The organism is Streptomyces sp. NPDC093261, from assembly GCF_044753645.1.
In the GTDB taxonomy this organism is placed as follows: domain Bacteria; phylum Actinomycetota; class Actinomycetes; order Streptomycetales; family Streptomycetaceae; genus Streptomyces.
This window is the reverse complement of record NZ_JBIVNO010000033.1, coordinates 1-48091: the sequence shown is the minus strand read 5'-3', so window position 1 is coordinate 48091 and position 48091 is coordinate 1. Positions and strand designations below refer to the sequence as shown.

Below are 48091 nucleotides of genomic sequence, written 5' to 3'. Positions count from 1 at the left end.
CATGTGCCGCAACCACTCCACCAGCCCCGCCGAGACGCCAACCGCCGGCCGAAAAGACCAGGCCAAAGCACGCATCGCAGGTGAAAACGACCTCTAAGTAGCCGTTTTCTCCAACATCGAGCATCACCGGACCCTTGTTGGTCACGTCCAACGACCGCTCCAACGCAGGGAATATCTCCAGCAGTTGGGCCCGGAGGCGGTTGATCTGCCGGGTGCGGTCGAAGACCAAGTCCAGCCGTCGGGTGGTCAGGGTGCGCAGGTCGACAGCGATCTCGTCACCGGGCCGCAGCAGGCCCAGATCGCGGCGGATGCGGGCCCGGTCGGCAATGACGAAGGCGTCCTTCGCGTCCGTCTTTCCCTCGCCCCGGTAGGTGGCCGAGGCCCGGTGGACCGCCAGGCCAGTGAGATAGGCGACGGGCTGACCGTGAGCGGAAAGCAGGCCGATCAGCAGAGCGGCGCCGCCATGGTTGAGATCAACGGCCCACAGGACATCGTCGGATATCGCCAGCACATCACCGATCAGGGCCAGCAGCGCAGTCTCGTCGTTCTGGACCCGGCGGGACAGCAGCCGCTCGCCCTCCGCGTTGATCACCACGCAGTGGTGATGTTCCTTGCCGATGTCCATCCCGGCCCAGATCTCGGGCACGGTCACCTCCGCCAGCTCGTCGTACATCGATCCCGCAGACGACCTCGCCGGCGTTGTCCTACAGCAGCGATCGAGTCGCGTTTCCCAATTGGCGCTCGAGTCGTCGCGGGGCTCCAGGCGGCCAAGTCCCGTAAGCCATCCAGCGGCTCAGCCTTTACACCCATACCCGGAGCCCCCGGGCCCTCCGATCCTACGAATGACCAGATCAGACCCGCCTTGAAAGGTAGGACAGCGCTTAATCTCGATCTTGCGATGGTCCGTCAGCTGCTGACGGACCCCGTGACCTGCTGGGGCCTTCGGCGACCGCGCTTGGCGGCGGGTAGGTTCAGCGCGTACCTGTCGGACTGGGTACGGCGCATAGGGGGTGTTCGTCCTCGGTGGGGGCCGTGCATCGTGAACGGGGTCTTTCGCAACCTGATGCGCGTCCTTGCCCTCTTCCTGGAGGGCGGATCGATGTGGCCTTCCCGGCTCAACCGTCCTGTATCGAAGGGGGATCGTTGTTGCGCAACGCAGTTCGGGCCGTGGGCGTCGCCGGTCTTGCCGTGGTGCCCTTGCTGGGAGGGACGGCGGGGGTGTCGGCCGCCGAGGGCCCGAGCCCGGCTCCGGGCGGCAGCCCGCCTCCGGTGGTCCGCCTGGCGTACCACGTGGCTCAGAACCTCGCCCTGGAGGCGGGTGACGACATCTCGTTCAGCCTCGAGGGAATGCAACCGGGATGGGACAAGGTCGAGGTCACCTCCCCGGCCCTGCAGGAGCCGATCACCCTGACTCCCCTGAAGAAGGGGTCGACACAGTCGGTCCAGGTGGACGCGCCAGGAACAGACCACCGCGTCCGCTCGGGCCTGCGCGCGGGCACCTATCCGGTCACCGCGACAAGCCACGGCCGTACCATCGCCACCGCACAACTCAAGGTCCTAGCCGCGAACACTGCGCAGATCTACCGGTTCGTCATCGGTCCCAGGAACGCGTCCCCCGGCAGCGACACACCCGCCTCCCTCCGCCCGGGCAGTGATGTCCGGGTGGTCCTCACCGACCTGCGGGCCGCACCAGGGGAGGACTCCCTCACCGTCACCTCACCCATGTTCAAGGGCCCGTTGACCATCAAGACGGACAGCCCGGACAACCCCGGCTGCAAATGTGACGACCCAGGCACGGTCTACGCGGGCCACGGAGAATTGCGAGGCGACGTACCCGACGGCCGCTACACCGTGACCGTGGTCAGCCACCACGGGCAGCAGACCACGAAGCAGCACGTCACGATCGCCGGCCAGCCCGTCGCGGACGGCGGCGGCCCGTCCTGGGCAGTCACCGGTGGCGTCGCGGCCACGGGGCTGGCCCTCGCTTCCGGCGGCGCGTTCGCGGTACGGCGCCGCCGCTCACGGAAGGCTGCGCCCTCCGCGTAGCGGCGGACCCGGCGGCCGCGGACCGTCCCCTGGGCGGGTTGAGCGGGCCCTGGTGGCCGCGCGCCGAACTGTGCTTCCCGCTTTCCCCGCCTTCCTCGGTTCTTCCTTCATCTTTCCTGCGTTCCATCCGGCCGTTTCCGGTCTGGATGGAGTTCGTCCATGACTCAGAAAGCATTCCTTGCATACCTCACACAGACGAATATCGCGTCTCGCGGTCCTCGCGGCCGGAACCGTCCTGCTCCTGACCGGAGGGGAAAGCCTCGCCCAGGCACAGGCCAAGGACGCCACATCGGCGCCCCACCTGTCCCCGGCGACGGTGCCGTCCGCCGGACCGTCCGCTGAAACGTCAGCCGCACCGTCCGGTGAACCAGCGCCCTCGGCCTCTGCCAGCCCCTCGACCGGGACCGGCACCGGAAAGCCCTCGGCCTCACCCTCGGCGAGCGCGAGGGGGTCCGCCGCGACCGAGGCCGGCGACGACGACTTTTCGGACGAGGACGCCATCCGCTTCTGGACGCCTGAACGCATGGCCTCGGCCACCGACCCGGCACAGCCCGCGCAGCAGGCGGACCCGAGCGCCAGGGCCCGGTTGCGGCGGGCGGCTACGGCCGATCCCGGCGTGGCGGCCGACATGCCGACAGCGGAGCACATCCTTGGCCTGCCGTCCGTCGGGACGATCTTCACCTACGACACGGACCCGACCACCCAGCGGATGCACGCACACCATTGCACCGCCAGCGTGGTGGAGAGCCCCGGGCACAATCTGATCCTGACCGCGGGGCACTGCGACGGGGGCAAGGCCGTCTTCGTCCCCATGTACGCTGCCGAACGGACGCTGGACAAGCAGAACTTCGGCTTCTACCGGGTCGCCAAGTTCTTCACGGACAACCGGTACGTGCACAACACCAAGAAGCCCATCTCCGACCTGGACTTCTCCTTCGGCCGGCTCGAGCCTTCGAAGAGTGGCCAGCAGGCGCAGGACGTGGTGGGCGCGAACACGCTGGTTCGGACCCCCGGTTATCTGAACAAGATCACGATGCTGGGCTACCCCTCCAGCCACGACGCCGAGGACCATCCCGTGCGGTGCCCCACGCAGACGGAGGCGCTGCCCGGCTTCTACCAGATCCAGGCCAAGTGCCGTGGCATGTGGGGAGGTGTCTCCGGCGGTCCCTGGTTCTCCACGGTGGACTGGAAAAAGGGCACCGGTGAGATCATCGGCAACGTCGGCGGGTACAACGGCGGCGGCAACGACGACGACGTCGACTGGCTCACGTACAGCCCCATGCACGGCGACTGGTTCTTCCGCCTGTACGACGAGGCGAAGAACAACCAGGTCCCCCAGCACGGCAGCACCTACGACCAGCCGCCGCTGCCGTACTCCATGGGCGGCGGTGAGACCTGGTCCCATGCCAAGCTGCTGGCCTCGGGCGAGTACACCGGCGACGGCAAGGGCGACCTGATCGTGGTCTGGACCGACGGCGAGGTCACCCTGTACACCGGCGATGGCAACGGCGGCTTCGTCGGCGAGCGCCGACTGGCCGCACCCCACGGCATCTTCCAGAACGCCAAGTCCATCACCGGTGGGGACTTCGCCGGCGGCAACGGTGCGGACCTGCTGGTGGTGTTCGACGCCGGCGAGGTCAGGCTCTTCCCCGACGTTGGCATCAAGGGCCTGGACGGCGGGATCAAACTTGCCGACGCCGGTTCCATCTGGAGCCATGCCGATCAAATCACCGGGGGCAGCTTCGGCACCGCGAAGTACGTCAGCGACCTGCTGGTGCGCTGGAGCGACGGCGAAGTCACCGACTACACCGCGGTCGGCGGCAAGGGTTTCGGCACCGAACACCAACTGGAGAAGCCGAAAAGCGCCTGGAAGGACGCCACTCTGGTGACCGCGGGTGACTTCACCGGCGGCAACAACTGGGACACCCTGGTGCGCTGGTCCGACGGACATGTCTCCCAGTTCCAGGAGACCGGCCCCAGCGGCGCCGGCAACGAGATCCAAATGGCTCCAGCCGGCAGCATCTGGTCGCACGACTCGGTGATGACGGCGGGCAGCTACGACTCCAACGGCTGGCCGGACGACCTGCTCGTCCGCTGGTCCGACGGCGAGACCACCATGTACACGCACACCGGTGCCGCCTTTGGCACCGAACACATGCTCGTCGCCCCCAAATAACCGCCTCACGACCTGCCCGACAGCCCAGGCGGATCCGGGTGACCGAACCCACCGCGCCACCCGGATTCCCCTGCAGGGCTACCACCGCGGTTCGTCCGTACGGGCCTATGTCCAGCGCATCCCAATCGTGGACAGCTGCTCTACTCGCTCTGGGGAGAGGGCCGCGGCCCTCGAGCGTTGGTTGCTGACCCATGCCCCGAGCCGGAGATCGCGTTCCTCCTGGTCCTGGCCGTCCGGCCCGTTGACGACGATCCGTTCGGTGTGTTTCCTGGGTACGCGTAGGTGTCCTTCGCGTACGTAGTACTGCTTGGCGGCGGCGTAGTTGAGGGCCCATTCGTCGGCCTGTGTACGGCGCGGCTGCGGCTTCTCGTCCTCGCCTGCGGGCTCGATTCCGAGGATGTGCTCGCACATCCACTGCTGCACGGTGGTGAGCTTGTCCCAGCCGAGCCGGACCGAGCGCACCCACCTCCCCAGGTCCTCGCCCTGGTGCACGACGACGCCCGGCGACATGGGCAGCTGGCCGCCGGCCGCGAGGTGCTGCCTGACAAAGGCGGAAGGCGCGTTGCCATTCGACGGGCCAGGTGGGGCACCAGGACGGGTCGATATCCTCCAGCCGCTCGCGCCGCTCCTGTGACAGCGCCCCGGCCCTCGACTCCACTCGAATCCCCTCGGCACGCCGCTGCTCGATCTCGGCAGCCTTCCGGGCGGCGGCCCGCGCGTTCTTCAACCAGATGCCCACCGGTACCCCTGGTAAGTGGCGTCCAGCCGCGCCAGGAGGTGGCCCCCCTCGGCCGCCCACCCGCGCGCGGCGGCCAGGCCCTCCTCCCACGCGACGTCGAAGTGCGACCAGACCATGCCGAGCTTCTCCAGCTGCGCGATGCGCCTGTCGTCCATGTCGCCGCGGGTGTAGAAGATCCGGGCGTCGGCGATCCACTGCCCCAGCGGGGAAGGATGCGAGTGAGGACGGCCACGCCTCGTCTTCCGCCTCCCCTCGTCCGGCCGCAGTGGGGACGCGGTAGGTGAAGGGGACGCGCAGGTCCCTGTGGAGCTGGTGGTAGAGGGTGGCGGCTTCGATGCCGCGTCGCCAGTGGGTGTGTTCGGGGTTGAGGAGGCGGAGGTTGATGAAGGCGGCCAGTTGCGCGGGCTCGCGGGGGGGGGGTGGAGAACTTGAGCAAGGCCCGGGCCGGCACCGACAGCCCCGTCTGTTCACCGGCGGCTTCCTCGCTTTCGGTCCCGGAGCGGGTCTGTACGCCTCTGACACGGCTTTGGGCCTGCTGCTCGGCGAGCTGGTCCACGACGCGGGTGTCGCTGAGGCCGTGCCAGTGATGTGCCCCAATGACCAGGGCCAGAAGCGTGGTCCCGGTGTCGTGGAAGGTGCGTCTGCTGAGGTCCTCGGGCGGTGCGGGGCTGGCAGTGCGCTTCTCGGCGGCCCGCCGTTGATGCCTGCTACAGGTCGAATTCAAGGTGTTCGAGATCGGTGAACTCGACTTCCAGTCCCTGGGCACGGCGGCCGTTGTCGCGGAAGTAGACCTCGCCCAGGGCCTCGGCCGTGATCTGGCGTAGTTGGTCCTCGGTGGCTCCTTGCTCTTGGGCCTGGAAGAGCCGGGCGGCGTAGTGAGGGGGCAGCGCGAGGGTGAGGTGGCGCAGTCTCGGGTCGTCGGCGCTGCCGGGTGCGGCGGTGTAGCCGAAACCGGCGCGGGTGTCGATGACGATGCCGGCTGTGGTGGCTGCGGTCTGCTTGGCCTTGGCGCGGATCTGAGGCTGCCAGCGTTTGGTCACCTCGCCTTTCAGGCGGTCCGCGAGGTCCTTGCGGGGTTTTCTGATCTGGTCCTTCACGTACCGTTCGACGGTGCGCTGGGAGATCTGCAGCAGCTGCGCGATTGCCCTGGTGCCCTTGAACTGCTTGACCAGGTAGCGCATCTGGGCGCCGGCGGACTTGGGTATGGGGCGCGTGAATGCGTTCTGAACCGCCGTGTCGAGCCCTTCCCCGACCGTGGCCATCGCTGCCTCTCGCTGCTCTCGGAGTCCTTGGCGCTGACTTCGCCGGTCCTGATGAGTCGGCGAGGTTGGCGACCTTGCCAGAGTTGCGTCCGGCTCATGTCGCGCCTGCGGGCCGCCGTCTTTGGTAACAGCTGTTACCATCATGGCATGGCGAAGACACAGCTGGGTGCACGCGTCGATGACGAGATCAAGAAACTGGCTGAGGCCCGTGCCCGGGATCGGGGGCTGAGCCTGGGCGACTACATCGCCGGGCTGGTGCGGGAGGACACCGGCGGGCTGCGGCAGCGGGGCCTGGATGCCGCGAGGCGCTTCCTCGACGAGCACCAAGACGTCTTCGACCAGGTCGAAGACGCAGACCGTCACCCGGGGGCGCACGCAGCGTAATGGATCTGTACATCGACGTCCCCTGGATCCTGCAGGTCGCTGAGATCGCGGGAGCGGGTGATCCGACCCCCGAGGACTACGGGGTGCCTGTGGCGGCGGTAGCCTGCCACCGGGCCGAACTGCTGGAAACGCCCGTGTACGACGGCCCCTACGCCCGTGCCGCCGCCCTGGTGCACGTCCTCGGCCGCTGCCGCTGGCTGGAGCGCTCCAATATGGCCGTGGCGGCGGCGACGGGCGTGATGTATCTGGAGGCCTCCGGTATCCCGGTCAAGCCCACCCGCGAGGACGCCATCGCTCTGCGCGATTTGCTCAGGGATCCCGGCTGCACCGCAAAGAAGATCGCCGCCTTGCTGCGCGCCTGGCCGCACGCCACCTGAACTGCGTCAGCACGGCATCCCCCTGTCAGGGCGAGGCGGTGGCGCGCGCTGCCCGCCGCTGCGTCGAGGAAGTTCCCGTGTGACTGTGGTTGAAGTTCCCCGGCCGGGCCGCCAGATCAGGCCGGTGCTGTTTCCCGGACCAGCGGCAGGCTGTTGAGCGGCTGGTGCGGCATCTGCGGCGCGCCGGGACGCGAGGGCTGTGCGACATCACCCGCCCACGCCGCCGGCGCCCCCAGGTCCCGGAGACGGACGCGTTCGCCATACGGGTCCCGGCCCTGCGATGGGCAGCTCACTTCCGCGCAGAACTGAGTATGCGGTGGGGCGACCGGGGTCCGACCCCCGGACCAGCACTGCTGGGCGGCCGTTCTCGCGCTGGCCGCGGCGATCTGGCACAACCACAAGGCCGGACAGCCTGTCATGCGATCCCCGTACTGCGGAGCCTTGGGGAAGCGGGCGAACTGCCAGCTCGCGGTCAGCGTCCATGCCGCCACCGACGCCGCCTCGTGCCCGCTGCAGTGGCAGTTGTATCTGCCCCGGAGTGGACGGACGAGCCGGGCCGCTGCCGGGCCCTGGGCTTCGGGCGGCCGACCGAGCACGATCTCCGACACATCATGGACGCGATTGCCCAAGCGCTGGACCGTGGAGCGGACCTACGGATGGCTCATGCTCCACCGGCGCCTGGCACGCGACTACGAAACGCTTCCCGCCCGCTCCTAAGCCATGATCCACCTCGCCATGACCGACCTCATGGCCCGCCGCCTCACCGGTGAGAACACCATCTCTGACGCGACCCCACCCCCAGGATTGAACGCTAATTCCGGGATAAAACACCGGGAGAAAACGACCTCCTACAAGTAGCCGAGGGATGCTCAGACATGTTCGGGACGTCCATGAAGCCGGGGGCCTCTCCGGGGCTTGTACAGAACCGTATAGGATGCGCCAAATCGGGCAGGAGATGCGCCGCAAACAGGAGGCGACGGTGCCTCCATATCCCTGCCTGCGGCGCGATGCCCGCACGGGCCAGCACTCGGTGAAGAGGGACCGTGTAAGGGCCGATAGGGTGGTCCACCGAATACCGATCGGGGGATCAAGACTTCATGGACACTCGGCCGTCTCTGATAGGAGCGGTGGCCACTGCGCGCGCTCTGGGAGCCATCGCGCTGCTCGTGGGGCTCGTAACCTCCCTGACCATTTTGGTTGGCGGCACAGCGGGACTTGGGGGGCCGGTGCTCGCTGTACTGGCTGTACTGCTCTTCGGGGTGCCGTTCGCCTGGGCCGCCGTAGCGCGCCGCGCCTGGTACCGGAACCGGCTGGAGGTGGCCACCCCGGCGCCCCAAGGTTCCCCGGTGATCGCGCGTGAGAACACCTTCGAGGCGGTCTCCCGGCCCCTGACCGTGCCGGTGGTAATCGGTCTCGGGCTCGGCCTGCTCATCGCCTCGACCACAGGCGTCCCGGCGGGCCTTGCTCTGGCGGGGGCGGGCAGTGGGCTGCTCTGGCAGGCGCAGTGGCTCGCCCGCGAGGAACGCAAGCGGGGCATCTGGCTGCTGTGCCCTCACGCGCCACTGCGGCCCGCGCCCGACGACCCCTCGCTCGCCCTCTACCGGCAAGTGCCCTTCTACACCGCGCCCGACCAGCCGGCCGACACGCCCTCCTGAGAGCCCGTCACTTGGGACACCGCCCGATTCCGGGAAACATGGCTTACTTGCCTGCACCCTCCACAGCGCGCTGACATGCGAGGCAACCACTTAACCCTAAGGGCTGTCCTACCGGTCTACAGCGGCAGGACAGCCCAAGTTCTAGGGCCTTAGGGTGTGCAGATCTTTAACTCGTAGCTTTCTGCTTGGTGGTTCGTTGCTCTGGCATGAGCGGGTTGGGTAGGGAATGGACCACGCTGGCAGCCAAGTTCGAGGCGGTTTTGCCGCACCTCGACGAGCGGCGGCGTCGCCTGCTGATAGGGGCGGAGGCCCAGTCCCTCGGCCACGGCGGGATCAGAGCGGTCGCTCGTGCCGCCGGTGTCCGTGAGGCCACTGTGTCTGCCGGAGTGCGGGAACTCGACTCCGGGGAGGCGCCGTTGGGCCGCGTCCGTCGGCCCGGCGCCGGCCGCAAACGCGTCGTCGACCGGAATCCAGCCGTTCGGGAGGCACTCCTCACGCTGGTCGAGCCCGACGTCCGCGGAGATCCCATGTCGCCGCTGCGCTGGACCACCAAATCCACCCGCAAGCTGGCCGAGCAACTGACCAGGCAGTGCCACAGGATCTCCGCGGACACGGTGGGCGACCTGCTGCGCGAGGAGGGCTTCAGCCTGCAGAGCAATGCCAAGACGCTGGAAGGCAAGCAGCACCCCGACCGGGACGCACAGTTCCACTACCTCAACGAGCAGGCCCGCGACCACCAGGACGGCGGTACTCCGGTGATCAGTGTGGACACGAAGAAGAATGAGCTGGTCGGCCCGTTCAAGAACAACGGCCGTGAATGGGAGCCGAAAGGGGAGCCGGTGCGTGTCGACACCCACGACTTCCCCGACCGCGTGCTGGGCAGGGCGGTGCCCTACGGCATCTACGACGTCGCTGCGAACACTGGCTGGGTCAACGTCGGCACCGACCATGACACCGCCGCGTTCGCCGTCGAGTCGATCCGCCGTTGGTGGAACGGAGCCGGGCGGGCCACCTATCCGACGGCCGGCCGACTGCTGATCACCGCCGATGCCGGCGGCTCCAACGGGTATGGCACCCGCACGTGGAAGACCGAACTCGCCGAGTTCGCCGCTGAGTCCGGCCTTACGATCACCGTCTCCACCTGCCTCCCGGGACTTCGAAGTGGAACCGGATCGAGCACCGGCTGTTCTCCCACATCACCATGAACTGGCGCGGCAAGGCCCCTAACCAGCCACGAAGTCATCGTCGAGAGCATCGCGGCGACCACCACCAAGACCGGTCTGACCGTGCATGCGGAACTCGACACCAACCCGTACCCCACCGGCATCCAGGTCAGCGACGACGAGATCGCCTCTCTGCCGATCACCCGCCACCGCTTCCACGGCGACTGGAACTACACCCTTCACCCCCAACATCCGATGGACGCGGCCACGACCGACAGCACGTCGCACCAGGCCCCGGCGTGCAGACCGCCTCGCCTCACGCGGCGTTCGCTGCAGGACCCGGAACTGACCGGGATGACCCGTCAGCAGCTCAGCGAGCTCATCGACGCGTTGACTCCAGCGCTGGAGGCTCAACGCGAGCAAGTGCTCCGCACACGTCGCGGTCACGAGCGCCTGGTAGCCCCTGGCACAGGTGCCAAAGCCAAACTCACCCCAGCCGACCGGATCCTGGTCACCGTGCTCCACCTGCGCAAACTCGCGACCATGGACCTCCTCGGCCAACTCTTCGGCGTCACCGCCATGACCATCAGCCGCGCGAAACAGGAGGTCCGCCCGCTCCTGGAAGCACACGGCCACCACATCAACGCATCTACCGGCCGCCTCCGCACACCAGCCGACGTCGCGACGTTCCTCGCTCCCGACTCCACCCAGACCAAGGTCAAAACGACGAGTTAAAGATCTGCACGCCCTAAGCGTGGCCGCCGGGGTAGTGCCTTCCCTGCTCCAGAAATTCGATAAAGCGTTCGACTTTTCGGTGAGTTCGGCACTCCACAACGGCCATCCGGTAGGGGAACTCCGCGCCCTCAGCCAGAGCTGGGCCGACGGCCTTGACGCACTCACCCGCGCCCATGGCGTCGACATGGCCTGAATACAACCGCACATGAGCCCCCGCCACCGTGGACTCACCCGGCCGTACGCGAACCCACGCCATCGGTGCGCCGCACCTTGCTCGAGCAAATCACTTGTGGCGCGCCACCGATACGTCTACCCTGCGGGCAGGCAAGGAGCCCGGGAAAGCACCCGGGCCACCACCAATCACCTTGAGGTACGGAGCGTCGGAAAGCGCCCTCGCCACCACCTCCCCCCATCCCTGCGCACCCCTCCTGTCCAGCCGTTGTATGCCGGGCGGGCGAAAGGCGTCCCCTTGACCATCTACTCTCACCACGCCAACCGTGGGAAGACCCAGGTCCTGGCGACCTACCAGGGTCTGGACGGCATCGAATCCAAGACTGTGACGAGCCTGGGCGACCCGCGCCTTGCCATTCCGATCGTCGACGCCCTCAATCGAATCTCCGCCTTCGCCACCGTCCCCGTCAGTGTCCACGACCGCCGGGGACAGCGTGCGGACTACTACCCGCGCAAGCACCTTGCGGCACTGACAGAGGCTGCCGCCCGTGCCGCTCTCCTCTCTGGCGCCCACAGTCTCTGGTACGAGTACGCGTGTCTGCGACTTCACCAGGCACTGGCCGATCTGGAGAACGCTCTGGTGAGCGTGCCCGATACGGTCCGTCGCGCGATCCGTTCCGAACTGGAGGTGGAAGAAGCCGAGTTGCGTGCGGCACTCGACGACTTCTCGGGAACCTCCTCGGGAGCCGAGACGGAGAACGTGCGTTGTTGGGAGTTCGGCCATCCCTTCGTGAAGCATGACGACGGAATGGACACACTGAGCGACGAGACCCGCGAACGGCTCGACCACCGTGAGGCAGGGCTCACTTCGGAGGAGCGGGAGAAGGCTGTCGCCGGCCTCCGGGTGCTGGTCACAGCGCACTCCCGGTGCACCGGGATGTGGGCCACACTGGACGACCCCAGCTGCGAACTCTTCGCCGAGCCGCACGACTCCAACGGTTTCTACATGACGGTCCAGGCGCCGGAGCCCGGCGATGGCGACGGTTGCTGGGAGGTCGAGGTCGGGCGCTGGGAGCCGGACGATCCCGACGAGGAATACAGGGAGTACAGCAGTGCGACGGGCAACACCCTGATCGGCTGTGCTCTTCCCGCTGTACCGGACGCCGACGAGGTCGCGCACTTGCTGAAGTCCGTGGAGGAGAAGCCGCTGCTGCTTGCTGAGTGGGCCGAGACGCCGGTGGGCGCGACGCTCGCGGGGACAACGGCTATGGTGACAAAGCGCTACGACTCCTGATCGGGTGTCCGGAAAGGGATACCGGCCTGCCGGTGCCACGGACTGGCCGCGGCCGGCTTTGCTGCGCGCTTGGACCTCATGCGGGCCGATCAATGCCCACGCCGCCTCCAGGTACCAGTTCAGGCCGATTCAAGTGGCGGGCGCCAGCCGGGCAGCGATGGCGGGGGGCTCGTGGATCCAGGACAGACCTCCAAGGTCTAGTACTCCAGTCAGATTTTGTGTCCTGAGCTGGTCGTTGTCGTTGTCCGGGCATGGGGCGATAGCTGAAGTCGACTTGTGGCAGGGCGAGTTGGAGTCCGTGTTCGCTCGTGTGGCGGGCCGGTTCATCCGAGCGGATCTGCGCCGGCGGATGCGGGACTACGTCCGCGGTCTGCTGGCGCCGGTGGGACGCAAAAACGGTTGGCAATTGGCCGAGTGGGCCGGCCACCGCGACCCGGCAGGTCTGCAGCACCTGCTCAATGGCGCCCGGTGGGACGCCGACGCGGTGCGGGACGATGTCCGCGACTACGTCGCCGAACGGCTCGGCGCGGGCGGGGTGCTGATCATCGACGACACCAGCTTCATCAAGAAGGGCAGCACGTCGGCCGGGGTGGGACGGAAGTACACCGGCACCTCGGGAAAGATCGACAACTGCCAGATCGGGGTGTTCGCCGCCTACGCCACCAGCTCGGGCCGGGCCCTGGTCGACCGGGAGCTCTACCTTCCCAAGTCCTGGACCTCCGACCGCGAGCGGTGCCAGGCGGCGAAGATCCCTGATGAGCGGGGTATTGCCACCAAGGGTGAACTGGCACGGGACATCGTGCGCCGTTGCCTGGCCGCCGGCCTGCCCGCCGCCTCGGTCACCGCAGACGAGGCCTACGGCCAGGACTGGCACTTCCGCCGTCTGCTCGAGGTCGGCTACGTGGTCGCGGTGCCCAAGTCCCAGCAGATCAAGTCCCTGGCCGGGATCTGGCGCATCGATGAGCTCATCGGCGAAGCACCCGGTGACGCCTGGCAGCGGCTCTCCTGCGGCGACGGGGCAAAGGGGCCGCGGACCTACGACTGGGCCGCAGCCAAACCGCCCTCCAACATCATCTTCGATCCCGACCCACCGACCCACCACCGCTGGGTGATGGCTCGCCGCAGCCTGTCCGACCCCGGCGAGCTCGCCTACTACCTCGCCTACGCACCCGTCGGCATCGAGATCGCCGACCTGGTCCGGATCGCTGGCAGCCGTTGGGCGATCGAGGAGTGCTTCCAGGCCGCGAGAAACGAGTGCGGCCTGGACGAGTACGAGGTCCGTCGCTACCCCGGCTGGTATCGGCACATCACCCTGGCCATGCTCGCTCACGCCTTCCTGGCCGCCCACGCCGCCCAGGCGAACGGCGACGCAAGGGGGGCAGCAGAAACGGACCAGCCCACGCTCCGCTCACCGTGGCAGAGATCAGGCGCCTGCTGGACACTCTCCTACCGCACCCCCAACCCCACCAGGACAGACGCCTCCACGCCCTGAACTGGTCCCACTGGCGCAGACGCCACCAAGACACAGCCCGCCGCTGCCACTACCGAAAAAGAACCAGCTCAGGACACGAAATCTAACTGGAGTACTAGGACGGGTCGCGTCACCGACCCCGCACCCGACAGCACTGTCACCCGAATGGTCCAACATGACGTGCTACCCACATGGGTGAAGATCAAGCTGGCTAGTGCCCCAACCGAGGTAATCCGTGAAAGGGGAACCGAATGCGCATTCGACGAATCCTCGCCGCCGTCATCGCCACGGCAGCCCTCGCCGGACTCGGCCTCACAGGCGCCGCCACCGCCACCGCACAGAGTGGCGCAATCAGCCCTGCTCAGTGCAGGCAGGGCGGCGGAACGCCCGATTTTACGGACTTCACCTGCAAGGGCGGTACGTACAACGGGCGGTATCTCATCGACTAGACCCCAGAAGGCGTCCCGCAGCCACGCGCCGCGGGGCGCTCCCGCGCGAGCGTAGCCGGGAGAGCCGCAGGGACTGTGCCGACCCGTCGGGCACGCTAAGACGTACCCGGGCCGTCTCTGGGCCGTCGGAGGGTGCTCTACGACGACCAACGCTGACAACCACCGACAGCTAAGTCGCAGGTCGCAGCGTTGATCGATTACGCGGCCGCAGGTCAGAGACCCTGCCCTTCATTTCTTCGGCTACTGAGCACCACTCAGCCCTCGGGGAGTATCCAAACGGCAAGTGGCGATAGGCGTCAGGTGGTGGGTCCCGGCAGAAGACCCTATGCCGCTTCGATTCCTCATGATCGTCAGTCGGGCCGCTTGGCCACGCAGCAGGGTTGTTGCTTTTCTGTAGCGGCGACCCTGCTGCCGGAATTAATCGTTCAGCCTTCGGGTTCGTCCTGGGATGGAATTACCCGAAGGGCTACGTACTTAAAACCGTCCTGATCCTCAACCGCCTCCCATTCCAAGGTGACCGAGTCACCGGCCGTAAGGGAGCGGAAGCCCGGCATCTCGATCGCGGAGAAACTCGCCCAGCAGCCTCCAGGGGTTTCCTCGGAATCGATGACCCCCCAGCCTTCATCTGCGTTCCACAGGCGTACTGTTGCTGCAGTCATGCTCGGATCCTAGCAACTTGGAATTACTGCTGGCGCTCTGCGGTCAGACCAGGGTCACGATGAAGGGGAATTCCACGTCGATGGTCCGTGTTCCGCGCCCCATCGGGAACGTTTCATGGATCTTCAGATCCCAGTTGCATCGGGTCATGCTGCTGCCCATGGGCGCAGACATGTGGAGCCAGTACCGGGCGCCGACGGCAGGGTGACTGTCGTGCGCGACCCTTCGGCACAGACATGCGGAAGAGTGCTGTCCCGGGTGGAGTCGACTCGGTTGGCACCGCACGAGCCGGGCGCCGCAAGTGATCACCGGCGGCCGCTCCCCCACCGCCCCGGATCATGGCGCCCGAGCCGATCGGTGACGGCCGAGCTCGGCCGTGACCCCCGCAGCCTTCCGGGTAGGGTTCGGGTCGACGCCTGCCGTCCGTAGAGCCTCCTCGGGTGCTGTCGTAGCAGGGGAATGGTCCGGGGCGCGGGTCGTCCGACGTCACATGGTCACCACAGCCACACGCCGAGGGCGACGACAGCAATGCCGATCGTGATGATCATCGGCCCGATCGTGTAACCGGCCCACTTCCTTCGGCCTACGAGGTCCCGCACACCGATGGACATGGCTCCACCGACAAGGACGATCACGAACCCCGCGAGCACGACGAGCGCCGCAAAGAAGGAGACCCAGCCGGGGTCGTAGTTCGGGTTGTTGTGCGCGACCCCCGCCAGGATCATCTCGCCGAGCCCATCGCGCACGTCACCACAGCCCGAAGCCCCAGCCGACGACGACAAGACCGATCACGAGGATCACCGGCCCGAGAACGTAGTTGCCCAACTTCTTCTGATCGCTGACGCTCCAGAGAGCGACGGTCAGGGCGGCGCCGATGACGACGATCAGGCACCCGCCAACCCCGAGGAGCGCCCAGAAGAAGCCGGCCCAGGTGGCGGAGTGGTCCGGGTTAGGGTTCGAAACGGCCGCAAGCCTCACGTCGCCGATCATGCTCACTCGTCCTTCGCCAGATCCTGGACATCCGCCTCGATGCCGGAGCCGGCAGCGTAGACGCCCGTGTTCAAGGAGATTCCCACAGTGTTCTTGAACGCGCTGTCGGTCAGCTCGCCCCGGTCACTGAGGTTCTTGCCGCCGAGACTCCCGTGCTGCTCCAAGGCATGGTTGACGCCGTGGTTCTGGGCGTTCCCGAAGGCACTGGTTGCGGCGTTCGTGAGGGCGTTCAGGCCCACCGTCGAGGCATCCCGGTCGTTGGCGATGTCAGTCGTGAGTCCACCGGCCACGTCGCCCGCGACGCCGTTGACGGTGGTGCCCAGCAGGCCGTCTCCCCTCAGGATGTTGCCGGTCACCCCGGTCAGTCCGGCTGCGTCCGCAAGCGCCGCGCCGCCCCCGGTGAACACGGCTGTTCCGCCGGCGGCCCAAGCGCCGCTGGTGAGGTCGTCTCCGACGGTCACGGGCTGGCCGTTAACGGCCTGGTTGAGCATCGTGCTGCCCGAGTCCGCCACGAAATTCGTGACGAAGCTCTCGGCACCTTTCTTGAGGAACTTCGCGGCGAACTCGGCCACCTTCGCCAGCTTCACCGCCCCTTCCTCGCTGAGCTTGCCGAACCGCCAGCAGCGCGGCCACCTTCTCAGCCGCCGACGTGAACAGCTTCACCAGGTCGACGATCCTGGCGACCCGGGTGGCCACGGCCGTGTTCGCGACGAGGTCGGAGAGGAAGCCGGTGAAGAAGGACAGCGCCGCGCCCGCGATCTCCATCTCGGCGATCTCGACGCAGATGTCGATGATCTCCTCGTTGATCTTGTCGATCTCGTCGGCGCACGCCCGCAGCCCGTCGGCCACCTGGTGGAAGTTGTGCGCGACCTCGTCGATGACGCGCTTCTGCTCCGCCCAGTGCCTCTCGAAGGCATCGCGTGCCTCACCGTCCCAGCCCTGCTTGTCGACGCCCTGGACAGCGACGTCAAGGGCGTGCACGACCTCGGTCAGCTCGTCGCCCATGGTGTCCTAGGCACGGGCGATCGAGCGGAGCGTGGCGCCGTCACCACCAGGAAGCTCCACCCCGCACGCCTGGAGGATCTCCAGGACCTTGCCGTCGATCCAGCCGTTGATGCTCACGCCGGGCCTCCCGCCGGCTGGGTCGCGGCACGGAGGTGTTCCACGGCGGTCCGGTCCGAGTCCTTGTAGTTGGCGGCGTTGAGACGCAGCCGGTCGCCGTCACTGGTGAGCACGCCGGGCAGGTGCCCGAGTGCCTTGACGGTGCTGTTCAACAGCGTCTGGTACTTCCGTGCCGCACCGTCGCAGGCGCCGAGCAGGCCGAAGGCTTCTCCGACCTCGGACGCGGTCGCCGCGAAGTCGTCGACCGGGTTCGCCAGGCCCTTCGCTTCCCTGTCGAACTTCCCAGCGAGGTCGGTCAGCGTGTCGGGGTCGACACCGAACTGGCTCATCCTGCTTCCCCCGTCGAGTACGTGAACAGACCAGCAGTACTCGAGGGAACGATCCGCCGGGAAGGGTTGTTTGCGGGATCAAGACGCGATGATGTCGCGTCCTTTGACCAGAGGAACCACTGTCTTGAAGTCGCTGCTGTCATGTACCGGAAATCATGAGAACTGGTTGGCGACTTCTTTGCGTGGGCACCGACGCCCTGTCGCTGTGGAGATCGTTCTCTGCGGGGAGACGCGCCCAACTCGTGGGCAGGGCAGGGCTGTCGGTGGGCCGAAGTCCGAGCCGGCTCTGACCGAAGGCGAGCGGACCCAGTTGGTTGCGCTGGGCGAGGCAGGGGAAGACCGCCCGCTACCTCGCGCTGCGGGCGAAGTTCGTGCTGCGGTGCGCCGAGGGATGGTGGACGAAAAGGCCGCCTGCACGTCCGCCACGCCACCACGCTCCCGCGGGGGCCCGCTCGTGCTGACGGACAAGACCGGCCCGGCCTCAGGTCGCCCGTTCGGTGTCCGTCATCATGAGGCGGTGACGCAGACTGAAGAAGCTCCCGGCTGGGACGCCATAGACGCAGCCCTCGCACCGTTCTATCCGGGGATCACGCCCTTCCACGTCGGCTACTTCCCACCCAAAGGCTTCGAGGGCGGTGCGCTCCAGGGGTGCTCGGCGTACCCGGCTGAGGGGCACTGGCACTACGTGACCTACGGGCTGAGCGAGCTCTACACCCCCGGCGAGGACGACGATCCCGACTGGTCGGGCTGGGGCTTCGAGCTCACGCTGCGCGTGCGGCGCGGCGGTGAGGAGCAGCCGCCCGGGTGGCCGTACAGGATGCTGCAGGAAGTCGCAAAGTACGTGAACGGCAACCAGGTTCTGCTGGAGGACGGGCACCGGATCGACTTCCGCCAGCCGGTCACAGGGCACCCGCACCTGGAGGACGCGCCGCCCACCGGACTGACGGTGTTCGCCTTCACTGCCGACCCGCAGTTGGGCACCATCGACACTCCCAACGGCAAGGTCACCTTCCTGCAGGCCGTCGGCGTGACCGCGGAGGAGAAGGGTGCCATGACGGACAGCAGCACCGCGCAGGTCCTGCAGGCGCTCGCGGCCGGCAATCCACTGCTGGTGACCGATCCGGCGCGAACCGTCTGAGCCGATCGTCACCGTTGGGAGCTGCCGACGCGCCGCAGGCGGGGCAGGAGGCCTCCGCAGCGATAACTGTCGACGTCCGCCCCGGAATCGCCGCGAATCTCCGACGACGGTACGGACAGCGTCCTGTACGGCGATGACCTGCAGCCAGTAGGCCGTGCCGAGGAGGTCGCGCCAGACCCGCTCCAGGTGGTGCGAAAGCGTCCCAAGACGAGCTTCCCGACACATCGGCGCAGACGGAACCCGTAAGGTTCGCCGCATGGTGACTGCGACCGTCCGTGAGTGGCGCGACGAGGAAGGGTTGGGGGGCTCGACTCCCCCGAGACACCCGGTGGTTGTTGGAGCCACTACTCCCACATCGAGATGGAAGGGTTCCGCAGGCTGTCGCCGGGACAACAGGTGGACCTCCAGTGGGAAGCCCCCGGCTTCAAGCAGGATGGGTACGACTACCGGGCAGCGAGCATCATGCCTCGGTCGGCCTGACATCCACACCTGACAGTCGGAGGGCCGCAGGATCCTTCTCCGAGATCACCGTTCAAGTCTGCTCCCCCTGCGAGCCCTGCGCCGCAAGATCCGCAGGCTGGCGCCGCGCCCGGAGGCTCGCGGACCGGATCACTGGCGCCAAAGCAGCTCCGTAACTGGCCGTTCTCTATCCGCTTGCGTGGTCGATCGGCTTCGAACGGGGCGCTGGGTCGGGCGACTTGGCTGCTGGCGGGGCATAGAGGAAGGGCCTCTTGGTAGCTCGCGGTTGTCGAGTCCAGCGAGAAGCAAGAGGCCCTGTTGTCGAAGTGTCGCGTGATCGCGGTTACCGGGTCCAGTCTGTCCACTCCTGGGTGTGACTGTCTCGCCCATCGGTTCGGGAACGCGGCAGACCGGCCGGAGCGCAGGCCGCGGTACGGCTCGGACATGAGCGATGCCGAGTGGGCACTGGTGCGGGACCTGCTGCCGGTTCCCGGATGGCCGGCGGGGCGAGGCAGCCGTCCGGAGGGCTACTGCCACCGGCAGATGATCGATGCCGTGCGCTACCTCGTCGACGACGGCATCAAGTGGCGGGCGATGCCGTCCGACTTCCCGCCCTGGCCGCGGGTGTATGCCTTCTTCGTCCGCTGGCGGGACGCGGGGCTGGTGACCGAACTGCACGAGCGGTTGCGCGAGGCCGTCCGCCTGGCTGAGGGCCGCAATGACGAGCCGAGTGCGGCGGTCGTGGACTCGCAGTCGGTGAAGGCGGACGCCACCATCCCCCTCGCTTCACGGGGATACGACGCCGGGAAGAAGATCAACGGCCGCAAGCGCCACCTGCTCACCGACACCCCTGTGCGGTTTTTTGAAGGGGTGGAAGTAGCGGCGGAGGCACTGGATGTCTCCGGTGAAGCCGCGTGCGCACAGTTCGCGGGGCATCTGCGGGATGTCGTAGCAGCCCTCGCGCCAGCGCCTGTGCAGACAGGGCTTGTGCTCGTCCAGGATCGATGTCCGGTTGGTGGCCTTGACCAGCAGTTCATCGAGGCTCTGGGCGCTGGGCGAAGCGCCGTACGGTCAAGTAGTCCAGCCGCAGCTGGCGGCCGATCGCGGCCAGGGACTTGTGAACGAAGCCGAGTGCCGGTACGCGAAGGACCGCCGCACCACGTGGGTGCGGCGGTCCCCTACAGCGCCGGGTTCCGCCGGGGCCGACTAGTCGGCTCTAACCAGGTATTGGACGGAATCCACCACGAATTCGCCGTAGTGGAGGGCGGACCCGATGGTTTCCAGCCGTGCGTACTGTTCCGGGGTCAGCGACCTGTCATGTGCGACGAGCATGGCCCGCAGGAACAACCGAAAGGCCAGCTCCGGAGTGCAGCGGCGGGCGCAGTCGACGAGCGCCGCCCGGACCTTGGCCTCCAGGAACCGCGCTGCCTCGATCTCGGCGACGATCGCGTCCAGCTGTGCCGCGCCGTCTTCCACGTCCGCCCCGGCGAGGGGACGGACGTCCGCCTTGGCCGACAGGCGGGCGTCACACAGGTCGACGACCGTCTGCGTCCACTGCGCTCCTGTGATCGGCTCGAAGCGCGGCATGTAGTCCGCCCCGGCGTCCCACAGCACCTCCAGCGTCTCAGACGGAAGGCCGTCGTGGAGTGTCTGGGCGTCGCGTCGGACGGCCAGGACGTACTCGTCGTCCACGTCGTCAAGGTTCTTGGCGACGACGGCGGCGGCCGTGGGCCCGTCGTGGCCCCAGTCCTGGTGGAAGAAGCCCGTCACCCACGAGACGCCGAAGTCGAACTCTGTGAAGCGCTGCACCGGTTGTCATCTCCCTCAGATCGGATAGACAGTCTGGACGTAGTAGCCGCGGGGGTGCTTGGGGATTCCCCGGCCCTTGGGCGCCTTCACGAGCTTGATGAAGAACTCGTTGCCGGCGTCCTCAGTGGCCCGGTCCGCCCAGTAGACCTTGCCAAGGGAGGAACCGTCGGGGCCGAAGGTACCCCTGAACGTCAGCTCGCTCGGGCCGCCCTGTGTCCGCATCCACCTGGTGATCCTGCTGGCATTCTTGTCCAGAGCGAAGTCCAGGACCTTCTGCGCCGTCGCCTCGTCCATCCACACGCTGTTCGACGTGGGTCTGCCGTACTTCCGTGTCTTGGCGGCAGACAGGGCCTTGCCTTCCTCCTCGTTCGGCTTCACGTGCTCCTCGAGGGTGTGTGCGTCGGGGAACTGGCTCTCGTCCAACGCCAGGTTGTCGCGGTTGTGGACCAGAACCGGGGTGTTGCTGCCCGCCACCGCGTAGAAGGTGTGCAGGCCGGACACGGTCAGCTCGTAGTGGACGAGACCCCGGACACCGGCGTCACCTTGGCGAGCGTCCGCAAGCCCTCGGCCCTGGGGCTGACCTTCGCCATCGACCCCGCGGTCTGCCAGACCGTCACCGTCACCGTCACCGCCGCCGTGTACGACCCGGTCGACAAAGCCGGCTCCCCCACCACGGCCGAGCGTGCGGAACGGCGCACGACCGATGAGCAGGACCTGTACTGGCGGCGGCGCCCCCTGACTTTGGCGCCCGTGGAGGTGGACGTCACCGAGCTGCGGCAGGAACCGCGCCCTCTCGCCCCCGGTCTCGAACTCCGTGTACGGGTACGCCGCCCCGGCGGTCCCCGTGGCGTCGTCGCCGTGACCACGACGCTGGTCAACACCCACGAGATCGCATCGGGGCAGATCCAGGACACCTCCTGCTTCTTCCAGACGCAGATCCGTGTCGCGACCCGCGACGGCTCCCTCGCTCTGGTGGAGCGGCCCGCGCCGCCCAGTGCGGACGACGAGGTGACTCTGAGCCGACTGCTGCACCGGCACGCCCCCAACTTCGCCACCGGACACGGCTGCGCGGCGGACTGGCATTGGCGGCCCCCCACACCGCGCGACCTGCGGCCGCAGGATTGTGCGCCGGCCGCGACGTCAGCGGTGTGGAGCGAATTCGTGCCCTCCCACGAGGTGCTGCTGACCGACTCCAACCCGGACATCGATGTGGACTCGCTCGGCATGCGGCGGCTGGCCGACGCCGACGACACCGACGTCGTCCGGGCTCTGCGAGGGCTGACCACCGCCTACGGCGCCTGGATCGCGGATCGCGGGATCGACGCCGCGACGCTGCGCGCCCACCATCGCGTGGACGCCGACTTCGCGCAGGTTCTCGACCGCCAGCTCGAGCTATGCGACCGGGCCCGGCAACGCATGGACTCGGGTATCGCTCTTTTGGAGCGCGATCCTCAGGCCATGCGTGCCTTCCGCCTGGCCAACCGGGCCATGGCAACCCAGCGAGCCCGCACCTCGTGGATCAAGAAGGGCAAAGTCGGCGAGCCCGTCGAAGACGGGGTCTGGCGTCCCTTCCAGATCGGGTTCCTCCTGCTATGCCTCGACGGCATCACCGACCCCAACCACCCCGATCGCGAAACCGCGGACCTGCTCTGGTTCCCCACCGGCGGCGGCAAGACCGAGGCCTACCTCGGTCTCATCGCCTTCACCACCTTCCTGCGCCGCCTGCGCCTCGGGGAGCGGGGTGCAGGTGTGACTGTGCTCATGCGCTACACGCTCCGTCTGCTGACACTGCAGCAGTTCGAACGGGCCTCCGCACTCATCTGCGTCATGGAGAACATGCGCCGCAAGGAGCCCGAGGCCCTCGGGGACGAGCCGATCTCCATCGGCATGTGGGTCGGTAAAGCCGCCACCCCCAACTACCTGACCACCAAACAGGACAAGGAGAAGTCCGCGGAGACGGGCCTGCGCAGGCTGGCCGACGGCGAACAGCTCCACGAAGCCAATCCCGTGCAGCTCAGGTCCTGCCCGTGGTGCGGGACCGCACTGGACCACCACGCCTACACCGTGGAGGCGCAGGAGCGACGCCTGGCGATCCGCTGCCCGAACGCCGGCTGTGCATTCCACGGGGGCCTGCCGGTGCACCTGGTGGACGAAGCCGTCTACCACCACCACCCCACCCTGGTGATCGCGACGGCCGACAAGTTCGCTCAGATCGCCTGGCGCGAACAGGTGGCGGCGATCTTCAACCAGGACATCGAACACCTCACCACCCCGCCACCGGAACTGATCGTCCAGGACGAGCTGCACCTGATCTCCGGACCGCTCGGGACCCTCGCCGGACTCTACGAGGCGGCGATCGACCTGGCCTGCGACCGTCCGAAGATCATCGCGTCCACGGCGACCATCCGTCGCGCCCAGGACCAGGGAAAGGCCCTCTTCGACCGACCGGAGGTGGCCCAGTTCCCGCCCCCGGGGCTCGATGCCCGGGACTCCTGGTTCGCCGTCGAGACGCCTGCGGACAAGAAGGCAACCCGCCGCTACGTCGGGCTCCTCGCCCCCGGCACCTCCCAGGCCACACTGCTGGTGCGCGCCTACGCGGCGCTGCTGCACCACACAGCGCTCATCGACGGCGACGACAGCACACGCGACGCGTACTGGACCCTGGTCGGCTACTTCAACAGCCTCCGCCTCCTGGCCGCCGCGGAGCTACAGGTCCGAGACGACGTCCACCAGCGTCTGGAGCTCCTGGCGAGCAACGACGGCCTGCCCAACCGGCGTGCACGAGAGGTGGACCAGCTCACCGAGTTGACCAGCCGCGTGGCGTCCAGCCGCATCCCCGACAAACTCAAGGAGTTGGAGACCGGCTGGCCCAAGACCGCCTCCGACGTCGTCTTGGCCACGAACATGATCTCCGTGGGCGTGGACGTGGACCGTCTGGGCCTCATGGCGGTGCTGGGACAGCCACAGACCACCGCGGAGTACATCCAGGCGACCAGTCGGGTGGGGCGTCTGCATCCCGGGCTCGTCGTCACTCTCTTCAACTCGGCCCGCTCCCACGACCGTTCGCACTACGAGGGGTTCGTCCCCTACCACGCGGCCCTGTACCGGCAGGTCGAGTCCACCAGTGTCACCCCCTTCTCGCCGCGAGCGCGCGACCGTGCCCTGCACGCCGCGTTCATCGGGCTCGCCCGCCTCACCCTCCCCGACGCCCGTCCCAACACGGCCGCAGGCAGCGTCAAGGGGTACGCCGACCGGCTCGTCGATCTGAGGAACGCGCTCGTCGCAAGGGCCCGGAACATCGACCCGGTCGAAGCCGACCACGTGGCACAGGAGATCGACTGGATCATCGAGGACTGGTGCGCATACGCCGCCGACAACCCGAACCTGGTCTACGAGGCACCCCGGCGTCGACGCCCCCGCGAGAAGCGCCCGGCGGACACCGCACTGCTGCGCGCCCACAACGACGACGACCTGACCGAAGCCATCGACACCATGTGGAGTTTCCGCGACGTGGACGTCGAATCCGACCTGTATTTGGAGGCCTGACATGGGACTTCGTTCGGGCAGCCGACGACGCCTCGACCAAGAGGGCCAGGAGCCGTCGTCCCAAGGCGTACTGGGACGGCTCGGCGCGGTGCGCCGCGCCCAGCAGATCTCCACCTACGGCGTCGGGGCGATGGTCGCGATCGGCGACCAGTCGTTCCTGGTGAGCGGACTGGACAGTTGGAAGGTCGAACCGGACTTCGACATCCGCGAACCCCGACTCGAAAGCGACCTGCACGTACGGGGTTTCCACCTGCCTCCGGCGTCCGATCCGCCCGCCGGTGACGGGGTACGCGTACGACGCTTCCCGACCACGTACTCCTGCCAAGGATGCGGCGCGCTGAAGCCCTACAGCGGGTTCAACTCGCCCAAGGGCCGTGGCCACTGCGGACAATGCGACCGGGCGGTCACCCCCTCCCGCTTCGTCGTGGCCTGCGCGAAGGGCCACCTGTCCGAGTTCCCTTACTGGGAGTGGACCCACCGACGCCGGGAAGCCGCATCCCCCGGATCGACCGACCGGTGTCGGATGAAACTGATCTCCACCGGGCGCACCGCATCCCTGCGCTCCATCGTGATCCAATGCAGCTGCGGCAAGAAGGCCTCCCACGAGGGAGCCTTCAGCGGTAAGGAGATGGCACGGCTGGGCATCACCTGCCAGGGTCACCGTCCCTGGCTCGGTGACGAGGCGGCGCAACCAGGCTGCGGGGAAGCCCTGCAAGCCCTGCAGCGAGGTGCGTCCGCGGCCTGGTTCCCCGTGGTCCGCTCCGCCCTGACCATTCCGCCGTGGCACAAGGCGTTGATGCAGATGGTGATGCGGCGCGAGCACCGCAGGCACCTCGTCGGCAAGGACGACGCACACATCGCCGAGTACGCTCTGGACGAGGGCTGGTTGGCCGACGGCCGCTACACCCCCGCGGACATCGTCGACGCCGTGCGCACCCTCGAGGCGGCCGAACGCGAGCAGGACACCGACCCGGAGAACCCGGACGCCTTCGAATTGGCGGACCGGCTACGCACCGAGGAGTTCCGTCAGCTCAGCTCCACCACCGAGGACCAACACTTCGTGTGCGTCCCCGCAAACGCCACGGCCGACTCACCGACCGTGCCCGGCGTCGAGCAGACGATGCTCGTCAAGCGACTGCGTGAAGTGCGAGTGCGAGGCGCAGGATCTGCACACCCCGGAAATCCGGGTGCTGGGGCCGGTTGAGGTGACGGGCGTGGACAGCACCGGTCACGGCCCGAGGATGGCGCAGCTGGCCGCCTTGTTGTATTTCCGGGCCGGCCGGAGCGCGCATGTCCTGTGTGCCGACATGGATCCCGTCAGCCCGTGGTCGACGAGCACCCTCAACGCGCGGATGCAAGGCCTGCGCAGCTGCCTGGGCAGCGACCCTGCCGGCAACCCCTACGTGCCGCGCCGCAAAGCGGGCGAGGACGCCTACCGGCTCGCTCCCGGCGTGCGCTGCGACTGGAGCCGCTTCCTGCAGCTCGTCGAAAGCGCTCTGCCGCTGGGCCCGTCCGGCCTGCCCGACTTGGAGAAAGCACTGGCTCTGGTGCGCGGCCGGCCGTTCGGCGGCCGGCCGCTGCCCTGGGCCGAGCCCCACCAGCAGGAAATGACCACGCGGATCATCGACGTCGCGCACACCGTGGCCACCCACCGCACCCCCCAAGGCCCCCACCACGACCTCAACGCCGCACGCCACGCCGTCACCACCGGCCTCGACACCGACGACACAGCAGAACTCCTCTACCGAGACTGGATGAGAATCGAACACGCCGTCGGGAAACGCTCCGGACTCCACACCGCCATCACCCGCATCCAGCACATCAACCGGTCGTTGGACTGTTCGCCGGAGATGGAGACCGAGCAGCTCATCGACGAACTCCTGGGCGACTCGGGCGCGGCACGCCACCTGCCGTAACGGACCAGCCTGCGTGCGCTCGGCTGACCGGCGGAAGGTGCCGCATCCGACAGGTCCAGGGCCACCGGCTCGGCGTGGAACTGATCAGCAGTGGTAGCCCCAGGAGACGGCGTCGACGATGCCGACGCGCGGGCTGCGCACCCGCCAGCGCGGACACTCCCCTCGCCCTGTGGCAACTCCCCCACCGGCCTGCCTCACGTCATCCCGCCGCCGGGCGCCCATCAGCGTCACTCACCAGGATTGTGAAGCTCAGGTTGAGAAATAGACATCACTCAAGAAGAACAACAGGCTCCACCCATCCGTACTATCTCTGCAACGGGCCACGCAGAGTCATCTCCACTGCCGCTCGGATCCCAGCCCGAGAACACAGGTGCTTGGGCGCGTACGCCACAGATGCTGCACGCCCGGTCAGGAACTGAAAAGAAGGGTCAACCCATGTCCGACACCACGACTGCCGGCACTGAACTGACATCCCAGTACGCCGCACAGGTGATCAGCGACCTCGAACGCAATGCCAAGGAGCAGGAACGCGTCAGTGCGGAGATCGCCGCGCTGCAGGAACAACTGACCGCGCTGCAGCACGACCACTTTGTACTGCTCAACGTGCAGCAGGTACTTGGCACTGCTCCGACACCGGTTCAGCCGGCAGCCGGTCCGGACGGCGCCGCGGTGCCTGCACAGCGCAAGAAGGCCGCTGCCGAGTCCGGAGCCGACAAGCGGACGCGAGCGAAGAACGAGGCTGGCACCCAGAAAGCCACGACCAGCAAGAAGTCAGCGGACAAGAATCCGCCGGGCAACGCCGCATCCCCGAAGGCAGGCCGACCCACGCTGGTCGAACTCGTGCGCAGTTACCTGATCGAGCAGGGCAATCCGCGCTCCGCGGCCGAAGTCGCCACTGCGCTCGACAAGACCCATCCCGAGCGCGGCATCAAGACCACCGTGGTGCGCACCACCCTCGAAGGACTCGTAGCCAAGAACCAGGCCGAGCGCACCAAGCAGGGCGCTTCCGTCTTCTACACCGCTCCCGACACCGCCGAGCAGACGGGCGCACCGGTCCAGGGCAAAGCGCAGGCCGAGTAGACCGCCCGGGGCGGCACCATGCCGCTGCTGCGGCAGCCGGCCCGGCGTTTCTCCTGCTGGGTGGTCAACATTCCAGGCGCCGCGCCCTACGGGATCGTAGAAGACCGCCCGGCCGCTACGAGTAGGAATCGGTTGTACTGGGAGCGTCAGATGGCTGCCCCGGTTGAGATGGATCGTGCGGAAACGTGAGTCGGCTTGTCGCACATGAACGGTGCTCAGCGGGGCGGGAAGGAAGCCAGAGAGAGGTACTGGTCAGCCGCGTGAAGCAGCGCCACGGCATCCATCCTGACCTCCACGACGTACTGGTAGATGTCAGCCCCGCCGTCACCCGGTTGCCACGGGGGTGCCGCCTCCAACGACAGATGAACGCGAATCACCGCGGCCCCGCCCTCGCTGCGATCGGCGAGGCTGAAAGCCACGACCGGCTCGATGAACCACGTGTCCGGCGACAGCTCACCTTCGGCATCGGGTTCGGTCACGGACACCGTCCCCGCAGCCACCGCGCGCAGCCACGCGGACACCTGGTGGGCTTCGTCGGTGAGCAAACACGGATCGGCGAAGGACCAGCTTCCCTGGGAAGTCATCACCGTGCCGTCAATGACCAGCCAGTCGTCGTCGTGCGAGTCGCCCCGGACCGTGGCGAACTGATAGCGCACTGAGCGAAGGTCGACACTGCTGGTGAGATCGTTCAGGAGCACCGGGCCAGGATGTCATGTGCTGGCCGGCAGGACGGACTGTGCCTTTGTCGACGGTCACGTAATTCCCCACGACCTTCATGATCAGCGTCACGTAATTCCCCACCTCCGTGGTCACGTTTTCCCATGGGGACGGTGACCACAGATCTGGTTTCCGCCCTTGTGCTCGGCGTTGGCCTCACGGATGCCGCGGCGTGCTGGAACCTGTGAGATCGTCCGTTCGCCCACCGCGCCTGAACAGCAGCACGCTGAGCGCGACGAACCAGAGGAAGCCGAGGAAGCGACCGACCGGGATGAACGCCGAGCCGCCCTCGGTGACGAGCGAGCTCATCGACAGTACGCCGGCCACCCCGATCGCCATGCCGCTCCAGGCGAGCCAGGCGGGCAAGGCGTCGCTGGCGCGTCCCGTCGCAGCGACCAGGAAGACTGCCGTGCCAAGGGCGGCGATGGCCGGGCCCGCACCGGTGATGAAGGACAGATCCGAGACGGCCCGATAGGTGGACAGCTCCGCCTGGGAGCCGATCTGGGCCAGGACCCAGCTGGTGCTGGCGGAGAGCAGGAGGAGTGTTCCGGCGACGGTGGCCAGTGCGCGGACCACGCCCGCCCGGGCGTCGCTGCCGTACCTGCGGACGAACGCGGTCAGACAGGGGACGAACGCCAGCAGTGCGAGGGCGGACAGTCCCTGGAGCAGGCCAAGAATACGGAAGAGATCCTGCAGCGTGGCTGGATCCTTCAGCCGATACGCCTGTACTTCGGCGTCACTGCTGTACGGCGTGACCGTGCCGGACGGGCCCAGCGCCCCGGCGATGGCGAGACTGACCACGAAGAACAGGACGTACAGCACGCCGGTAAGAGCGCCAAGGTCACGGCGATGGGCGCTGGTTCGGGTGAGCGCGGTGGTGGTCACGGATGCGATTCCTCCCGAGGACAATCATGGCTACGGAGCGGAAGTCCCGGCCCGGTGCCTTCACGATCGCAGAGCGGACGCTGTTGGACGTCCCGCGCAGGAAGGCCGCGAGAGTACTCCTGGTGACGTACAGATCCATCCGCTGAGCTGCTTGGAGCGGCGACCGTACTCGCGTCGGAGCAGCAGGAGTTGCTTCCGCCGGCGGATGCCGCGGACAGCCGGGAGGGAGAGCCTGGCCGCATACCTGTGGCCCCGACCTGATTGAGGTGTGTATGCCCCCCTCCGCAGGATCGTCGACGGTAACGACGCCCGCCGGCGATGGCGCGCCGCGGCGTTCACGCCCCCGGTTGCCTCACAAGGCCCGCAAGAGCATGGTCGTCGTGCATGTGGTTGTTTCCGTCAGCTGGTTGGCGCTGATGCTCTGCCTGCTCACCCTGGGGACGACGGCGCTGGCGACGGACAATGCCGACACCCTTCGGACCGCCTACCGGGCGATGGAGATGCTGGGGGAGGTGCTGATCATCCCGCTGAGTCTGCTCACGTTGGTCAGCGGTGTGGTGCTGGGGCTCGGCACGCAGTGGGGCCTGTTTCGGTACTACTGGGTCAGTACCAAGTTCTGGCTGACGCTGGCAGCGACAGCGGCCTCGATTTTCGCCCTCACTGCCAGACTGCACGACGCGGCGGATGCGGTGACCCGGCATCCGGTGGGACCCATCTCAGCCATGGATCTGGGATTCATCCGCTACAACATGGTGATCGTCCCGGCCGTCGCGCTCCTGCTGTATCTCGCCAACGTCATCCTGTCCGTCTTCAAGCCATGGGGTCGGCGGCCGGCCTCCGGGGAGTGAAGGCAGACAGCAGCGTCGTGTGAGGCGTCGCGTTCCGCCAGGACATGCCGACTGATCTGTCGGGCACCTGGGGAATTACGTGACCGTGAGCCTGGGGAATTACGTGACCGTCCACAGCCTTCCGGCTCAGGTGCACAGGTCAGAGCGCCGCCCCGGGCCCACGACCAGCGGGAGCACCGCGAGAGCCGGCCACACCAGCCCTTTGACCTGCGGCTTCCAGTTGGCGGAGGCTCACGGCTCATGCCGCTGTGCGCACTGGTTGCGCGATGAGCATTCCTGCCGCGCAAGGCTGCGGTACCTGCGGTTTTTCTCGATTGCGCAGCCGTAGGCGCTGAGTGGATCAGTGGTGAGCAGTGACAAGCAGGACGCGCTTCTCACTGCTGTGGCTGCGCGTGGTGGCGGGTCAGTGCCTGCCAGCGCCGTTCGAAGTCGACGGCCTGCTCGGCAATGTAGTCGGTGGTGAGGGGCTTGTTGTGCTGCGCGGTGATCCCGTGGGCTGCGCACTCCTGCGCAACGGCGTCGAGTGACGGGGTTTCGTCGCGCACACGCTGTTCCGCCCAGAAGGTGTAGACACGGAACGGCAGAAGATAGCGGCGCAGAGTCGACGGGCTGACCGGCTTGCCGCCGCGACCGTTCATACCCTTCTCGCTGGCAAGGTAGGTGGAGAGTTGCTCGGCTTTGGGTTCCTCGCCGTGCTCGGTCTGGTACTCCGCCCAGGCAAGGTAGTAGCGGTCGACGGTGGTGAGCGCAGGAGACTCTCTGATCGCATCGTCCTCACCCCGCGGGTCATCGATGGCGGCGCTCACCCTGGGACTCCTCTTCTCCTTCGCGGGGTGCGCGACCGCGCCGGCCGGAGACTCCTCAAGCCCGGCCTCGTTCGGAAGCGGATCGCCAGAAGGCGCCTGCGCCGCGGGCGAGGTGGCTTCCCCGTCGGCGGGCGCTTCCATCTCATCGAACTCGCGCTGCCGGAACGTCGCGACGAAACCCTCCAAGTCCGCGCCCGTAACGGGCTGACCGGTGCCACCAGTGATCTGATCACGTTCGTAGACGTAAGCGGCCAGACCAGCGGCATCGGCGTAGGCGCCGTACTCCTGCGCGTACGCGAGCCAGGCGTTGTAGAAGTAGTCGCTCCATCCGTCGTCCGCGTCGTGCGGAGCATGGGGTTCAGTCCGGTTCCCAACTGAGGGTGTGTGACGCTGCTTGAGGAGTCGCAGCAGGGGTTGGAGTTGCTCGTCAGACAGCGGCCCACCGGCCGCAGTGGCGATGCCATACTGGTCGCGGAGCCACACAGCGAACTGCGCGCTCGTGGGCTCGATTCCGAAAGCGGCCATCCAGTCCTGATAGGCGTCGGCGAGGTGCTGGGAGTTCCCTTCGTCTGCAAGCTTGCGCTTGTCGGCGGTGATGTCCGCGATGCGGCCTATCGCGTGGCGCGCCGCCTCGACCGCGACCACGAACAGGATCGGGATCACCGCGTGCATGCCCACGCCCAGCGGGTCCGGCCAGGCCGCCGCGCCGTTGAACGCGATCGTCGCCGCCGTCAGCAGCCACGCCGTCTGGCGCAGCAGCGGGAAGGGGATACGGATCCAGGTCAGCAGCAGGTCCAGGGCCAGCAGGACACAGATGCCCGCGTCGATACCGACCGGGAAGACATAACTGAAGTTCCCGAAGCCCTTCTTGAGGGCCAGCGCACGGACGGCCGCGTACGAGCCCGCGAAGCCGATCCCGGCGATGATGACGGCACCGCTGACGACCACGCCGATCAGAACCCGGTGCGCCCGGCTCAGCTGGGGTGTTCCGCCGTTCCCCGCGGCCACTCTCCCTCCCCCAAACCTCTATCCCCACCTCAGAACTGAGCTCCACTCACACTGCCATGATCTGCACCGCGTTGCACGATCCAAGAGCAGCCAGCTTCGCATCGCCACCGGAAGGTGATCACTCATACCGGGATTTGGTAGGCCCTTCCCGAGCACCACATAGCTGAGAGCAACCAAGATGACCAGGGCAACCGGCTGCTGCGAATCACCCGCAAAGACACCAGATCGGTGATGACGTGGCGGCGGGCCCAGAGGGTGCCGCTGTTCGCCCCGGGCCATGAACGTGGTGAACCCGGGCGCAGCATCGCCCGAGCCCGGCCAGGGCCCGGATTTCCGCCCGGCGGACCCACGCCTGGGTGCGTCGGCACGGACCCCAGACACTGCCCGGTTCGCGGTTCGTCACCGTGGCCGGCACGGTCGTCTCGGTGCTGCTCACCTCGGTGGACCCAGACCTGACCTGACATGGACGAAGCGACCCAGTGAGCGCGATCGGCAGACAGCACTACGGCTTGCCACGTACGCTCGTTGTCGACCGGATCCGACGTACCGACAGTCCGTTTGCGGGCAGCGCCCCTTTCGGGAGATGAGCCATGAGACGACGCCTCGCCAGCGCGGCTGCGGCCGTCCTGGTCGCGTGCGCGGCATGCAGCCGCACCGGCGGAACTGGTGTCAGCAACGTCGTCGACAACTACCTCTACGACCTCGGCAACCGCGACTACGCGGCTGCCTGCCAGCAGCTCACCGACCAGCTACGGAAACAGTTGGGTGACTGCCCAGCCACGCTCAAGCGGCACCACGACAACCTGCCCGTCGGCGAGTACGCACAACTACGCGACGCCCACGTCCGCAAGGTCACCTACGACCCGAAGGACAACACCAAGGCCACGGTGTACCCGCAGGACATGAAGGTCGGTACCGGTGGCAGCGCGAAGCGCTCGATCGCGGCCAACCACGCCACCAACGGCCAAGGCCTCGAACTGGCCAAGGTCGGTACGGCGTGGCGCATCTCCGGTGGTGGGGTCTAGCCTACTGATGATCTTTGCGTGGTGTCGCCGAGCGGTCAGGCAAGGCAGCAGTTCAGGACCCACGCAGCCACGCGACATCACGCCCGGAATCTCAGTAACGGCTGCCGGACGGTTCACTCATCGACGTTTCTGCAGGTCAGGTCCCCGAAGAACGCGTTAAGTCACGGTATTGCGCCTAGCCGGTCCAGCACCTCACCGGGCACGCCCAGCACCGTGCCCACCACGCGCAGTGGAGCCAGGCACGGGCTCACGCTGACCGGCCTGCTACCGCCTGGCTGTTCTCGGCAGGGGAGGCCAAGGGCGTTCGGCTCAGCGGGGGGGGGGCAGGACGGCGGCCAGCTCTCGGGCCGCGTCCCGGAGCAGAGGTACGAAGTCACGCAGCCGTTCCATGGTCATCCGGTAGGCCGGGGCCGCGGTGGACAGGGCCGCGATGGTGATGCCGTCGACCCCGATCACCGGCACGTCCACGGCGCGGATGCCGAACTCGTGCCCTTCGTCGGCGACGGCGTAACCGCGTTGGCGTACCCGTGCGATCTCCTCGGCGAACGCGTCCTCGTGGGTGATCGTGTTCGGGGTGAAGCCGGGCAGTTCCAGCTCGCTGACGAGTTTGCGGCTCTCTTCCGGCGACTGGAAGGCCACGAGGCACTTGCCCATGGCGGTGCAGCGCAGGGGGCCGCGATTGCCCGGTTCACCGGTGATCTGTACCTGCTGAGGGCCCTCGACATAGTGCACGTACAACTGGTCGTGCCCGTCCAGCACCGACATCAGCGTGGGCTCGCGCGTCGCCGCCGTGACGCGCCGCATGACCGGCAGGGCCACACCGGCGAACCCCCGGCCGTGCGAGACCCGCTGGCTCAGCTCGAAGAGCCGGAGTCACTTCCAGGAGCGCGGCGGTGATGATCTCCGTCGCTTCCTTCTCCTCGGCACGCTGGCGGGCCTTCATCGTGTCGGACAGAACCCGCCAGGCTACGGTCGAGGTGAGGCTGCCGCCCACCAGAGCGCCGACGCCGCCCAGGAGGGGTGCCAGCCAGACGCGGGTGCTGCTCGTGCTGGTCTGCTGAGCGGCGGCGATAATCCAGTCCACCGGGAGGGCCTCCTCGTGCTGAGCGCGGCTGGTCATGGGGCTGGGCGACCGTCCGCTGATAAGGCGCCATGGCGCAGCCGGATCGGCGTACGGGCCCCATACCACGCAAGCTCCCGCACCAGTACCAGGCCAATCGCGGGCCTTCGCGTTTCTGAGGTCGAGAACAGGCCAAAGGGCGGCCGCGTCCTTGTGCGGGTGCTATGAGTTCCCTGAAGAGCGGCGGCGACGCAACACCTGTTCGATCTTCTGGGGGAGAAGATAACGGCACACCCGGACCAAAGACCGACTGACCCAAACGAAACTGCCTAGATCTGGCACGGGTCAAGCGCCGCCCGGCAACCAGGCTGTGACGGGCGGTGCAGTGGGGCACCGCGCGGATGCTCGGCACTCTCCTGTGCGCGCGTCCAGTCCGCATTTCGGCACTGTTGAGCGCGTCAACGCCTGGGCTGCCCTACTTGATTTCCATGCGGTACCGGAACTCGTACCTGTCAGCGGGGAACACCACGTCTGCAGTGCACACCGGCAGTCCCTGCGCCCGCCAAGTCTGCTGGATGGCGAGCACTGGCGTGCCTTGGGGAGGCATGTTCAGCTCCGCGACTTCGTCAGGTGTGGGCATCCGGCAGTTGAGGACCTCTTCCACCTCATCGATGCGGATCCCGATCTTGTCGAAGCGACCGACGATACCCAAGGTGGCATAAGCCCCCTGAGTCGGGGAGGCGATGGCCGTGTCTCGGGTGAGGGACAAGGGTTCCCAGGAGACACTTTTGGAGACAGGTCGCCCGTCCATCGCAATGCGGTAGTGGGTCTCGGAGACGGCGTCACCGGGATCGATATTCAGCCTCTCTGCCACATCGGCCAGTGCCTGGGTGTTGTGTGAGTGGCGTTCGGGTGTGGCGACCTGCCCTGCCCGTGCCGCTTCTCGTTCATGTGTCGGTGTCAGATCAGAGTGCTCCGGCCGGAACCAGCGCTGAGGGGCAAGCCGCACGAGGGGTGCTTTGCTGCGGACAAAGGAGCCTTTTCCCTGAACGCCTTCGATCAGCCCCTCGTTGCGGAGGGTGGCAAGTGCCTGCCGCGCAGTGATGGTGGAGACGGACCAGCTGGAGGAGATCTCGTTCTCGGATGGAACACGATCCCCTCCCTGGAGTTCGCCACTTTGGATCTTGTTGCGGAGATCGTCCGCGATCTGTACGTACCGAGGGGTGTGGCGAGAGGTACTCATTGCTCTCCTGATGGCCAGTTGCGGAACGACTGCCTTCGCCAACTTCCCTTCAAGGCAAGGGGGTTGACACTCATTCGCATAGCTTCGTATGTTCACATACTAAGTGAGGATGCTAGTCACGTACAGAGGGCGGGACCAGGTACCTGGCTTCAACAGGCCGCGCTCGCTCGGCTTGCCGCCCCGCCGCGTGATGGCGCTCCAAAGGAGTGCCGTCGCGACCGAACACAGACCGGGGGACATCGTGATATCCAATGAAGAAAGCCGAGCCCCGCAGGACGCTTGTCGGCACACGAAGCCGTGGTTGGTCTCCATGGTCACCGTGGTACTCGCGGCCCTCGCCGGCGGGTTGATGCTGACGGGCCACGTAAGCGAAGGGTCGTTGATCGTGTCAGCGTTGATCGGGACGGCCGGAGGCGCTCTGGCCACTCCTGCGCGACGCCGAGATTGAGCCCCGACCACTGGGCTCTACAGCGTCAGCCCTGCCACCGACCCGGTGACGGCGACAGAGCACGCAACCCAACACATGGTGCCGACCGCGACATCCGCGCAACCATCCGCTCCGGCCACCGGGGGGCGACTGCTGCCGTGATGACGGCCGTTGCCGGAGCGGGAGCGCTGGTGCCAGCCGGTTACACACCAACAGCGCGGGGCCGCTCGGCGCCAGCGGCATGCAGCGCGAGGGGCCCGGTCCGCGTCCAGGGGGGACGAGGCTCTGCCATGCCGATGCGGCCGGGTTGATGTCAGCCGAGACCGAGAGCACTCAGGGCGCTGGTCAAGTTGGGTGAAGGCCGGCGGCGTAGCCGCCGGTGTCGACAAAGGGCAGTGTCCAGCGCGCCACTTGCGAACATAGGCACGAAATCCGCCATTTCCCCCTGCCAATCGGCCAGCCGGCACGAAGCGTGCTGAAGAGACCGTTGTACCGCTTGTACCGTCGTACTGCTGCCGCGCCCTTAGGGGCACAAGGCTCCTTTGAGGCTTGCGGTAGATACAGGGGATGAGTGTCCATGAGACTCTCGCTCAAGAGTGCCCCGGCCACCGGGTTGGCCGCGCTAGCGATGGCCGGCTCTCTCGTTACTCCCGCGCAGGCCGCTCCCGCTGCCGACCGGTGGCTGACACGGAAACAGAGTCGAGGTCGCGGCGTTCCAACTCCTGACGGAGCCGAGCCAGAGCCCGGTGCAGTGTGCTCTTGACCGTACCGGGCGCCATGCCGAGGACGGCGGCGGTCTCTTGCGTGGTCATCTGCTCCACATGCCGCAGCACGACGACGCTGCGCTGCTTGGGAGCGAGCACCTTCAAAACGTCCAGCAGCAGGGCGCGGTCGGCGTGCTGCTCCGTGGTGTCGTCGATGCTTGTGTCCGGCACGTGCTCGGCGGGAAGCTCCCGCAGTTTCGTGGCTCGCCACCACTCGGTACGTGTGTTGATCATGACGCGGCGCAAATAGGCGTCCGCGAGTCGCTTGTCCGCTATGCGGTCCCAGCGGCTGTACGTTCGTGCGAGCGCGGTCTGCAGCAGGTCCTGAGCGTCGAGTGGGTCAGCCACCAGGCGCCGGGCGCTGCGCAGCAGAGCGGCGTGCCGCGCACGGACGTACTCCTCGAATTCCGGCACCTCCACAAGGCGCCTGTGTCCGCTCACGGTGGGTTTCCTTTCCTGGATGGATGGCGGTGGTCGGACCCGGTGTGGCGAGGGCTAACGCCCCTTTCCGGTGCGGCAGCCGCGGCAGAAGGCGTATGCCCTGCGGCTGCTGGTGCCGCCGCGGTCGGGCGGGGGCGGGTCTGGTGCGCGGACCGCTTGCTTCAGCCGCCAGGAGCGGTTCCCGAATCGATGGGGCGAAGCCCCGGGCCCTGGCAGGGGGCCGGGGCTTGGCCCTATGGCCCGTTGCTGCCCGGCATGCGCCGGCCGCGGGCGGGCGGCCTGGCCGCTAGTACGTGATGTAGGCGGCGCACGAGGGATCCGGTCCCAACACGTCGAAGGTCGGATGGCCCTTCAGGTACGGCCTGTGGCTGCGCGGGATGCGCTTGTGCACCTTCTCGGTCCTGGTCTGGCCTCCTCGCACGTTGTCCTTGCTCGGCCACGCCCACACATCCCTGCCGTCGCTTTTGCGGACCGCCAGGTAGACGTTGTTGTGGTGGCCGCCGTTGCGTTCGATGGTGAAGCCGGCATTGGTGACCCAGACGGTGTTCTGGCCGGCCAGGTTGTATTCCGTACCGATGGACAGGATTCCGCCCCGACTGCTGCAGCTGCTGTACTTGCTCGCGGCGGACGTGGTCGTGGTCGCGCCCGCCATGACCGCCAGCCCGATCGCGGCGATCGAGGCCGTGCGAAGAATCCTCTTCCTTCGTACCGCGACCGCTTGGTGGTGGTTCCGTTGTGAGGTCATCGTCCTTCCTTTCGCTGAAGTGTTCGTTGACGGTGCCGAACACGCGTGGACGAAGCAGCGCCTCCGTGTTCCTGCGTGCGGGAGCGGCTGTGCCTCCCCCGAGTGACGCAAGTTGCGCCACAAGCCAGGGCTACGGCCGGTTGTCGCGCCGCCCGTCAGGGCTGTGGGGTGCGCCCGTGTGCAGGCACTGTCGGGAAACCCGGAGGCGGGAATCCAGGAGTACGAGGCATCCAGCGGACGTGAACTGTGCGTCCACGGCTCCCGGGATGCGGTGCACGATTCCTCCTGCTTGGCTCAGGATGAGCACGCCGGCGTCGGTGGGTAGCGCGATGGAGCCGGTATCCGGATCCGCGTTGGCTGGGTGCAGTCCGGGGTCAGCGCGTTGCCACTTGACGTGGCCAGAGGTGTCGAGCAACCGCGTTGCGGTTTGTGGGCCGTGGTCCGTGTCGTCGGTGAAGCGCTGTACGAGGATGCTGTCTGTGGTGAGCGAGCACCGGCCGACGTGGGTCACCGGCAGGGCTCGAAGGGCGCCGCGTCCGGGCGGCGCCAGCCAGGCGTGGTTCGCGTCGTACAGGACTATGGGCGCTCGCTGCCCAGCCAGACAGGCGCTGGTGGCGGCGGTGCGGCTCGGTTTGGAGACGGTCCACCCCGCAGGTCCGCGGGTAAGGACCCGGTAGTGCGCTTGTTGACCCTCAAAGGTGAGAAGGACAGCGACTGACCGGTCCCGGGCGGTGAACAGCTGCGGGTCCCTCCCGGCGAGCGGGTACTGCCAGGACCTGTCGGAGCGACGAATCTCCAAGACCTGGGTACCGCCTGGGACCGTGCGGGCGACGATGGCGTCCGACGGCGCGTCGGCCCACAGCACCAGCCCCGCTGCGGCCTGCACGCGCCGCACCGAGCCGATCCGCCAGATGGTCGACGAACGCCCGGTGCCCTCAGCGGATCCCGAGCCGACCGCGTCCGGGCAGCGCCTCAGGCACGAGACCTCGGTCGACCCGGCCAGGTTCCGGTCCCTCCAGCGCACCGTACCGTGTTCGTCGACTCCCACCACCGTTGCCGAACGGGGATCCAGTACGAGGGCCCCATAGCGGTCCGCATCCAGGATCACCGGTGTGGCGAAGGCAGTCTCCGGGCCGCCTTCCTTCCGGGGCGAGCTGTGGGTGACCGCCCCGCCCCATGAGACGGCCATGGCGATGAGGCACAGCAGCACGATGCCGCCGAGCACCGTCTTGGCCCGTGCGTTCCCAGGCTTGCGCCCGCCCGCGGCCGGCGCGTGCCGGCCGCGGGCGGGCGGCATCGCCGCTAGTACGTGATGTAGGCGGCGCACGAGGGATCCGGCCCTGTCACGTCGAAGGTCGCATGGCCCTTCAGGTACGGCCTGTGGCTCCGCGCGACGCGCTTGTGCACCGTCTTGGTCTTGGTGTGGCCTCCTCGCTCGTGGTCCCCGCTCGTCCACGCCCACACATCCGTGCCGTCGCTCTTGCGGACCCGCAGGTAGACGTTGTTGTGGTGGCCGCCGTTGCGTTCGATGGTGAAGCTGGCGTTGGTGACCCAGACGGTGTTCTGGCTGGCGAAGTTGTACTCCGTGCCGATCGACAGGATGCCGCCCCGGCTGCTGCAGCTGCTGTACTTGCTCGCGGCGGACGTGGTCGTGGTCGCGCCCGCCATGACCGCCAGCCCGATCGCGGCGATCGAGGCGGCGCGAAGAACCCTCTTCCTTCGCACCGTGCGTACCGTGCCGGCTGCATCGTGGTTCTGCGGTGAGGTCATCTGTCTTCCTTTCGGTTGATGATCGAGTCTTGATGCGGAGTCGCGCAGGACGGACCGGCTGTTCGCAGCTCGGTCCGAGCGGGCCGGCGTCGCCCACCCGCCGGTGGGTCTGCGGTTGCTCCGGGCAGCGGCGCCGCTGCGGCGGCATGTGGTCGAGTTCAGCGGGCTCGGCATTGAATGGGCAGCCGGTTGTGCCGGCCTGGTCAATGGCGACAGCGAAAGGTCGCAGGCACAGCGCACGGCGCCGGCCGAAGAAGGCGCCTGCCGTGTGCTCTTCCCCCGGTATGCGCAGCGTGCCGGTGACCGCGCCGGATCCACCAAGGTGGCGGCGGAGAGTGGGGTGAACCATCGATCGCGGGGCGTCCTGGGAGTCCACTCGATCGGAGCACCGGGCCGGGGGCGCGGCTCGCTGCCGAGTTACGCATGCTCAACCTGATCGATAGAGCGACGCGTTCTAGCAGGAGCCGAGCCAGGAGGCACGCGACCAGATGGACCGCACCTGTCCATTGATGTATTGCTGACCCAGCTTCGCCACGTACCAGTGCCCTCCTCCTGAGCACTTGGCCGAGACGGTCTTGCCGCCGAACTTGCCCCAGTACGGGCCCCTGGATGCGACTTCGCGGTACTTCCCGCCGCTGTACCGGTACAGCGTCAGCGTCGTCCATGCGGCGGAGTGGCATGTGTTCCAGCCGTAGGTGGACACCCGGCCACCCCCGGACCCCGGCTGATCGATACCGGCGGTGCATCGAGCCGGCTGGGCAGGTTCCGCCTGGGCGGCCGGAGCGGCCAGGGCCGATGCGGCCGCTGTCACAGCGGTCGCTGCCGCCAGTGCGATGCGGTCACGTGCGTTCATGTCTTCCCTTTCTTCGTCACTGCCCTCCCGCGGTGTACGGGCGTTTTACGGATGAGCGCCCTGGTGGTGCCGGAAGGGCTTGCGCTATCGAGTTCAGCGGCCGCGGAATTGAATGGACACTCGCTTCGGCCACTGTGATCAATGGCCGCGTTGCAGGTCACACGGGCGTGATCGTCGAGTGACTGTCCCTTCCCCACTTCGCCTTCGGCCTGGTCGTGATGGGTAGGGGTGAACCTGGCCGCCCCCCGCACGGTCAGGTGCGCCCCGTGTACGCAAGGCGACTGTGGCAGCGGTGGGCTGTGGGGAAGCTGAAGATTCCTGAAAGGCCCAGGCGCCAACTCCTGACTCGTGCACGGTTCTTCAGGTTCGCCACAGGCGGCCTCCTTCATGCTGGAGGCATGCGCGTACTGGTGGTTGAGGACGACCGGCGGATGGCGGAGCTGCTGCGGCGCGGCCTGGCCGGTGAGGGATGGGCGGTGGACGTCGTGCATGACGGCCCGTCAGCAATCGAGCGGGCGGGCGAGAGTCCGTATGACGCGATCGTGCTGGACGTGATGCTGCCGGGGTTGAACGGATACGGAGTGTGCGGCCGGCTGCGTGAGGCGGGCATCTGGGCACCGGTGCTGATGCTGACCGCGATGGACGGGGAGTACGACGAGGCAGAAGGGCTGGACGTCGGGGCGGACGACTACGTGACCAAGCCGTTCTCGTTCGTGACGCTCCTGGCCCGGCTGCGGGCGCTGATGCGGCGCGGACAGCCGCAACGCCCCGCCGTGCTGCGCGTCGGCGATCTGGAAGTGGATCCCGCGGCCCGGCACTGCCGTCGCGGCACGGTGCCGGTGGCCCTCACGGCACGGGAGTTCTCGGTCCTGGAGTACCTGGCGCGACGCGGCGGGCAGACCGTCACCAAGACCGAGATCCTGGAACACGTCTGGGACGACCGGTTCGACGGAGACGTCAACGTGGTGGAGGTCTACGTCAGCGCCCTGCGCCGCAAAATCGACACCCCCTTCGGACAGCGATCCATCCGCACCGTCCGGGGAATCGGCTACCGGCTCGACGTTGCTCCCCACAGCGCATGCTGAGGATCCGCCGGGTCGAGCGAACTGAGCGCGGCGTGCGAGCGGGCAGCGTGCGGCTGCGGCTGACACTGGCCGCGACCGCTGTCGCCGCCGTCCTGCTGACTCTGCTCGCCTCTGCCTCGGCCGTCGCGGTGCGTAGCTCCCTACTCGCCTCGGCATTCGAGCGGGCCAGCGACGGCAGCAAGCAGGACATGTCCCTGCAGGAGTGCGTGCTTGGTGGCCGCGCCGGCTGGTCATGCACGGACATCCCCCGTCATTGGGACGCCGCTCCACGTGACACGGTCCCCCTGATCCGCGGCGAACGCCTGTCCCTGTGGCCGTGGACCGACCCGGCCGACGCAACGCCCGTGCGGTTGATCCCGGCCGACGGCTTCGGCCCCATCGAACTTTCCGACGAATGGATGGACCAGCAGCGGCTGAACACCACGGTGTGGTGGCTGGCCGGCGGCACGCTGGTGCTCACCCTGCTGACTGCCGGCGGGGCATGGCTTGTCATCGGCCGCGCCCTGAAACCGGTGGACGGGATCCGGACGCAGTTCGCCGCGCTGAGCCTGAGCCGCCTCGACCAGCGCATACCGACACCGCACGGCGGCCGGGAGTTCACACAACTGGTGGCGACGATGAACAGCGCCCTGGACCGCATCGATGCGGCGGCTGCCCGGCAACGGCAGTTCACCTCCGACGTCGCCCACGAACTGCGCACCCCACTGGCCTGCCTGCGCGCCGAACTCGAACTCGCACTCGCCCCCTCCGGGTCAGCTCACTGGCCCGATGCCGCCCGTGACGCCCTGCACGACACCCTTCATCTCCAGGAGATCACGACGAACCTGCTGCTCCTGGCCCGCCTCGACACCCAAGGCTCACACAAGAAAACCCTCCCGACCCAGCACGTCGACCTGCCCGCCCTGATCCGCGACGCCGTCTCCCGCCGTGACGTGCCCGATCACCTGAGCCTCGTCGTCACCGCGCCCGACGAATCCGCAACCGTGACCGGCCACCGAGGCCTTCTCGCCCGCGTCCTGGCCAACCTCCTCGACAACGCCGAACGCCACGCGGCCACCAGGATCACCGTCACGCTCACCCTGGACCACGAACACCGGCAAGCCGCACTCGACGTGGCCAACGACGGCCCGCCCATCCCGCCCGAACAACAGGAGACGATCTTCGAACGCTTCAGTCGGCTCGACGACGCCCGCACACGAGACGCCGGAGGCACCGGCCTCGGCCTGGCCATCGCCCGCCGCATCACCACACTCCACCACGGCACCCTCACCCTCGCCCCCAGTCAGCAAGACCAGCAAGGCGCCCGGTTCACCGTACGACTGCCCCTCACCTACCAGGACGCCCAGCCGCTGGTCACCGAACTCCTGCACGCCTGGGACCAGCCCGACGACATCCCAGCGCTCCTCACCCACGAAGCCGGACACCAGCCCCTCGAAGACGTCGTGCCCGACCTGGCCCGCGCCCTCATCACAGCCGGACGCGACCACCACCTCGACGCACTACTGCGCCACGTCGCACGGAAGGCACCCGCCTGGGAAGTCACCGGCATCGCCGACATCCTCCGAGACGAGGGCATGCCCGCAGCCGCCGACACGCTGCTCGCCGCCCGCACCGCACAGCGCAGGCCCACGCCGGCCAAACCCACAAAGCCTGCCTCCCGCACGCAGACCCCGTAGACGGCCACGCCGAACCAAGCGGTGCCCGCTCCCAGGCTCGCCGACCATCAGCTCGACGAGCTGAACGGCACCGTCTACCCGGCGCTCCTCCTCAGGCCCAGGATGCTTGCCCAGTCCGCATCCGCGACGCACTCCGGGCGCGTCGGCCGATGCCGGCCCCGGACACCAGGGGACTCGTTTCCCCGGCACTTGCCCTTCGCGGCTGGTGACAGCGTTCTTACTTCGCAGTCGGACCGAACCGTTGACCAGCGCAGACGTGCCTACTGTGCGCCTTGTGTCAGAGAAGTCCGGAGCCTGAACGTCGTGCAACTGCTCGCCCGGAGCCCACGAAACAGGCCCCGGGCTTCGGCTCCGGGGCCTGTCGGGGTGTCGCCGAGACAAGCGCCAACGCCGCCAGTAGCTGATCTCGAGCGGCCCGGGGTCGATGAGACCACGGTTGGCGCTGAGATCGATCACGGCCGTCGCCGGTCCTGTGTGCTCCTAGGATTGCGAGTATGACGGCAAGAACCAGTGACATCGAGAAGGCGGCCGGTGTGCTGCGCGCCGGCGGCCTGGTGGCCCTCCCGACCGAGACGGTCTACGGACTGGGCGCCAACGCCGAGGACCCCGCCGCCGTCGCGCGCATCTTCCAGGTCAAGGGACGTCCGCCCTCCCACCCTCTGATCGTCCACATCGGCGGTGCGGAGCATCTGGACGAATGGGTCCAGGACGTGCCCCAGGCGGCCCGCCTGCTGGCCGAACACTTCTGGCCGGGGCCGCTCACGCTGGTCCTGCGGCGCGGTCCCCGCGTGCCCCTCGAAGCGACCGGCGGACTGGAGACGGTCGCCGTGCGCGTGCCCGACCACCCCGTCGCGCTCGCGCTGCTGGCGGCCTTCGGTGGCGGTGTCACGGCCCCGTCCGCCAACCGCTTCGGCCAGGTCAGTCCCACCACGGCGACGGACGTCCGTGCCGAGCTCGGCGACGCCGTCGACCTCGTGCTGGACGGTGGCCCCTGCGAGGTCGGCGTCGAGTCGACCATCGTCGACGTCACCGGCGATGCGCCGAGCATCCTGCGGCCCGGCGGTGTGACGCGCGAGGAACTCGAAGCGGTGCTGGGGTTCCCGCTCGCGGTGCCCTCGACGAGCCACGTTCGGGTGCCGGGCCAGCATCCGTCCCACTACGCCCCGCGGGCGCGGGTCGTCCTTGTCGAGCCCGAGAAGGTCATCGCCGAAGCGGAACTCGCTCAGGAGCTGGGGCACCAGGTGGGCGTCTTTGTGCCCGCCTCCTTCGCCGACGCCCCGGTGAAGGCCCACGCCGTGGTGGCGGTCCCCGCCTCGCTGTCCGCTTACGCACGGGGGCTGTACGGGTTCCTGCGCGCACTCGACCAGCAGGGGTGCGACCTCATCGTCGCCTCCTTGCCGCAGGAGGAGGGGCTGGGACTGGCGATCGCCAACCGGCTCCGCCGCGCCGCAGGGCCCCGGCCCACGGTGTAACCAGCACCGGCGCCCTGCTTTCAAGAAGCTGTTTCCCGACCGCGGCTGCACACGGCCGCCAAGATGCAGGAGATGCCGGCGGCCTCGGTAGTCCGTTGAGTGTCAGGGTGCGGGAGGAACGGCCCGGGCCAGAGGTTCGAGGTCTCCGTAGAGGGCGGCGTGGAGTGCGGCGGCCAGTTCGCGGGCTCGTTCTTCGCGCCGCACGCCGTGCATCATGAAATAGATCGGTCCCGTGTAGGCGCCGAAATCGACCTCGTGATGGTCGACCAGGCGGAGGATCGCGCCCCGGATGGCATCGTTGACGGCATCGGAGACCGTGTGGCCGGAGCCGGCGGTGAGGGTGTCCGCCTTCACGGTCCACTGCTGACCTTCGCATTCGATGGCGACGAACACAGCGTTGTGCGCCATGGCACGGCGGTAGGCGTCGTGGAAGGCGTTGGTGCCGGTGGCGTCCGGGATGAGGTGAGCGGGGCAGGGAAGCGGCAGCTGCTGCACCAGTGCATTCTGCCGAAAGGTGACGTCGATCCGCGTCCGCGACGCGACGGCATGTCGCGTTGAGCGGCCATCCTTGCTCCGAAGGCAGCGGCTTTCGCCTTCTTGCGGCCCCCGGCCCGACGCCGGTGCACCCTCAGGGGCCGCCGACACACCAGCGCCGTTTCGCCTCCTCCACCCTCACCACGACAGGCTGGACACACCGCCGTCAACCGCGAGCCCGTCCCGCTGATCAGCCACGGCCGGGAGCCGTCAGGATGCGTCGGGGACCGCCGCATCGATACCGCGGGCCGCGACGAGCTGTGCGCTGCCGTCGGCCAGGCGGTAGCACAGGCCCACCACGGCGGCCCGGCCGGCGGCGACCTTCTCGGCGAGAACCCGGGAGCGGTCCAGCAGCAGGTCGACGGTGTGCCTTATGTGCTCGGCGAGGACCTCCTCGGGCTCGACCCGTCCGGCGGCCCGCGCCGCCAGCACACTGGGGGTCACCCGTTCCACAACGTCACGGACGTACCCGGCCGGTGCCATGCCGTTCTCCAGGGCGGCGCAGGCCGCGCCGACCGCGCCACACGAGTCGTGGCCGAGGACCACGACCAGCGGGCAGCCCAGGACGTCCACGCCGTACTCGATGCTGCCCAGCACCTCCGGGCCCATGACGTGGCCCGCGGTACGCACCACGAACAGGTCGCCCAGACCGCGGTCGAAGATGATCTCGGCGGCCAGGCGGGAGTCGGAGCACCCGAACAGCACGGCGAAGGGCTGCTGGGACGGTGCGATCTCGGCGCGGCGGGTGGCGTCCTGGTTGGGGTGCTCGGGAGTGCCGGCGACGAAGCGCTGGTTACCGGCCAGCAGCAGCTCGAAGGCGTCGCGGGGCGTCGGAGTCTTGATCTCGCTCATGGCCCGCAGCCTAGAACCCGGCACCAGCCCTCGCACGACCTGGTCCCGCCGGCGCTCGCCGGGTCGGGCCACCGCGACGGCTCGGGCAGTGCCCCCAGACGCACGGCGAGGGCAGCCTCGACGCGGAATCTTAGCGCGCGGCGCAGCCGCCCCGCCCCGTACGCCCACCGGGCCACAACCCCCCGCTCGTCCTCCACACCCGCCCAACGAGCCAGGCGCTGCCCACGCTCTCCGCCGAACCAGGGCGCATCGCCCGGGGACCACCCACCGTCCCCACCCTTGCGGGCCTGCGTCAGCAGCTGGGCCACGACGTCCTTCGCCTCGTCCTCGCTCTGCCCAGCGAGCGCATCGGTCACCTCCTCACCCGTGCCGTCGAGAACGTGCCGGGTGAGCCGTTCCCTCAGTTCGAAGGTCCGTTCCGCTGCCCGGCCCGGTGAGGTCCACGCGGGCCGGGCCGGCGCGGGGCGATGATCTCCGGCCCGGCCGGTGCGTCGGCCTGCCCGGCTTCGGCGAGCGCCCGGTACAGCGAGGCGACCGACGGGTGGCGCCCTGCGTTCCTGCCCGTCTTGATCGTCAACTTCTTCGCGATCTCCGGGACGGGGACGCCACGGTCCTTCAGCGCGCGGGCGAAGACGAGCACGTCGTCGTCGATGACCTCGGGCCGTCCGCCGTAATTGCCCTTGGCCGCGGCGGTGACCTGGCCCAGTTGCGCTCGATCTGGGCGGCGGCGGCCAGGACGGCGAAGAACATCCCGCCCATGCCGCCTGGGTCGTAGCTGCCGCTGAGCGGGCCGGTGAGGAGTTCGAGCTGCACGCCGGCGGCCTGGAGCCGGCCGGACAGGGCCATCAGCTCGCGGCGTCGCGGGCCAGGCGCTTGAGCTCGTGGAGGGTGAGGATGACCTCCTGGTCGGGGCAGCTTCCCTGATGCCGCACGCCAGCTTCAGCGCCTCCTCCAGCTCCGGCCGCGTCTTCACGCGTGTGCTGATCTTCTCGGAGAAGATCCACTTGCAGACCGGTTCGAGCACATCGAGCCGGCTCTGCAACTCCCGCTGCGCGGTCGAGCAGCGGGCGTACCCGATCCGAATCGGCCTGGCCGCCGCGGCGGCCGACGCCGCCTCGACGGGCGGGCCCTGCTTCCACGGCCGCCCCGGACCGCGGTCTTCGGGCACCGGCACCTCCAGCTCCTCCCGGAGCGCGGGCACGAGGACGAAGCGCGCGGTGTGGTACTTCGTCGCGGTCTTCCCGCCGCGGATGCGGCAGGAACTTCCCGCCACGGCTTCACACTTCGGACAGTCGTTTCATTCTCCCGCAATTGCGGCTTGATCAGGCGGCAGATCTACCCCGGAAGTCTGTCGGAACTGTCTCGCGCAACGTGCAGGTTTCGAGAGGACTTCTACGAATCGCGACCTGCGAATTCGCGATCGACTCCAGGGCTCTCGCAGAACCCTCGCAACCGGTCATTTCTGCGAGCGCGAAGCGTGACGGCGTACACCCGGAGTTGTGGTGCTGAGCCAGTGGGCGACCACGGCGTCCAGGTAGGCGTCGGTGATGGGGTGGCGGTCGAGGAAGCGACGGAACATCACCGGCCCGATGAGGAGGGTGTGCTCTTCGGGGCCGACCTGGTGACCGAAGGGTTCCAGGAGTTGGTTGAGGGCCTGGCGGCGGTCCTCGGTGATCCGGGCTGAGTCGGCGAGGTGGGAGCGGGCAGGTGCCGGGTGCGACGCCGAGCAACCCGGTGTCGTTCCCGGCTCCGGTGGTGCGCTGCGACAACGCACTGAAGGGCCACCCGCGGTCGTACGGGTGCGTCTTCCCGCAGTCGAGAAACGTGATCCAGTACTCCCTGTCCGGGTACGTAAAGGAGATCGCGAAGCACATCGAGGACGCCCAGGCGTCCGGGCTTCCCGGCGCCTACGGCGGCCGGACGGTGCTTCAGCGGCTGTATGACGACACGCAGATCCGGCGGAACAGGCGCACGTCGTGCCCGGACAGCCTTCCGCGTCCGGCCGCAAAGACGTGTGACGAGTACGCCTTCGCGAGCACCTACCAGGGCGGTGCGCTGCTGGGCAGGTTCAGCCGCCGCATGGTGAACGAGACGCAGAACACGGACGCCGGGCGGGACCTGAACAGGTTCTCCACAGTCCACCGGATCTTGAACAAGGACCCGTTCCAGGTCGCGATCGTCCGCTGACCCGACGACGCTGAAGCCGGCCCCCGCGCACCCGCGTGGGGGCCGGTACGTTGGTCACACCTCCTGCCGACGATTCCGGGATGCCTGCGATGCAGCAAGAGACGACACTCCACGCCGCCCACCTGCACTACTGGATCACGGGAAGCGAGCCCGAGCCGGGAGAGGCTCCCAGGGGGGCGGGGCAGCAGCGGGAGAACGGGCGGGCGGCGGTGCTGGAAGCCAGCGAGGAGCATCCCGGGCTCGTCATCAGGACAGGTGTCCAGCACGGTGACATTCCGGCCCTGGTGCGGGTCCACGAGAGCGAACCGGAGCTGGACGCGGAGGGCTGGGACGAGATCGCGCAGGGCGACCTTCACGCAGTGTCGTACGTTCAGCTGAGCAACCTGGACGGGCAGCTGCAGGAGCTCGACCTGCCGTGGCCCGGTTACGGCGATGAGAGCAACTGGCGGGTGAGGCTGTCGGTGAAAGGCGCCGACGACTCTCTGTCGGTGGCGTACGCGCAGGACGGACACGAGCTGACGGAGCAGCACCGCATCGACATGTGGCCGGCGCCGGAGGGCGGGCTGCGCCGGCTGAAGGAGGATGCTCGCAGCTTCCGCAGGCCGCAGTAGTGAGTAGTGCGCCTGATCGGCTAGTGAGCCGGTCCGGAGATCCTGTCGCAGTAGCGGCAGATGCGGTCGATGATCTGGTCTGCGGTCTTGGTCCACTTGAAGGGGCGGGCCTGT

Annotated in this window: 46 protein-coding genes and 5 pseudogenes; 25 read left to right on the top strand and 26 right to left on the bottom strand. The window is 67.9% G+C overall.

Annotated elements, in window-relative coordinates:
- Positions 1 to 673: IS110 family transposase (locus ACIP94_RS37040; RefSeq protein ID WP_402436079.1), on the bottom strand; the 673-nt coding region annotated here is incomplete at its 3' end.
- Positions 674 to 1146: 473 nt separating this feature from the next.
- Here ACIP94_RS37040 and ACIP94_RS37035 point away from each other — a divergent pair.
- Together ACIP94_RS37035 and ACIP94_RS37030 are read left to right on the top strand one after the other, a co-directional pair.
- Positions 1147 to 2046, top strand: a complete 900-nt coding sequence (locus tag ACIP94_RS37035; protein WP_402436076.1) for a hypothetical protein — start codon at positions 1147 to 1149, stop codon at positions 2044 to 2046.
- Positions 2047 to 2569: 523 nt separating this feature from the next.
- Positions 2570 to 4222: a trypsin-like serine peptidase gene (locus ACIP94_RS37030; RefSeq protein ID WP_402436073.1), complete on the top strand. Its 1653-nt coding sequence runs from the start codon at positions 2570 to 2572 to the stop codon at positions 4220 to 4222.
- Between the two features lie 105 nt (positions 4223 to 4327).
- Here ACIP94_RS37030 and ACIP94_RS37025 read toward each other — a convergent pair whose 3' ends face one another.
- The 3 genes from ACIP94_RS37025 to tpg all read right to left on the bottom strand — a co-directional run bounded on the left by ACIP94_RS37025 (position 4328) and on the right by tpg (position 6223).
- Entirely contained in the window at positions 4328 to 4732 is a 405-nt protein-coding gene (locus ACIP94_RS37025; RefSeq protein WP_402436070.1) for a helicase associated domain-containing protein, read from the bottom strand.
- Between the two features lie 213 nt (positions 4733 to 4945).
- A complete protein-coding gene (locus ACIP94_RS37020; RefSeq protein WP_402436066.1) occupies positions 4946 to 5116 on the bottom strand; it encodes a hypothetical protein in 171 nt (56 codons plus the stop codon).
- A gap of 552 nt (positions 5117 to 5668) precedes the next feature.
- Positions 5669 to 6223: a telomere-protecting terminal protein Tpg gene (tpg, locus tag ACIP94_RS37015; protein WP_402436063.1), complete on the bottom strand. Its 555-nt coding sequence runs from the start codon at positions 6221 to 6223 to the stop codon at positions 5669 to 5671.
- A gap of 147 nt (positions 6224 to 6370) precedes the next feature.
- Here tpg and ACIP94_RS37010 point away from each other — a divergent pair, with 147 nt between their 5' ends.
- The 8 genes and pseudogenes from ACIP94_RS37010 (at position 6371) to ACIP94_RS36975 (ending at position 13494) form a co-directional block, all read left to right on the top strand.
- Positions 6371 to 6607 (top strand): hypothetical protein, encoded by a 237-nt coding sequence (locus ACIP94_RS37010; protein ID WP_402436060.1) that lies wholly within the window; start codon positions 6371 to 6373, stop codon positions 6605 to 6607.
- Positions 6607 to 6984, top strand: a complete 378-nt coding sequence (locus ACIP94_RS37005) for a fic family toxin-antitoxin system, toxin component (protein ID WP_402436057.1) — start codon at positions 6607 to 6609, stop codon at positions 6982 to 6984. Before ACIP94_RS37010 ends, ACIP94_RS37005 begins: the two co-directional genes overlap by 1 nt.
- Before the next feature lie 429 nt (positions 6985 to 7413).
- Positions 7414 to 7559: pseudogene (locus tag ACIP94_RS37000) on the top strand (transposase); the annotation flags it as partial.
- 52 nt (positions 7560 to 7611) lie between these two features.
- A pseudogene (locus tag ACIP94_RS36995) lies at positions 7612 to 7842 on the top strand (IS5/IS1182 family transposase); the annotation flags it as partial.
- Positions 7843 to 8210: 368 nt separating this feature from the next.
- Positions 8211 to 8639, top strand: a complete 429-nt coding sequence (locus ACIP94_RS36990; protein WP_402436054.1) for a hypothetical protein — start codon at positions 8211 to 8213, stop codon at positions 8637 to 8639.
- A gap of 206 nt (positions 8640 to 8845) precedes the next feature.
- Positions 8846 to 10537 (top strand): annotated as a pseudogene (locus ACIP94_RS36985) (ISAzo13 family transposase).
- 469 nt (positions 10538 to 11006) lie between these two features.
- Positions 11007 to 12002 carry a hypothetical protein gene (locus ACIP94_RS36980; RefSeq protein WP_402436051.1) on the top strand — a complete coding sequence of 332 codons (996 nt, stop codon included), beginning with the start codon at positions 11007 to 11009 and terminating at the stop codon, positions 12000 to 12002.
- A gap of 259 nt (positions 12003 to 12261) precedes the next feature.
- The gene (locus ACIP94_RS36975; RefSeq protein ID WP_402436090.1) at positions 12262 to 13494 is read left to right on the top strand and encodes an IS701 family transposase; all 1233 of its coding nucleotides are present in this window, start codon (positions 12262 to 12264) and stop codon (positions 13492 to 13494) included.
- Between the two features lie 853 nt (positions 13495 to 14347).
- On the opposite strand, the gene ACIP94_RS36970 is transcribed toward ACIP94_RS36975, so the two are convergent.
- The 6 genes from ACIP94_RS36970 to ACIP94_RS36945 form a co-directional block, all read right to left on the bottom strand.
- Positions 14348 to 14581: a cold-shock protein gene (locus ACIP94_RS36970; RefSeq protein ID WP_402436049.1), complete on the bottom strand. Its 234-nt coding sequence runs from the start codon at positions 14579 to 14581 to the stop codon at positions 14348 to 14350.
- A gap of 492 nt (positions 14582 to 15073) precedes the next feature.
- Positions 15074 to 15325: a hypothetical protein gene (locus tag ACIP94_RS36965; RefSeq protein WP_402436046.1), complete on the bottom strand. Its 252-nt coding sequence runs from the start codon at positions 15323 to 15325 to the stop codon at positions 15074 to 15076.
- A gap of 1 nt (position 15326) precedes the next feature.
- The gene (locus tag ACIP94_RS36960) at positions 15327 to 15569 is read right to left on the bottom strand and encodes a hypothetical protein (RefSeq protein WP_402436044.1); all 243 of its coding nucleotides are present in this window, start codon (positions 15567 to 15569) and stop codon (positions 15327 to 15329) included.
- A gap of 2 nt (positions 15570 to 15571) precedes the next feature.
- Positions 15572 to 16156 carry a hypothetical protein gene (locus ACIP94_RS36955; RefSeq protein WP_402436041.1) on the bottom strand — a complete coding sequence of 195 codons (585 nt, stop codon included), beginning with the start codon at positions 16154 to 16156 and terminating at the stop codon, positions 15572 to 15574.
- Positions 16041 to 16574: a WXG100 family type VII secretion target gene (locus ACIP94_RS36950; protein WP_402436038.1), complete on the bottom strand. Its 534-nt coding sequence runs from the start codon at positions 16572 to 16574 to the stop codon at positions 16041 to 16043. Before ACIP94_RS36950 ends, ACIP94_RS36955 begins: the two co-directional genes overlap by 116 nt.
- A gap of 113 nt (positions 16575 to 16687) precedes the next feature.
- The gene (locus ACIP94_RS36945) at positions 16688 to 17020 is read right to left on the bottom strand and encodes an ESX-1 secretion-associated protein (RefSeq protein WP_402436035.1); all 333 of its coding nucleotides are present in this window, start codon (positions 17018 to 17020) and stop codon (positions 16688 to 16690) included.
- A gap of 517 nt (positions 17021 to 17537) precedes the next feature.
- On the opposite strand from ACIP94_RS36945, the gene ACIP94_RS36940 reads away from it, so the two are divergent.
- From ACIP94_RS36940 to ACIP94_RS36930, 3 genes and pseudogenes are all read left to right on the top strand, one after another.
- Entirely contained in the window at positions 17538 to 18158 is a 621-nt protein-coding gene (locus tag ACIP94_RS36940) for a suppressor of fused domain protein (protein ID WP_402436032.1), read from the top strand.
- Between the two features lie 256 nt (positions 18159 to 18414).
- Positions 18415 to 18638, top strand: a pseudogene (locus tag ACIP94_RS36935) (cold-shock protein).
- A gap of 423 nt (positions 18639 to 19061) precedes the next feature.
- Positions 19062 to 19235, top strand: a pseudogene (locus ACIP94_RS36930) (transposase); the annotation flags it as partial.
- 588 nt (positions 19236 to 19823) lie between these two features.
- Here the strand turns inward: ACIP94_RS36930 and ACIP94_RS36925 are convergent.
- Together ACIP94_RS36925 and ACIP94_RS36920 are read right to left on the bottom strand one after the other, a co-directional pair.
- A complete protein-coding gene (locus ACIP94_RS36925; RefSeq protein ID WP_402436087.1) occupies positions 19824 to 20426 on the bottom strand; it encodes a contact-dependent growth inhibition system immunity protein in 603 nt (200 codons plus the stop codon).
- Positions 20427 to 20441: 15 nt separating this feature from the next.
- Complete coding sequence (locus ACIP94_RS36920; protein WP_402436085.1) at positions 20442 to 20927, bottom strand: RNase A-like domain-containing protein; 486 nt, start codon at positions 20925 to 20927, stop codon at positions 20442 to 20444.
- A gap of 12 nt (positions 20928 to 20939) precedes the next feature.
- On the opposite strand from ACIP94_RS36920, the gene ACIP94_RS36915 reads away from it, so the two are divergent.
- The 4 genes from ACIP94_RS36915 (at position 20940) to ACIP94_RS36900 (ending at position 26968) form a co-directional block, all read left to right on the top strand.
- Positions 20940 to 23972 (top strand): helicase-related protein, encoded by a 3033-nt coding sequence (locus ACIP94_RS36915; protein WP_402436082.1) that lies wholly within the window; start codon positions 20940 to 20942, stop codon positions 23970 to 23972.
- A gap of 1 nt (position 23973) precedes the next feature.
- Complete coding sequence (locus tag ACIP94_RS36910) at positions 23974 to 25176, top strand: hypothetical protein (protein WP_402436029.1); 1203 nt, start codon at positions 23974 to 23976, stop codon at positions 25174 to 25176.
- A 10-nt stretch (positions 25177 to 25186) separates the two neighbouring features.
- Positions 25187 to 25888 (top strand): bacterial transcriptional activator domain-containing protein, encoded by a 702-nt coding sequence (locus tag ACIP94_RS36905; protein WP_402436026.1) that lies wholly within the window; start codon positions 25187 to 25189, stop codon positions 25886 to 25888.
- A 435-nt stretch (positions 25889 to 26323) separates the two neighbouring features.
- Positions 26324 to 26968 (top strand): hypothetical protein, encoded by a 645-nt coding sequence (locus ACIP94_RS36900; RefSeq protein WP_402436023.1) that lies wholly within the window; start codon positions 26324 to 26326, stop codon positions 26966 to 26968.
- A gap of 215 nt (positions 26969 to 27183) precedes the next feature.
- Here the strand turns inward: ACIP94_RS36900 and ACIP94_RS36895 are convergent, their stop codons facing one another.
- Entirely contained in the window at positions 27184 to 27666 is a 483-nt protein-coding gene (locus tag ACIP94_RS36895; protein ID WP_402436020.1) for a hypothetical protein, read from the bottom strand.
- Between the two features lie 175 nt (positions 27667 to 27841).
- The gene (locus ACIP94_RS36890) at positions 27842 to 28570 is read right to left on the bottom strand and encodes a hypothetical protein (protein ID WP_402436017.1); all 729 of its coding nucleotides are present in this window, start codon (positions 28568 to 28570) and stop codon (positions 27842 to 27844) included.
- Positions 28571 to 28941: 371 nt separating this feature from the next.
- On the opposite strand from ACIP94_RS36890, the gene ACIP94_RS36885 reads away from it, so the two are divergent.
- Positions 28942 to 29418: a DUF2269 domain-containing protein gene (locus ACIP94_RS36885; protein WP_402436014.1), complete on the top strand. Its 477-nt coding sequence runs from the start codon at positions 28942 to 28944 to the stop codon at positions 29416 to 29418.
- Between the two features lie 374 nt (positions 29419 to 29792).
- On the opposite strand, the gene ACIP94_RS36880 is transcribed toward ACIP94_RS36885, so the two are convergent.
- Entirely contained in the window at positions 29793 to 31232 is a 1440-nt protein-coding gene (locus ACIP94_RS36880; RefSeq protein ID WP_402436011.1) for a DUF2637 domain-containing protein, read from the bottom strand.
- Positions 31233 to 31822: 590 nt separating this feature from the next.
- Here ACIP94_RS36880 and ACIP94_RS36875 point away from each other — a divergent pair.
- On the top strand, positions 31823 to 32257 hold the full coding sequence (locus ACIP94_RS36875; protein ID WP_402436008.1) for a hypothetical protein: 435 nt from the start codon (positions 31823 to 31825) through the stop codon (positions 32255 to 32257).
- 309 nt (positions 32258 to 32566) lie between these two features.
- Here the strand turns inward: ACIP94_RS36875 and ACIP94_RS36870 are convergent, their stop codons facing one another.
- The 7 genes from ACIP94_RS36870 to ACIP94_RS36840 form a co-directional block, all read right to left on the bottom strand.
- Positions 32567 to 33076 carry an IclR family transcriptional regulator gene (locus tag ACIP94_RS36870; protein WP_402436005.1) on the bottom strand — a complete coding sequence of 170 codons (510 nt, stop codon included), beginning with the start codon at positions 33074 to 33076 and terminating at the stop codon, positions 32567 to 32569.
- A 716-nt stretch (positions 33077 to 33792) separates the two neighbouring features.
- Positions 33793 to 34560, bottom strand: a complete 768-nt coding sequence (locus ACIP94_RS36865) for a GntR family transcriptional regulator (protein WP_402436002.1) — start codon at positions 34558 to 34560, stop codon at positions 33793 to 33795.
- Between the two features lie 1071 nt (positions 34561 to 35631).
- Positions 35632 to 36192, bottom strand: a complete 561-nt coding sequence (locus tag ACIP94_RS36860) for a SigE family RNA polymerase sigma factor (protein ID WP_402436000.1) — start codon at positions 36190 to 36192, stop codon at positions 35632 to 35634.
- A gap of 286 nt (positions 36193 to 36478) precedes the next feature.
- Positions 36479 to 36937: a hypothetical protein gene (locus ACIP94_RS36855; protein WP_402435997.1), complete on the bottom strand. Its 459-nt coding sequence runs from the start codon at positions 36935 to 36937 to the stop codon at positions 36479 to 36481.
- Positions 36938 to 37067: 130 nt separating this feature from the next.
- Positions 37068 to 38234: a hypothetical protein gene (locus ACIP94_RS36850; RefSeq protein WP_402435994.1), complete on the bottom strand. Its 1167-nt coding sequence runs from the start codon at positions 38232 to 38234 to the stop codon at positions 37068 to 37070.
- A 5-nt stretch (positions 38235 to 38239) separates the two neighbouring features.
- Positions 38240 to 38707 (bottom strand): hypothetical protein, encoded by a 468-nt coding sequence (locus ACIP94_RS36845; protein WP_402435991.1) that lies wholly within the window; start codon positions 38705 to 38707, stop codon positions 38240 to 38242.
- 454 nt (positions 38708 to 39161) lie between these two features.
- Complete coding sequence (locus ACIP94_RS36840) at positions 39162 to 39560, bottom strand: hypothetical protein (protein ID WP_402435988.1); 399 nt, start codon at positions 39558 to 39560, stop codon at positions 39162 to 39164.
- A 398-nt stretch (positions 39561 to 39958) separates the two neighbouring features.
- Between ACIP94_RS36840 and ACIP94_RS36835 the strand changes: the two genes are divergently transcribed.
- The 3 genes from ACIP94_RS36835 to ACIP94_RS36825 all read left to right on the top strand — a co-directional run bounded on the left by ACIP94_RS36835 (position 39959) and on the right by ACIP94_RS36825 (position 43793).
- The gene (locus tag ACIP94_RS36835) at positions 39959 to 40645 is read left to right on the top strand and encodes a response regulator transcription factor (RefSeq protein WP_402435985.1); all 687 of its coding nucleotides are present in this window, start codon (positions 39959 to 39961) and stop codon (positions 40643 to 40645) included.
- Between the two features lie 32 nt (positions 40646 to 40677).
- Entirely contained in the window at positions 40678 to 42321 is a 1644-nt protein-coding gene (locus ACIP94_RS36830) for a sensor histidine kinase (RefSeq protein ID WP_402435982.1), read from the top strand.
- A gap of 494 nt (positions 42322 to 42815) precedes the next feature.
- Entirely contained in the window at positions 42816 to 43793 is a 978-nt protein-coding gene (locus tag ACIP94_RS36825) for an L-threonylcarbamoyladenylate synthase (RefSeq protein WP_402435979.1), read from the top strand.
- 102 nt (positions 43794 to 43895) lie between these two features.
- Here ACIP94_RS36825 and ACIP94_RS36820 read toward each other — a convergent pair whose 3' ends face one another.
- The 4 genes from ACIP94_RS36820 to ACIP94_RS36805 form a co-directional block, all read right to left on the bottom strand.
- Complete coding sequence (locus ACIP94_RS36820; RefSeq protein ID WP_402435976.1) at positions 43896 to 44288, bottom strand: hypothetical protein; 393 nt, start codon at positions 44286 to 44288, stop codon at positions 43896 to 43898.
- A 249-nt stretch (positions 44289 to 44537) separates the two neighbouring features.
- Complete coding sequence (locus tag ACIP94_RS36815) at positions 44538 to 45179, bottom strand: carbonic anhydrase (RefSeq protein WP_402435973.1); 642 nt, start codon at positions 45177 to 45179, stop codon at positions 44538 to 44540.
- A gap of 400 nt (positions 45180 to 45579) precedes the next feature.
- Positions 45580 to 45819, bottom strand: a complete 240-nt coding sequence (locus tag ACIP94_RS36810; RefSeq protein WP_402435970.1) for a hypothetical protein — start codon at positions 45817 to 45819, stop codon at positions 45580 to 45582.
- Positions 45795 to 46025 (bottom strand): hypothetical protein, encoded by a 231-nt coding sequence (locus tag ACIP94_RS36805; protein ID WP_402435968.1) that lies wholly within the window; start codon positions 46023 to 46025, stop codon positions 45795 to 45797. Before ACIP94_RS36805 ends, ACIP94_RS36810 begins: the two co-directional genes overlap by 25 nt.
- A 667-nt stretch (positions 46026 to 46692) precedes the next feature.
- Here ACIP94_RS36805 and ACIP94_RS36800 point away from each other — a divergent pair.
- The 3 genes from ACIP94_RS36800 (at position 46693) to ACIP94_RS36790 (ending at position 47977) form a co-directional block, all read left to right on the top strand.
- Positions 46693 to 46863, top strand: a complete 171-nt coding sequence (locus ACIP94_RS36800; protein WP_402435965.1) for a hypothetical protein — start codon at positions 46693 to 46695, stop codon at positions 46861 to 46863.
- A gap of 23 nt (positions 46864 to 46886) precedes the next feature.
- Positions 46887 to 47366, top strand: coding sequence for a hypothetical protein (locus ACIP94_RS36795; RefSeq protein ID WP_402435962.1), 480 nt, complete (start codon positions 46887 to 46889; stop codon positions 47364 to 47366).
- An 80-nt stretch (positions 47367 to 47446) separates the two neighbouring features.
- Positions 47447 to 47977: a hypothetical protein gene (locus ACIP94_RS36790; RefSeq protein ID WP_402435959.1), complete on the top strand. Its 531-nt coding sequence runs from the start codon at positions 47447 to 47449 to the stop codon at positions 47975 to 47977.
- Positions 47978 to 48091 lie beyond the last annotated feature (114 nt).

Bases quoted from the DNA above. Each gene is read 5' to 3' on its own strand.
- ACIP94_RS37030 (WP_402436073.1), top strand. From the start codon at position 2,570: ATGGCCTCGGCCACCGACCCGGCACAGCCCGCGCAGCAGGCGGACCCG.
- ACIP94_RS37025 (WP_402436070.1), bottom strand. From the start codon at position 4,732: ATGTCGCCGGGCGTCGTCGTGCACCAGGGCGAGGACCTGGGGAGGTGG.
- ACIP94_RS37020 (WP_402436066.1), bottom strand. From the start codon at position 5,116: ATGGACGACAGGCGCATCGCGCAGCTGGAGAAGCTCGGCATGGTCTGG.
- tpg (WP_402436063.1), bottom strand. From the start codon at position 6,223: ATGGCCACGGTCGGGGAAGGGCTCGACACGGCGGTTCAGAACGCATTC.
- ACIP94_RS37010 (WP_402436060.1), top strand. From the start codon at position 6,371: ATGGCGAAGACACAGCTGGGTGCACGCGTCGATGACGAGATCAAGAAA.
- ACIP94_RS37005 (WP_402436057.1), top strand. From the start codon at position 6,607: ATGGATCTGTACATCGACGTCCCCTGGATCCTGCAGGTCGCTGAGATC.
- ACIP94_RS36970 (WP_402436049.1), bottom strand. From the start codon at position 14,581: ATGACTGCAGCAACAGTACGCCTGTGGAACGCAGATGAAGGCTGGGGG.
- ACIP94_RS36960 (WP_402436044.1), bottom strand. From the start codon at position 15,569: ATGATCGGCGACGTGAGGCTTGCGGCCGTTTCGAACCCTAACCCGGAC.
- ACIP94_RS36950 (WP_402436038.1), bottom strand. From the start codon at position 16,574: ATGGGCGACGAGCTGACCGAGGTCGTGCACGCCCTTGACGTCGCTGTC.
- ACIP94_RS36945 (WP_402436035.1), bottom strand. From the start codon at position 17,020: ATGAGCCAGTTCGGTGTCGACCCCGACACGCTGACCGACCTCGCTGGG.
- ACIP94_RS36910 (WP_402436029.1), top strand. From the start codon at position 23,974: ATGGGACTTCGTTCGGGCAGCCGACGACGCCTCGACCAAGAGGGCCAG.
- ACIP94_RS36900 (WP_402436023.1), top strand. From the start codon at position 26,324: ATGTCCGACACCACGACTGCCGGCACTGAACTGACATCCCAGTACGCC.
- ACIP94_RS36885 (WP_402436014.1), top strand. From the start codon at position 28,942: ATGGTCGTCGTGCATGTGGTTGTTTCCGTCAGCTGGTTGGCGCTGATG.
- ACIP94_RS36875 (WP_402436008.1), top strand. From the start codon at position 31,823: ATGAGACGACGCCTCGCCAGCGCGGCTGCGGCCGTCCTGGTCGCGTGC.
- ACIP94_RS36865 (WP_402436002.1), bottom strand. From the start codon at position 34,560: ATGAGTACCTCTCGCCACACCCCTCGGTACGTACAGATCGCGGACGAT.
- ACIP94_RS36855 (WP_402435997.1), bottom strand. From the start codon at position 36,937: ATGACCTCACAACGGAACCACCACCAAGCGGTCGCGGTACGAAGGAAG.
- ACIP94_RS36850 (WP_402435994.1), bottom strand. From the start codon at position 38,234: ATGCCGCCCGCCCGCGGCCGGCACGCGCCGGCCGCGGGCGGGCGCAAG.
- ACIP94_RS36845 (WP_402435991.1), bottom strand. From the start codon at position 38,707: ATGACCTCACCGCAGAACCACGATGCAGCCGGCACGGTACGCACGGTG.
- ACIP94_RS36840 (WP_402435988.1), bottom strand. From the start codon at position 39,560: ATGAACGCACGTGACCGCATCGCACTGGCGGCAGCGACCGCTGTGACA.
- ACIP94_RS36835 (WP_402435985.1), top strand. From the start codon at position 39,959: ATGCGCGTACTGGTGGTTGAGGACGACCGGCGGATGGCGGAGCTGCTG.
- ACIP94_RS36825 (WP_402435979.1), top strand. From the start codon at position 42,816: ATGACGGCAAGAACCAGTGACATCGAGAAGGCGGCCGGTGTGCTGCGC.
- ACIP94_RS36815 (WP_402435973.1), bottom strand. From the start codon at position 45,179: ATGAGCGAGATCAAGACTCCGACGCCCCGCGACGCCTTCGAGCTGCTG.
- ACIP94_RS36805 (WP_402435968.1), bottom strand. From the start codon at position 46,025: ATGGCCCTGTCCGGCCGGCTCCAGGCCGCCGGCGTGCAGCTCGAACTC.
- ACIP94_RS36790 (WP_402435959.1), top strand. From the start codon at position 47,447: ATGCCTGCGATGCAGCAAGAGACGACACTCCACGCCGCCCACCTGCAC.